At 71.3% G+C, this 54,300-nt stretch carries 55 protein-coding genes and 1 pseudogene; 34 read left to right on the forward strand and 22 right to left on the reverse strand.

Going from position 1 to position 54,300, the window contains the following annotated elements:
- Nucleotides 1–134: 134 nt before the first annotated feature.
- The gene (locus EUA94_RS20120; RefSeq protein WP_129428638.1) at nt 135–605 is read right to left on the reverse strand and encodes a nucleoside deaminase; all 471 of its coding nucleotides are present in this window, start codon (nt 603–605) and stop codon (nt 135–137) included.
- 9 nt (nt 606–614) lie between these two features.
- A complete protein-coding gene (locus tag EUA94_RS20125) occupies nt 615–1,232 on the reverse strand; it encodes a pyridoxamine 5'-phosphate oxidase family protein (protein ID WP_129428639.1) in 618 nt (205 codons plus the stop codon).
- Between the two features lie 69 nt (nt 1,233–1,301).
- Here EUA94_RS20125 and EUA94_RS20130 point away from each other — a divergent pair, with 69 nt between their 5' ends.
- The 14 genes from EUA94_RS20130 (at nt 1,302) to EUA94_RS20195 (ending at nt 15,599) form a co-directional block, all read left to right on the forward strand.
- Complete coding sequence (locus EUA94_RS20130; protein ID WP_129428640.1) at nt 1,302–1,685, forward strand: VOC family protein; 384 nt, start codon at nt 1,302–1,304, stop codon at nt 1,683–1,685.
- 40 nt (nt 1,686–1,725) lie between these two features.
- Nucleotides 1,726–2,568 carry a VOC family protein gene (locus EUA94_RS20135; protein WP_129428641.1) on the forward strand — a complete coding sequence of 281 codons (843 nt, stop codon included), beginning with the start codon at nt 1,726–1,728 and terminating at the stop codon, nt 2,566–2,568.
- 78 nt (nt 2,569–2,646) lie between these two features.
- Nucleotides 2,647–4,362: a sodium:solute symporter family protein gene (locus tag EUA94_RS20140; RefSeq protein WP_129428642.1), complete on the forward strand. Its 1,716-nt coding sequence runs from the start codon at nt 2,647–2,649 to the stop codon at nt 4,360–4,362.
- Nucleotides 4,363–4,375: 13 nt separating this feature from the next.
- Nucleotides 4,376–4,705, forward strand: coding sequence for a hypothetical protein (locus EUA94_RS20145; protein ID WP_129428643.1), 330 nt, complete (start codon nt 4,376–4,378; stop codon nt 4,703–4,705).
- 21 nt (nt 4,706–4,726) lie between these two features.
- The gene (locus tag EUA94_RS20150) at nt 4,727–5,971 is read left to right on the forward strand and encodes a DUF6986 family protein (protein ID WP_129428644.1); all 1,245 of its coding nucleotides are present in this window, start codon (nt 4,727–4,729) and stop codon (nt 5,969–5,971) included.
- A gap of 4 nt (nt 5,972–5,975) precedes the next feature.
- Nucleotides 5,976–6,839, forward strand: coding sequence for a factor-independent urate hydroxylase (pucL, locus tag EUA94_RS20155; RefSeq protein ID WP_129428645.1), 864 nt, complete (start codon nt 5,976–5,978; stop codon nt 6,837–6,839).
- Entirely contained in the window at nt 6,836–7,330 is a 495-nt protein-coding gene (gene uraD / locus EUA94_RS20160; protein WP_129428646.1) for a 2-oxo-4-hydroxy-4-carboxy-5-ureidoimidazoline decarboxylase, read from the forward strand. The genes pucL and uraD overlap by 4 nt, the downstream gene beginning before the upstream one ends.
- Nucleotides 7,330–7,650: a hydroxyisourate hydrolase gene (uraH, locus tag EUA94_RS20165; protein ID WP_165357070.1), complete on the forward strand. Its 321-nt coding sequence runs from the start codon at nt 7,330–7,332 to the stop codon at nt 7,648–7,650. Before uraD ends, uraH begins: the two co-directional genes overlap by 1 nt.
- On the forward strand, nt 7,640–8,968 hold the full coding sequence (gene allB / locus EUA94_RS20170; RefSeq protein ID WP_129428648.1) for an allantoinase AllB: 1,329 nt from the start codon (nt 7,640–7,642) through the stop codon (nt 8,966–8,968). The genes uraH and allB overlap by 11 nt, the downstream gene beginning before the upstream one ends.
- A 3-nt stretch (nt 8,969–8,971) precedes the next feature.
- The gene (locus tag EUA94_RS20175; protein WP_129428649.1) at nt 8,972–9,787 is read left to right on the forward strand and encodes a bifunctional allantoicase/(S)-ureidoglycine aminohydrolase; all 816 of its coding nucleotides are present in this window, start codon (nt 8,972–8,974) and stop codon (nt 9,785–9,787) included.
- Nucleotides 9,787–11,184: a xanthine dehydrogenase small subunit gene (locus EUA94_RS20180; protein ID WP_129428650.1), complete on the forward strand. Its 1,398-nt coding sequence runs from the start codon at nt 9,787–9,789 to the stop codon at nt 11,182–11,184. Before EUA94_RS20175 ends, EUA94_RS20180 begins: the two co-directional genes overlap by 1 nt.
- Nucleotides 11,181–13,424: a xanthine dehydrogenase molybdopterin binding subunit gene (locus EUA94_RS20185; RefSeq protein WP_242495060.1), complete on the forward strand. Its 2,244-nt coding sequence runs from the start codon at nt 11,181–11,183 to the stop codon at nt 13,422–13,424. Before EUA94_RS20180 ends, EUA94_RS20185 begins: the two co-directional genes overlap by 4 nt.
- Nucleotides 13,412–14,227, forward strand: a complete 816-nt coding sequence (gene xdhC, locus EUA94_RS20190) for a xanthine dehydrogenase accessory protein XdhC (protein WP_129428651.1) — start codon at nt 13,412–13,414, stop codon at nt 14,225–14,227. The genes EUA94_RS20185 and xdhC overlap by 13 nt, the downstream gene beginning before the upstream one ends.
- A 7-nt stretch (nt 14,228–14,234) precedes the next feature.
- Nucleotides 14,235–15,599: a guanine deaminase gene (locus tag EUA94_RS20195; protein WP_129428652.1), complete on the forward strand. Its 1,365-nt coding sequence runs from the start codon at nt 14,235–14,237 to the stop codon at nt 15,597–15,599.
- Here the strand turns inward: EUA94_RS20195 and aceB are convergent.
- Complete coding sequence (gene aceB, locus EUA94_RS20200; protein WP_129428653.1) at nt 15,556–17,136, reverse strand: malate synthase A; 1,581 nt, start codon at nt 17,134–17,136, stop codon at nt 15,556–15,558. The two genes, EUA94_RS20195 and aceB, sit on opposite strands and share 44 nt — an antisense overlap.
- A gap of 23 nt (nt 17,137–17,159) precedes the next feature.
- Here aceB and EUA94_RS20205 point away from each other — a divergent pair, with 23 nt between their 5' ends.
- On the forward strand, nt 17,160–17,852 hold the full coding sequence (locus tag EUA94_RS20205; RefSeq protein ID WP_129428654.1) for a hypothetical protein: 693 nt from the start codon (nt 17,160–17,162) through the stop codon (nt 17,850–17,852).
- A gap of 10 nt (nt 17,853–17,862) precedes the next feature.
- On the forward strand, nt 17,863–18,633 hold the full coding sequence (map, locus tag EUA94_RS20210) for a type I methionyl aminopeptidase (RefSeq protein WP_129428655.1): 771 nt from the start codon (nt 17,863–17,865) through the stop codon (nt 18,631–18,633).
- Here map and EUA94_RS20215 read toward each other — a convergent pair.
- The 5 genes from EUA94_RS20215 to EUA94_RS20235 all read right to left on the reverse strand — a co-directional run bounded on the left by EUA94_RS20215 (nt 18,630) and on the right by EUA94_RS20235 (nt 25,069).
- Nucleotides 18,630–20,780, reverse strand: coding sequence for an MMPL family transporter (locus EUA94_RS20215; RefSeq protein ID WP_129428656.1), 2,151 nt, complete (start codon nt 20,778–20,780; stop codon nt 18,630–18,632). The two genes, map and EUA94_RS20215, sit on opposite strands and share 4 nt — an antisense overlap.
- A 69-nt stretch (nt 20,781–20,849) precedes the next feature.
- Nucleotides 20,850–21,905: a hypothetical protein gene (locus EUA94_RS20220; protein ID WP_129428657.1), complete on the reverse strand. Its 1,056-nt coding sequence runs from the start codon at nt 21,903–21,905 to the stop codon at nt 20,850–20,852.
- A gap of 2 nt (nt 21,906–21,907) precedes the next feature.
- A complete protein-coding gene (locus EUA94_RS20225) occupies nt 21,908–22,774 on the reverse strand; it encodes a glycerophosphodiester phosphodiesterase family protein (protein WP_165357072.1) in 867 nt (288 codons plus the stop codon).
- Nucleotides 22,771–24,624 carry an AMP-dependent synthetase/ligase gene (locus EUA94_RS20230; protein ID WP_129428659.1) on the reverse strand — a complete coding sequence of 618 codons (1,854 nt, stop codon included), beginning with the start codon at nt 24,622–24,624 and terminating at the stop codon, nt 22,771–22,773. The genes EUA94_RS20225 and EUA94_RS20230 overlap by 4 nt, the downstream gene beginning before the upstream one ends.
- A gap of 40 nt (nt 24,625–24,664) precedes the next feature.
- Complete coding sequence (locus tag EUA94_RS20235) at nt 24,665–25,069, reverse strand: HNH endonuclease (protein ID WP_242495063.1); 405 nt, start codon at nt 25,067–25,069, stop codon at nt 24,665–24,667.
- Nucleotides 25,070–25,156: 87 nt separating this feature from the next.
- On the opposite strand from EUA94_RS20235, the gene EUA94_RS20240 reads away from it, so the two are divergent.
- Entirely contained in the window at nt 25,157–25,567 is a 411-nt protein-coding gene (locus tag EUA94_RS20240) for a hypothetical protein (RefSeq protein WP_129428660.1), read from the forward strand.
- 14 nt (nt 25,568–25,581) lie between these two features.
- Nucleotides 25,582–25,881, forward strand: a complete 300-nt coding sequence (locus EUA94_RS20245) for a hypothetical protein (RefSeq protein ID WP_129428661.1) — start codon at nt 25,582–25,584, stop codon at nt 25,879–25,881.
- Between the two features lie 2 nt (nt 25,882–25,883).
- On the opposite strand, the gene EUA94_RS22475 is transcribed toward EUA94_RS20245, so the two are convergent.
- Together EUA94_RS22475 and EUA94_RS22480 are read right to left on the reverse strand one after the other, a co-directional pair.
- Nucleotides 25,884–26,441, reverse strand: a complete 558-nt coding sequence (locus EUA94_RS22475) for a hypothetical protein (RefSeq protein WP_207210668.1) — start codon at nt 26,439–26,441, stop codon at nt 25,884–25,886.
- Nucleotides 26,442–26,449: 8 nt separating this feature from the next.
- Nucleotides 26,450–27,148 carry an NYN domain-containing protein gene (locus EUA94_RS22480; RefSeq protein WP_207210670.1) on the reverse strand — a complete coding sequence of 233 codons (699 nt, stop codon included), beginning with the start codon at nt 27,146–27,148 and terminating at the stop codon, nt 26,450–26,452.
- 109 nt (nt 27,149–27,257) lie between these two features.
- Here EUA94_RS22480 and EUA94_RS20255 point away from each other — a divergent pair, with 109 nt between their 5' ends.
- On the forward strand, nt 27,258–28,625 hold the full coding sequence (locus EUA94_RS20255) for a DUF222 domain-containing protein (protein ID WP_129428662.1): 1,368 nt from the start codon (nt 27,258–27,260) through the stop codon (nt 28,623–28,625).
- 32 nt (nt 28,626–28,657) lie between these two features.
- Nucleotides 28,658–29,305 (forward strand): potassium channel family protein, encoded by a 648-nt coding sequence (locus EUA94_RS20260; RefSeq protein WP_129428663.1) that lies wholly within the window; start codon nt 28,658–28,660, stop codon nt 29,303–29,305.
- Here EUA94_RS20260 and EUA94_RS20265 read toward each other — a convergent pair.
- A complete protein-coding gene (locus EUA94_RS20265) occupies nt 29,286–29,468 on the reverse strand; it encodes a PspC domain-containing protein (RefSeq protein ID WP_129428664.1) in 183 nt (60 codons plus the stop codon). The two genes, EUA94_RS20260 and EUA94_RS20265, sit on opposite strands and share 20 nt — an antisense overlap.
- A gap of 56 nt (nt 29,469–29,524) precedes the next feature.
- Here EUA94_RS20265 and EUA94_RS20270 point away from each other — a divergent pair, with 56 nt between their 5' ends.
- From EUA94_RS20270 to EUA94_RS20280, 3 genes are read left to right on the forward strand one after another with little or no spacing between them, the layout of a single operon-like run.
- Nucleotides 29,525–30,214 (forward strand): GAF and ANTAR domain-containing protein, encoded by a 690-nt coding sequence (locus EUA94_RS20270; protein WP_165357074.1) that lies wholly within the window; start codon nt 29,525–29,527, stop codon nt 30,212–30,214.
- 23 nt (nt 30,215–30,237) lie between these two features.
- Nucleotides 30,238–31,461 carry an FAD-dependent oxidoreductase gene (locus tag EUA94_RS20275; RefSeq protein ID WP_129428666.1) on the forward strand — a complete coding sequence of 408 codons (1,224 nt, stop codon included), beginning with the start codon at nt 30,238–30,240 and terminating at the stop codon, nt 31,459–31,461.
- Nucleotides 31,458–32,432, forward strand: a complete 975-nt coding sequence (locus EUA94_RS20280; protein WP_129428667.1) for an NAD(P)/FAD-dependent oxidoreductase — start codon at nt 31,458–31,460, stop codon at nt 32,430–32,432. Before EUA94_RS20275 ends, EUA94_RS20280 begins: the two co-directional genes overlap by 4 nt.
- On the opposite strand, the gene EUA94_RS20285 is transcribed toward EUA94_RS20280, so the two are convergent.
- Nucleotides 32,396–33,190: a DinB family protein gene (locus tag EUA94_RS20285; protein WP_129428668.1), complete on the reverse strand. Its 795-nt coding sequence runs from the start codon at nt 33,188–33,190 to the stop codon at nt 32,396–32,398. The genes EUA94_RS20280 and EUA94_RS20285 overlap by 37 nt on opposite strands.
- 79 nt (nt 33,191–33,269) lie before the next feature.
- Here EUA94_RS20285 and EUA94_RS23195 point away from each other — a divergent pair.
- Both EUA94_RS23195 and EUA94_RS22795 read left to right on the forward strand, forming a co-directional pair.
- Nucleotides 33,270–33,434, forward strand: a pseudogene (locus tag EUA94_RS23195) (hypothetical protein); the annotation flags it as partial.
- A gap of 74 nt (nt 33,435–33,508) precedes the next feature.
- Nucleotides 33,509–33,922, forward strand: a complete 414-nt coding sequence (locus EUA94_RS22795; protein ID WP_242495065.1) for a nitroreductase family protein — start codon at nt 33,509–33,511, stop codon at nt 33,920–33,922.
- A gap of 7 nt (nt 33,923–33,929) precedes the next feature.
- Here the strand turns inward: EUA94_RS22795 and EUA94_RS20295 are convergent, their stop codons facing one another.
- The 8 genes from EUA94_RS20295 to EUA94_RS20330 all read right to left on the reverse strand — a co-directional run bounded on the left by EUA94_RS20295 (nt 33,930) and on the right by EUA94_RS20330 (nt 41,825).
- Nucleotides 33,930–34,145 (reverse strand): amphi-Trp domain-containing protein, encoded by a 216-nt coding sequence (locus EUA94_RS20295; RefSeq protein ID WP_129428669.1) that lies wholly within the window; start codon nt 34,143–34,145, stop codon nt 33,930–33,932.
- Between the two features lie 21 nt (nt 34,146–34,166).
- Complete coding sequence (locus EUA94_RS20300; RefSeq protein ID WP_129428670.1) at nt 34,167–35,315, reverse strand: acyl-CoA dehydrogenase family protein; 1,149 nt, start codon at nt 35,313–35,315, stop codon at nt 34,167–34,169.
- Complete coding sequence (locus tag EUA94_RS20305) at nt 35,308–36,183, reverse strand: oxygenase MpaB family protein (RefSeq protein ID WP_129428671.1); 876 nt, start codon at nt 36,181–36,183, stop codon at nt 35,308–35,310. Before EUA94_RS20305 ends, EUA94_RS20300 begins: the two co-directional genes overlap by 8 nt.
- Before the next feature lie 4 nt (nt 36,184–36,187).
- Entirely contained in the window at nt 36,188–37,228 is a 1,041-nt protein-coding gene (locus EUA94_RS20310) for an LLM class F420-dependent oxidoreductase (protein ID WP_129428672.1), read from the reverse strand.
- A gap of 24 nt (nt 37,229–37,252) precedes the next feature.
- Nucleotides 37,253–37,639, reverse strand: a complete 387-nt coding sequence (locus tag EUA94_RS20315; RefSeq protein ID WP_165357075.1) for an EVE domain-containing protein — start codon at nt 37,637–37,639, stop codon at nt 37,253–37,255.
- Nucleotides 37,640–37,783: 144 nt separating this feature from the next.
- Nucleotides 37,784–39,532: an ABC transporter ATP-binding protein gene (locus EUA94_RS20320; RefSeq protein WP_129428674.1), complete on the reverse strand. Its 1,749-nt coding sequence runs from the start codon at nt 39,530–39,532 to the stop codon at nt 37,784–37,786.
- The gene (locus tag EUA94_RS20325; protein ID WP_207210674.1) at nt 39,529–41,241 is read right to left on the reverse strand and encodes an ABC transporter ATP-binding protein; all 1,713 of its coding nucleotides are present in this window, start codon (nt 41,239–41,241) and stop codon (nt 39,529–39,531) included. Before EUA94_RS20325 ends, EUA94_RS20320 begins: the two co-directional genes overlap by 4 nt.
- A 41-nt stretch (nt 41,242–41,282) precedes the next feature.
- A complete protein-coding gene (locus EUA94_RS20330) occupies nt 41,283–41,825 on the reverse strand; it encodes a YbaK/EbsC family protein (protein WP_242495068.1) in 543 nt (180 codons plus the stop codon).
- A gap of 66 nt (nt 41,826–41,891) precedes the next feature.
- On the opposite strand from EUA94_RS20330, the gene EUA94_RS20335 reads away from it, so the two are divergent.
- From EUA94_RS20335 to EUA94_RS20345, 3 genes are all read left to right on the forward strand, one after another.
- Nucleotides 41,892–42,884, forward strand: coding sequence for a glycerophosphodiester phosphodiesterase family protein (locus EUA94_RS20335; protein WP_242495070.1), 993 nt, complete (start codon nt 41,892–41,894; stop codon nt 42,882–42,884).
- A 62-nt stretch (nt 42,885–42,946) separates the two neighbouring features.
- On the forward strand, nt 42,947–44,026 hold the full coding sequence (locus EUA94_RS20340) for a glycerophosphodiester phosphodiesterase (protein ID WP_129428676.1): 1,080 nt from the start codon (nt 42,947–42,949) through the stop codon (nt 44,024–44,026).
- Nucleotides 44,027–44,072: 46 nt separating this feature from the next.
- Nucleotides 44,073–45,737: an aminotransferase class V-fold PLP-dependent enzyme gene (locus EUA94_RS20345; protein ID WP_242495072.1), complete on the forward strand. Its 1,665-nt coding sequence runs from the start codon at nt 44,073–44,075 to the stop codon at nt 45,735–45,737.
- Nucleotides 45,738–45,743: 6 nt separating this feature from the next.
- Here the strand turns inward: EUA94_RS20345 and EUA94_RS20350 are convergent, their stop codons facing one another.
- Together EUA94_RS20350 and EUA94_RS20355 are read right to left on the reverse strand one after the other, a co-directional pair.
- Nucleotides 45,744–46,034: a hypothetical protein gene (locus EUA94_RS20350; protein ID WP_129428677.1), complete on the reverse strand. Its 291-nt coding sequence runs from the start codon at nt 46,032–46,034 to the stop codon at nt 45,744–45,746.
- Nucleotides 46,035–46,044: 10 nt separating this feature from the next.
- A complete protein-coding gene (locus EUA94_RS20355) occupies nt 46,045–47,241 on the reverse strand; it encodes a PspC domain-containing protein (protein WP_165357077.1) in 1,197 nt (398 codons plus the stop codon).
- Nucleotides 47,242–47,396: 155 nt separating this feature from the next.
- On the opposite strand from EUA94_RS20355, the gene EUA94_RS20360 reads away from it, so the two are divergent.
- From EUA94_RS20360 to pcrA, 6 genes are all read left to right on the forward strand, one after another.
- Nucleotides 47,397–48,689, forward strand: coding sequence for an ATP-binding protein (locus EUA94_RS20360; RefSeq protein WP_129428679.1), 1,293 nt, complete (start codon nt 47,397–47,399; stop codon nt 48,687–48,689).
- Entirely contained in the window at nt 48,686–49,351 is a 666-nt protein-coding gene (locus EUA94_RS20365) for a LuxR C-terminal-related transcriptional regulator (RefSeq protein ID WP_129428680.1), read from the forward strand. The genes EUA94_RS20360 and EUA94_RS20365 overlap by 4 nt, the downstream gene beginning before the upstream one ends.
- Before the next feature lie 67 nt (nt 49,352–49,418).
- The gene (locus EUA94_RS20370; protein ID WP_129428681.1) at nt 49,419–50,858 is read left to right on the forward strand and encodes an APC family permease; all 1,440 of its coding nucleotides are present in this window, start codon (nt 49,419–49,421) and stop codon (nt 50,856–50,858) included.
- A 1-nt stretch (nt 50,859) separates the two neighbouring features.
- Nucleotides 50,860–51,303, forward strand: a complete 444-nt coding sequence (locus EUA94_RS20375) for a universal stress protein (protein ID WP_129428682.1) — start codon at nt 50,860–50,862, stop codon at nt 51,301–51,303.
- 24 nt (nt 51,304–51,327) lie between these two features.
- The gene (locus EUA94_RS20380) at nt 51,328–51,681 is read left to right on the forward strand and encodes a hypothetical protein (protein WP_129428683.1); all 354 of its coding nucleotides are present in this window, start codon (nt 51,328–51,330) and stop codon (nt 51,679–51,681) included.
- A gap of 46 nt (nt 51,682–51,727) precedes the next feature.
- Nucleotides 51,728–54,136 (forward strand): DNA helicase PcrA, encoded by a 2,409-nt coding sequence (pcrA, locus tag EUA94_RS20385; RefSeq protein WP_129428684.1) that lies wholly within the window; start codon nt 51,728–51,730, stop codon nt 54,134–54,136.
- The last annotated feature ends 164 nt before the right edge of the window (nt 54,137–54,300 follow it).

The raw sequence follows: 54,300 nt of genomic DNA on the forward strand, positions 1-54,300 counted from the left end.
CGGTGGCCGAGAGGTCGTCCTCGACCCTCCCCCTCACCCGCTCCAGCGCTTCGACCATGTGTTTGATTATAGGCGATGCCACCGACAGTCGTCATCGATCCACAGCTGATCTTTCGTCCAGCCTCGGGTGCGATTCAGACCCAGAAGTCCTCGTGCGCAGCGGCCGCCTCGCCCTCGAGGAGCGGACCCGTCACCTGGGTCACCCGGCTGCCGGCGGCGAAGACCTCGCGGCAGGGGAGCATCAGGGTCGGGTTGTCGGGGTGGTTGCCGGTGAGGCCCAGCAGGCCCGCCTCCGAGAGGCCGTAGACCACCCGGCCGATGCCGGCCCAGTAGATGGCGCCCGAGCACATCGCGCACGGTTCGCACGAGGTGTAGAGGGTGTGGCCCGGCAGGTCGGCGTACGCGATCGACGCGCACGCGAGGCGTACGAGGTTGAGCTCGGCGTGGTGGGTGACGTCGTGGGCGGTGGTGACGGTGTTCTCGGCCTCCAGCACGACCCAGCCCGACCCGTCGACGAGCACGGCGCCGAACGGGTGGTTGCCGTGCTCGCGCGCGTCGAGCGAGACGGTGATCGCGCGGCGGAGGTGCTCGAGGTCGGGCGTCATGGTCAGAACCTAGAACCTGGGGATCGACGGGGCACTGGGGTGGGACGCGTCGAGCGCCGGGTCGCCGGCCGGGAGGGTGCCGTCGAACCACTCGTCCAGCTTCCAGTCCGGCACGGGCGGGCTCTCGCCGGCGACGGGGACGAAGACCGATCTCTGGGTCGGGCCGTGGGTGTGGACGTAGCGGCGGCAGTTGGGGAACACGGCGCGCGCACGCACCCGTACGACGAGCTTGGCGCCGGGGAACTCGTGGACGAGCGGGTCCTCGGGGTCGACGGACGCCTCGCCGTTGACCCGCAGCCGCGAGCCGTCCGAGAAGTCGATGAAGAGCATCCCGACCTGCGCGTTCTCGGTGATGTTGCCGACGCTGAGGAACATCCCGTTGCCGTCGTACACCGGGAACGCGAGCGTGGTCGGGTCCACCACGCGGACGAAGCCGGGATCGCCGCCCTTGTGCGAGCACTGCGGCTGGCCCGAGGCGTCCGTGGTGGCGAGGAAGAACATGTCGCGCGCCTCGATGAAGTCCCGGAACCCCGACACATCATCACCGGCGACGCTGGCCAGCCGGTCGGCGAGCCGTCGCGTGTCGAAGGCGTCCTGCAGTGCGCGGTGCGAGTCCCGGTAGTCCATCTCGTGCCTCTCCTCCTCGAGGATCCCACCGCGCGGGTGTCCGAGAAAGGCTGGTCTAGGTTGGCGCGCATGCCCCGCGCCCTCCACCACCTCGACCTGTGGGTCGACGACGTCGCGACCGCCGAGGGGGAGTGGGGGTGGCTGCTCGCCTGGTGCGGGTGGCAGCGCGAGGACGGGATGCTGTCGTGGGTGCACGCCGACGGCACCTACCTCTTCATGGAGCACTCGTCGGACCAGCACGGCGAGCACGACCGGTTGCGGCCCGGCATCAACCACCTCGCGATGACCGTCGAGACCCGCGACGAGCTGGACCGGATGCGGGCCGAGTCGACCGAGCGCGGCTGGCACGAGATGTACGCCGACCGGTATCCGCACGCCGGGGGCGAGGAGCACGTCGCGCTCTACGTCGAGAACTCCGAGGGCTTCGAGGTCGAGGTCGTGGTCGGCGACTGACCCGCCGGCGGTGTCACCGGTCCGGCGTATCGTGCGAGTCATGGCCTCGGGAACCCCTGACAACCCGCACACCTACCCGCAGGGCGTCACCTGCTGGATCGACCTGCAGGTGCCGGATGCGGCTGCTGCGGCCGCCTTCTACGGCGCGCTGATGGGGTGGGAGACCCACGACGCGCTCCCTCCCGACGTGCCGGCGACGTACCTGATCGCGACGCTGGACGGGCAGGACGTGGCCGCGATCGAGCCGCGGGCGGACGGGTCGGCGTCCTGGATGACGTACGTCGCCGTGGACGACGTCGACGCGACGGTCCCGCGAGCGGTCGATGCGGGCGGTGAGCTGGTCGACGGACCCCACGATGCCGGTCCGGGTGGCCGGTGGGCCGAGCTGCGTGACCCGCGCGGGGCAGTGTTCCGGCTCTGGCAGGCACGCGCCCGGCTCGGCTCGCAGGTCAACAATGTGCCCGGCTCCTGGAACTTCAGCGATCTCCACACCTCCGACGTCGGGCACGACCTCGACTTCTACCGCACGGTGTTCGGGTGGGAGGTCGAGGACATGGGTCCCGACGCCGGCGCGATGATCAAGGTGCCGGGCTACGGCGACCACCTCGAGTCCACAGTCGACCCGGACATCCGCACCCGTCAGGCAGGCGCCCCGGAGGGTTTCGCCGACGCGATCGGCGGCGCCACCGGGCTCGAGGGCGACGAACAGCCGCACTGGCACCTGACCTTCAGCGTGGCCGACCGGGACGCGGCGGCGCAGCTCGCCGAGAGCCTGGGCGCGACCGTGGTGGCCACGCACGACGGAACGTGGGCGGCGACCGTGCGGATCCGCGATCCGTGGGGCGCCGAGCTCACGTTGAGCCAGTTCACCATGCCCGACTGAACCCACCCAGGGGTGGTCGCACGGGCGAATGAGCGGGTCTAGGTTGGCCGGTGGCCCAACTGCACCTCGGAGGCACTCGTGAGCTCAGACACCCTGATCGACGCCAACTGGCTGGACTACCTGCTGGTCGCGATCTACTTCGGATTCGTCCTCGGCATCGGCGTGATGGCGCGTCGCTCGGTGTCCGACTCGATCGACTTCTTCCTGTCCGGCCGCTCGCTTCCGGCGTGGGTGACGGGCCTGGCGTTCATCTCCGCCAACCTCGGCGCCGTCGAGATCATGGGCATGTCGGCGAATGGCGCGGAGATCGGCCTGTCGACGTTCCACTACTTCTGGGTCGGTGCGGTGCCGGCGATGCTGTTCCTCGGCGTCGTGATGATGCCGTTCTACTACGGATCGAAGGTCCGCTCGGTCCCCGAGTTCATGTTCAAGCGGTTCGGCACCGGCGCCCACCTGGTCAACGCGATCAGCTTTGCCGTCGCCCAGCTGCTCATCGCGGGCGTCAACCTCGCCCTGCTCGCCGGCATCGTGCACGCCCTGCTCGGCTGGCCGATCTGGGTCGCGCTGATCGTGGCCGGCGCGGTCGTGCTGTCGTACATCACGCTCGGTGGCCTGAGTGCTGCGATCTACAACGAGGTGCTGCAGTTCTTCGTCATCGTGGCCTCGCTGCTGCCGCTGACGCTGATCGGCCTGCACCGCGTCGGCGGTTGGAACGGCCTCACCGACAAGATCTCCGCCGCCTCGGAGAGTGCGTCCTCCGCGTCCGAGGCGCCCGCGGCAGCGCAGCAGCTCAACGCCTGGCCGGGCCAGGCGCTGTCCGGCTTCGACTCCCCGATCCTGTCGGTCGTCGGGATCGTCTTCGGGCTCGGCTTCGTGCTGTCCTTCGGCTACTGGACGACCAACTTCGTCGAGGTCCAGCGGGCGATGGCGTCCGACTCGATCTCGGCCGCGCGCAAGACCCCGATCATCGGCGCCTTCCCCAAGATGTTCATCCCGTTCATCGTCATCATCCCCGGCATGGTCTCGGCCGTGCTGGTGACGGAGATGATCGACCTCAAGAACGGCGGCACGCCGTCCGGTGGCGCCTCGGGGGACGGGGTCGCCTACAACGACGCCCTCCTGCTCCTCATGCGCGACGTGCTGCCCAACGGACTGCTCGGGCTGGCGATCGCCGGTCTGCTCGCGGCGTTCATGGCCGGCATGGCGGCCAACATCTCGGCGTTCAACACGGTCTTCTCCTACGACCTGTGGCAGCGCTACATCCGCAAGGACCACAGCGACGACTACTACCTCCGCATCGGCCGCCTCGCCACCGTCGGGGCCACCGTCATCGCGATCTTCACCGCCCAGATCGCGATGGGCTACGACAACGTCATGAACTACCTGCAGACGCTCTTCGGGTTCTTCAACGCACCGTTGTTCGCCACCTTCATCCTCGGCATGTTCTGGAAGAGGATGACCCCCACCGCAGGCTGGGTGGGCCTGGTCGCCGGCACGCTGTCGGCACTCGCCGTGGACCGATCCGCGGCGGCCGGGCTCTTCGAGCTGTCGGGTCAGGGCACGGCGTTCCTCGCGGCGTCGGTCGCGTTCGTGGTGGACATCGTGCTCAGCATCGTGGTCTCGCTCGTGACCAAGCCCAAGCCGGCCTCCGAGCTGCGCGGACTGGTCTACTCGGAGACGCCTCGCGAGGACCGCACCGACCCGAACGAGGCAGCCATGCCGTGGTACCAGCGCACGCTCCCGCTCGCCGGCATCGCGCTCGCGATGGTCATCGTCCTCAACTTCGTCTTCTGAGAGAGGGGTCACCATGCCTGACACGACCGACACGACCACGGCGGGCGACACCGCCGGCCAGCCCCACAAGGCGGGGCTCTTCGACATCCGCAACATCATCGGCGCCCTGATGGGCATCTACGGCGTGATCCTCACCCTCGCCGGACTGCTCGGCGAGCACGAGCCCGAGAAGACCGGCGGCATCAACGCCAACCTCTGGACCGGCCTCGCCCTGCTCGTCGTCGGCGCGTTCTTCATCACCTGGGCGCGGCTCAAGCCGATCGTGGTCCCGGACCACGTCGACCCGCCCGACGACGACCCGACGCGCCCCGCACCCCAGCGCAAGCGCCCGCCCGTCCACTGACTCAGGTCTAGGGTCTCCCGCATGGAGAGCCTGGTCACAGAGCTCGGGGCCGAGCTCGACGCGCGCCTCGCGGACGTCGACGCCGCGCTGGCCGCGCACTACCCGGGTGCCCGCCCGGGTCGCCAGCCGGTCCACACGGTGTACGTCCCCGCGGACCGGTTCTACGCCGGCCTGGTCGCCGCGCACGGGGCGGCCGCGCTAGCGACGGTCGACGAGCACGAGGCCCTGCTGCTCGAGATCATCGACGGCGACCGCGACCTGCTGGCCCGGGTGCGAGACAAGCTCGGTCGCGAGCCGGTCGAGGACGTACGCATCGACCTCGAGGACGGCTACGGCACGCGGTCCGACGACGTGGAGGACGCCGACGCGCTCCGTGCCGCCGACGAGCTGAGGTCGGCGGTCGATGCGGGAGCATCGGCGCCCGGATGCGGCATCCGGTTCAAGGGCTTCGAGGCACCGACCCGCAGCCGCGGGCTGCGGACGCTCGCGCTGTTCCTGGGTCGGCTCACCGAGGGCGGTCCGCTGCCGGACGGCTTCGTCGTCACCCTGCCGAAGGTCACGGCGGTCGAGCAGGTCGAGGCGCTGGTGCACGCGGCGCAGCGGCTCGAGTCCCACCTCGGCATCGCGTCCGGGGCGTTGCGGTTCGAGCTGCAGATCGAGACGCCGCAGTCGATCCTCGGTCCCGATGGCACCGCGCTGGTGGCGCGGATGATCCATGCCTCGGCGGGCCGCTGCACCGGCCTGCACTACGGCACGTACGACTACTCCGCCTTCTGCGGCATCGCCGCCGCCCAGCAGAGCCTCGAGCACCCGGTCGCCGACCACGCCAAGGCGATCATGCAGGCCGCGGCGGCCGGCACCGGCGTACGCCTCTCGGACGGGTCCACCAACGTGCTGCCCGTCGGCGACGCCGACCAGGTCGCGACCGCGTGGCGCAACCACCTCCGGCTGGTCCGGCGCTCGCTCGAGCGCGGCTACTACCAGGGCTGGGACCTCCACCCCGCGCAGCTCCCGACGCGGTACGCCGCCACGTTCGCGTTCTACCGCGACGGCTTCCCGGCCGCGGCGGCCAGGTTGCGGACGTACGTCGCCCGACAGGACTCGGCGATCATGGACGAGCCGGCGACGGCGCGCGCGCTGGCTGACTTCCTGCTGCGCGGCCTCGACTGCGGTGCCCTCTCGGCCGACGAGGCGCGCGAGGCGACCGGGCTCGGCGCCGACGACCTGGCCGGGCTCGCGCACCGCACCACCGAGACGGAAGGCTGAGCCGATGGGCATCGTGCTGGGACCGAACAGGTACGGCAAGGCGGAGAACCGGGTCGTCCGGATCGTCCGTGACACCCCGCGCCACGAGATCCGCGACCTCAACGTCTCCACGTCGCTGCGCGGCGACTTCGCTGCTGCGCACACCCACGGCGACCAGGCGCAGGTGCTGCCGACGGACACGCAGAAGAACACGGCGTTCGCCTTCGCGAAGCAGCACGGAGTGACCTCGCCGGAGGACTACGCCCTCGCGCTCGGCAGCCGGCTGCTCGAGGCCACGCCGGTCGCGACCGGGGCGACGATCGCCGTCGACGAGTACGCCTGGGACCGGATCGAGGTCGACGGCGCGGGCCACGACCACGCGTTCGTACGCCGCGGCGGCGAGGCGCGGACGACCCGGGTGGACCTCGGCGAGGACGGGACCGTCGTCGTCTCGGGTCTGAAGGACCTCGTCGTGCTGAAGTCCACCGGGTCGGAGTTCAAGGGCTTCCTCCGCGACGAGTACACGACCCTGCCCGACGCCGACGACCGGATCCTGGCGACCGCGCTGCGCGCCGAGTGGACGTACCGGCCCGGGCAGCAGCCCGACTGGAACGCGACGTACGACGCCGTCCGGGCGCTGCTGCTGGCGACCTTCGCGACGACGTACAGCCGGGCACTGCAGGAATCCCTCTACGCGATGGGCACCGCCGTCCTCGAGGCGCACGACGAGATCGCCGAGATCTCCTTCGCCGCGCCCAACAAGCACCACTTCCTGGTCGACCTCGCGCCGTTCGGGCTCGACAACCCGGGCGAGGTCTTCATCGCCGCAGATCGGCCGTACGGACTGATCGAGGCCACCGTGACCCGGGAACCGGAGGACGGTCGATGAGCCTCGCCGCATTCAACGAGCAGCCGGCCGACGACGCGCGCACCTCTGCACTGGTCTGGCTCGACGTCCCACGCTGGGCCGACGACGTCCTTGCCGGCCGTCCCTACGACGACGTCGGCGAGGTGGAAGCGGCGATGATTGCCGCTGCGTCGACCATCTCCGACGCCGAGCTCGAGCAGGCGCTGGCCCGGCACCCACGCATCGGCGAGCGAGCCGACGTCGCGAAGCACGACGCCGAACAGTCCACCCGCGAGCAGTCCGGAGTGGACCGGGCTGACGACGACGTCGTACGCCGGCTCGCCGAGGGAAACCGGGCCTACGAGGAGCGCTTCGGACGGGTCTTCATCGTCCGCGCGGCCGGTCGCAGCGGGCCGGACATCCTGGAGCACCTGCGGCACCGGCTCCACAACAGCGACGAGATCGAACGCGCCGAGACCATCGACCAGCTGACCCAGATCGCGGTCCTGCGGATGAAGGAGGCGTTGTCCTGATGGCCACGCTCAGCACCCACGTCCTCGACGTGTCCACCGGCCGCCCGGCGGCCGGCCTGCGCGTCACGCTGGAGTCCTCGGACGGCAACCTCCTGGCCGAGGCGCTCACCGACGCCGACGGTCGCGTCGGCGCGCTCGCCGGCGACCTGACCGCCGAGGATCACGTCCTACGCTTCGACACCGGCACCTGGTTCGCCGGTCACGGCACGACCGCGTTCTACCCCGAGGTCGCGGTCACCTTCACCGTCGGGGAGGACGAGCACTACCACGTCCCGCTGCTGCTGAGCCCCTACGGCTACTCGACCTACCGTGGCAGCTGAGCACCTCGTTCGCGCCCATCGCGCGGTCATCGGCGAGCGGGAGATCCCCGCTGCGGTGCGGATCCGCGACGGGCGGATCGTCGCCGTCGAGGCGTACGACGCGTCAGCCGGAGAAGCGGATGTGGTCGAGCTCGCCATCGACGAGGTGCTGCTCCCCGGCCTGGTCGACACCCACGTCCACGTCAACGAGCCCGGCCGCACCGAGTGGGAGGGCTTCGCCAGCGCGACCCGCGCGGCCGCTGCCGGTGGCGTGACGACAATCGTCGACATGCCGCTCAACAGCATCCCGCCGACCACGACCGTCGCGGCGCTGGAGGTGAAGCGGCAGGTGGCGCGCGACCAGGTGTGGGTCGACGTCGGGTTCTGGGGCGGCGCCGTACCGGCCAACCGTGCCGACCTCGCCGGGCTCCACGAGGCAGGCGTGTTCGGGTTCAAGTGCTTCCTCCTCGACTCCGGCGTCGAGGAGTTCCCGCACCTGGAGCCGGCCGACTTCGCCGCGGCGATGGCCGAGACCGCCCGGCTCGGGGCGCTGATGATCGTGCACGCCGAGGACGGCGACGTGATTGCCGCGTGCGCCCACGGACCGGCGTACGACGGGTTCCTGGCGAGCCGCCCCGAGGTCGCCGAGGAGCGGGCGATCGCCCTCGTGATCGACACCGCCCGCGACTCCGGCGGCCGTGCGCACGTCGTACACCTCAGTGCGGCGGGGGCGATCCCGGCGCTGCGCGCGGCCCGGGCGGCGGGTGTCGACGTCTCGGTGGAGACCTGTCCGCACTACCTGCACTTCGAGTCCGGGTCGATCTCCGACGGCGCCACCGAGCTCAAGTGCTGCCCGCCCATCCGCGACTCCGCCAACCGCGACGCCCTCTGGGCCGGCCTGCGCGACGGGGACATCGACCTGGTCGTCAGCGACCACTCACCGTGCACGGCCGACCTCAAGCGCCAGGACACCGGCGACTTCGCCGAGGCCTGGGGTGGGATCGCGTCGCTGCAGCTCGGCCTGCCCGCCGTCTGGACCTCAGCGCGCGATCGGGGCGTGCCGCTGGCCGACGTGGTCCGCTGGATGGCGACGGCGCCGGCCCGTCGGGTGGGGCTGACCGGCAAGGGCGAGATCGCGGTCGGGGCCGACGCCGACCTCTGCGTCTTCGCGCCCGACGAGACCTGGGTCGTCGACCCGACGCGGCTCCACCACAAGAACGCCGTCTCGGCCTACGCCGGGCGTACGCTCACCGGCACCGTCCGCGGGACCTGGTTGCGCGGCGCACCGATCGACCTCGCCGACGCCCCGCGCGGGCGGCTGCTCAGATGGGGAGAGTGAGTGATGTCCTACTACGTGGCCAAGGGCGGGCTGCCGGCGCAGACCGAGCTCACGACCGACCGCGCCGTCTTCACCGACGCGTACGCCGTCCTGCCTCGCGGCACCATGCGCGACATCGTGACCAGCCGGCTGCCCCACTGGGACGACACGCGGCTGTGGGTGATCGCCCGTCCGCTGTCGGGCTTCGCGGAGACCTTCTCGTGGTACATCGCCGAGGTCGCCGCTGGCGGTGGGTCGGAGCGGCCGGACGACGACCCCGACGCCGAGTCGGTGCTCTTCGTCGTCGGCGGGACGGTCGAGCTGTCGATCGCCGGCGTCGCCCACCGGGTCGGCACGGGCGGCTACGCGTTCCTCCCGCCGGGCACCTCCTGGACGCTGCGCAACGACACGACAGAGGCCGCCACCTTCCACTGGATCCGCAAGGCGTACGAGCGCGTCGATGGCGTCGAGGTGCCGGAGGCGTTCGTGGTGCAGGAGCACGATGTCGCCGTCGAGCCGATGCCGGACACCCACGGGGCGTGGGGCACCCAGCGCTTCGTCGACCCGCTCGACGTACGCCACGACATGCACGTCAACATCGTCAGCTTCGAACCCGGCGGAGCGATCCCGTTCCCCGAGACCCACGTGATGGAGCACGGCCTCTACGTCCTCGAGGGAAAGGCCGTCTACCTCCTCAACAAGGACTGGGTCGAGGTGCAGGAGGGCGACTTCATGTGGCTGCGCGCCTTCTGCCCGCAGGCCTGCTACGCCGGTGGCCCGGGCAAGTTCCGCTACCTGCTCTACAAGGACGTGAACCGACACCCGAGGTTCCGACTCTGATGACCGAGCCGCAGATCACCGTCAACGGACGGTCGCGCCCGCTCGTCGGCACGCCGGACCACACCAACGCGCTCGACTTCCTGCGCGGCCTCGGCCTGACCGGGGCCAAGGAGGGCTGTGCCGAGGGCGAGTGCGGGGCGTGCGCCGTCCTGGTGGCGCGGCCCGACGGCGACGGCAGCCGGTGGACCCCGGTCAACGCCTGCCTGGTGCCGGCACTCGCGCTCGACGGCCAGGAGGTCGTCACCGCCGAGGGGCTCGGCGACCCCGGCGACCTGCACCCGGTCCAGGCCGAACTCGCGGTCCGAGGCGGCTCGCAGTGCGGCTACTGCACGCCCGGCTTCGTCTGCTCGATGGCCGCGGAGTACTACCGTCCCGACCGCTCGGCGAACGACGAGCCGGACCCCGAGCACGGTCCCAACGGCTTCGACCTGCACGCCATCGGCGGCAACCTCTGCCGCTGCACCGGCTACCGCCCGATCCGGGACGCGGCCTGGGCGCTCGGCGCGCCCGACCCGACCGACCCGCTGGCCGAACGGCAGGCAGGCGCCGCACCGGCGGTCGCCGCGACCCGGGTGGCGGGGTTCGCCCGGCCCGCCGACCTCGCCGAGGCGCTCGCCCTCCTGGCCGAGCACCCCGACGCGACGGTGGTCGCCGGCTCCACCGACTGGGGCGTCGAGGCCAACCTGCGCGGACGCCGGGCGTCGTACGTCGTCGCCGTTGACCGGCTGCCGGAGCTGCGCGGCCTCTCGACCGACGGCGTGGTCGAGATCGGTGCCGGACTCACGCTCAGCGAGGTCGAGGCGATGCTCGGCGACACCGTCCCGCTGCTCGCCCAGGTCTGGCCACAGTTCGCCTCGCGGCTGATCCGCAACGGGGCCACCATCGGCGGCAACCTTGTCACCGCTTCGCCCATCGGCGACCTGGCTCCGGCGCTGCTCGCCCTCGACGCAACCCTGGTCCTCGCCTCGGCCGACGGCGACCGCGAGGTGACCCTGGCTGAGTTCTTCACGGGCTACCGGGAGACCCTGCTCCGTCCCGGCGAGCTGCTCCGGGCCGTCCGGGTGCCGACGCCGCTGGCCGAGCACACGACCTTCCGCAAGATCGCGAAGCGGCGCTACGACGACATCTCGAGCGTCGCCGTCGCGATCGCCCTCGACGTCGTCGACGACACCGTGGTCCGGGCCCGTATCGGTCTCGGCGGGGTCGCGGCCACGCCGATCCGGGCGCGCGCCACCGAGGCCGTGCTCGAGGGCCGACCGTGGACGGCCGAGACGGTCGAGGCCGCGTCCGACGCGCTGGCGAACGAAGGCACGCCGATCGACGACCAGCGCGCCAGCGCGGCGTACCGCTCCGCGATGCTCGGCAACGCCCTCCGTGCCTGGTGGGCCGCGTCGTGAGCGTCGGACAGGCCCTGCCCCACGAGAGCGCGGCGGAGCACGTCACCGGGCACGCGCTCTTCACCGACGACCTGGTGCACCGCACGCCTCACGTGCTGCACGCGCACCCGGTCTGCTCGCCGCACGCGCACGCCCGGGTGACACGCCTCGACCCCTCGCCTGCCCTGGCGGTCGACGGCGTCGTCCGCGTGCTCACGGTCGACGACGTGCCGGGCGTCAACGACGCCGGGGTCAAGCACGACGAGCCGCTCTTCCCCGACGAGGTGATGTTCGTCGGCCACGCCGTCTGCTGGGTGCTGGCGGAGACGCTCGAGGCCGCCCGGCTCGGTGCGCTCGCCGTCGAGGTCGACTACGAGCCCCTGCCCGCGATCGTCGCGCTCACCGAGGCGATCGAGGCCGAGAGCTTCCAGGGCGGTCGGCCCGTCGTCGCACGAGGTGACGTCGAGCAGGGCCTGGCGGCCGCCGCGCACGTGTTCAGCGGCGTCACCGAGATGGCCGGCCAGGAGCACTTCTACCTCGAGACCCATGCCTCGCTCGCCCTCGTCGACGAGAGCGGCCAGGTCTTCGTGCAGAGCAGCACGCAGCACCCCACCGAGACCCAGGAGATCGTGGCGCACGTGCTGGGCCGCGAGTCCCACGCGGTGACCGTCCAGTGCCTGCGGATGGGTGGCGGGTTCGGCGGCAAGGAGATGCAGCCCCACGGCTTCGCCGCGATCGCCGCACTGGGCGCCACCCTGACCGGTCGTCCGGTGCGGCTGCGGCTCAACCGCACCCACGACATGACGATGACCGGCAAGCGGCACGGGTTCCACGCCCAGTGGCGCGTCGGCTTCGACGACGACGGCCGGCTCGTCGCCCTCGAGGCGACGCTGACCTCCGACGGCGGCTGGAGCCTCGACCTCAGCGAGCCGGTGCTGGCCCGCGCGCTGTGCCACGTCGACAACGCGTACTGGATCCCGCACGTCCTGCTCCACGGTCGCGTGGCTCGTACGCACAAGACCTCGCAGACTGCCTTCCGCGGGTTCGGCGGCCCGCAGGGGATGCTGGTGATCGAGGACGTCCTCGGCCGCTGCGCGCCGCTCCTCGGGATCGACCCGGTGGACCTGCGCCGGCGCAACTTCTACGTCGACGGCCAGGCCACGCCGTACGGGCAGGTCGTCCGCCATCCCGAGCGCGTCGCCGTGGCATGGGACCAGGTCGTGTCGACCGGCGAGGTCGTACGCCGGCGCGAGGAGATCGCCGCGTTCAACGCCGCCCACGAGCACACGAAGCGCGCGCTCGCGGTGACCCCGCTGAAGTTCGGCATCTCCTTCAACTTCACCGCGTTCAACCAGGCCGGGGCGCTCGTGCACGTCTACAAGGACGGCTCGGTGCTGATCAACCACGGCGGCACCGAGATGGGCCAGGGCCTGCACACCAAGATGCTGCAGGTGGCCGCGACCAGCCTCGGCATCCCGCTGGAGCGCGTCCGCCTCGCACCGACCCGGACCGACAAGGTGCCCAACACGTCCGCGACGGCCGCCAGCTCGAGCGCTGACCTCAACGGCGGTGCCGTCAAGGACGCCTGCGACCAGATCACCGCCCGGCTGCGCGAGTTCGACGAGGGGCGCGACCTGCCGTGGGACGACCTGGTGCGCGAGGCCTACTTCGGCCGGGTGCAGCTGTGGGCGGCCGGCTTCTACCGGACCGAGGGCATCCACTGGGACTCCACGAGGATGACGGGCCACCCGTTCAAGTACTTCGCCTACGGTGTCGCCGCCGCCGAGGTGGAGGTCGACGGGTTCACCGGCGCCCACCGCACCCGCCGCGTCGACATCGTCCATGACGTCGGCGACAGCCTGTCGCCACTGGTCGACATCGGCCAGATCGAGGGCGGCTTCGCCCAGGGGGTCGGCTGGCTCACGCTCGAGGACCTGCGGTGGGACGAGTCGGACGGCCCCGGCCGAGGCCGGCTGACCACCCAGTCGGCGAGCACCTACAAGCTGCCGAGCATCGGCGAGCTTCCCGACGAGCTCCACGTCGCGCTGCTCGAGCACGCCCACGAGGACGGCGTGGTCTACGGCTCCAAGGCGGTCGGCGAACCACCGCTGATGCTGGCCTTCGCGGTGCGCGAGGCGCTCCGCGAGGCGGCCGCCTCCTTCGGTCCGGAGGGCACCAGCGTGGAGCTCGCGTCCCCGGCGACGCCCGAGGCCGTGTTCTGGGCCGTGCAACGGGCGCGAGGCGTGACATGCACTGGCTGACGGCCGTGGAACGGCTGCGCGAGGAGCGCGAGGCCGGCGTGCTCGTGACCGTGATCGACGTACGCGGTCACGCGCCGCGCGATGCCGGCGCCAAGCTGGTCGTGGCTGCCGGGTCGGCGTGGGGGAGCGTCGGCGGCGGCAACCTCGAGGAGACGGCCGTGGCCAGGGCGCGCGCGATGTTGGAGACCGGCATCGTCGACCCCGAGCAGCTGACCATCGGCCTCAGCGACAAGGCCCGCACCGAGCACGGTCGGCAGTGCTGCGGCGGCGAGGTCACCCTCCTGCTCGAACCCCTGCCGGTCCGGCCGGCCGTCGCGGTGTTCGGTGTCGGCCACGTCGGGCTCGAGCTGGCGCGGGTGCTCGTACGCCACGACCTCGACCTGCACCTGGTGGACTCGCGAGCCGCCCAGCTGACCGACGAGCGACTGGCCGTCCTGGCCGACGGCGACGCGCGGGTCCGCGTGCACCGGTCGCCGGTCCCCGAGCTCGCCCTCGGGTCGGTGCCGCGCGGCACCCACGTGCTCGTGATGACCCACGACCACGCCGAGGACTTCGCCCTGTGCGACGCCGCGCTGCGGTGCACCCACCTCGGCACGATCGGGCTCATCGGGTCGGCCGCGAAGTGGACCCGGTTCAGGGCGGGCCTCCGGGTCGAGGGGCACGACGAGGCGACCGTCGACCGGATCCGTTGCCCGATCGGCCTGCCCGGCCTCCCGGGCAAGGAGCCGCAGGCCGTCGCCGTCTCGGTGGCCGCCGAGCTGCTGCAGCTGTTCGTCTCCGACCGCGCCCGCGCGGGCGCCTGAGGCCGGCATGATCGCCGCAGAGGTCGTCTACCGCGCCCGCGCCTATGACACCCCGGACGACCCGTTCACCACCGGAGCCGGGTTCCGCTACGGCGACGACCTGGGCCTCGTCGTCTCCGACGACGGCGTGATCGTCGACCGCGGACCGTACGCCGACGTGGCGGCCATCCGCCCGGGTGCGCCGGTCCTCGACCTCCGCGACGGGATCCTGCTGCCGGGGCTGGTCGACACGCACGTCCACTTCCCGCAGGTGCGAGTGATCGGCGCGCTGGGCATGCCGCTGCTCGAGTGGCTCGACCGGTGCGCGCTCCCGGAGGAGCAGCACCTGGCCTCGCCCGACTACGCCGCCACCATCGCGTACGAGTTCGTCGCGAGCCTGATCGCCGCGGGGACCACCACGTCGCTGGTGTTCGGGTCGCACTTCGCCCCGGCGGTCGACCTGCTCTTCGCCGAGGCGGAGCGCTACGGGCTGCGGGTCACGAGCGGGCTCGTCGTCAGCGACCGGATGCTGCCCGAGCCACTGCTCACCACGCCGGAGCGGGCGTACGCCGAGGCGCTCGACCTCGCGCAGCACTGGCACGGTCGCGGGCGGCTGCGCTATGCCGTCACGCCGCGCTTCTCGCTCTCTGCGTCCGACCCGGTGCTCGCCGCCTGCGCCTCGGTGCTGGCCGAGGTCGACGGCGCGTGCTTCACCTCGCACGTCAACGAGAACCAGGCCGAGGTGGCCACGGTCGCCGGCCAGTTCCCCGACCGGGCGCACTACGTCGACACGTACGACCACCACGGCCTGCTCGGTCCGGTCTCGGTGCTGGCCCACGACGTGCACCCCACCGACGCCGAGCTGGCGGTGCTGGCGGCGCGAGCGACTGCAGTGGCCTACTGCCCGACCAGCAACTCCGCGCTGGGGTCGGGCCTCTTCCCGCTGCGTCGGCACCTCGAGGCAGGTGTCCGGGTCGCGCTCGGCAGCGACGTCGGCGCCGGCACCGGCTTCTCGATCTTCAAGGAAGGCCTGCAGGCCTACTTCCTCCAGCACCTCCTCGGCGCCGAGGGCATGCCGCTCACCGCGGCCCACCTGCTCCACCTCAGCACCTCCGCCGGCGCGGCCGCCCTCGGCCTGGCGGACACGGTCGGGGACCTGTCGGTGGGCAAGCAGTTCGACGCCGTCCTGGTCCGGCCACCGGCCGGCACGGCGCTCGACATCGGCCTGCGGCACGCGGACTCACCGGAGGGTGCGCTCGGCAAGGTGTTTGCGCTCGCCGGCGACGCCGACGTCGCCGAGGTGTGGGTCGGTGGCGACCAGATCGCGTCGGGCGGGTTCGTGCGGCCGGTCAGTCGCCGCGCGCCAGCAGGACGTCGTACGCCCGCAGGGTGAGGAAGTCGGGGTAGTCCTCGTCGAGGGCACACTCCACGAAGAGCCGGCGGGCGTCGTCGTCGACGGACCCGCCCAGTGCAGCATGCTCCTCGGTGACGAGGCGTTCGACGAGCTCGTGCGTCACGGTCTCGCCGGTGTCGAGACAGACCTCGTTGTGGACCCACTGCCAGACCTGCGAGCGCGAGATCTCGGCGGTGGCAGCGTCCTCCATCAGGTTGTCGATGCCGGCGGCGCCGTTGCCTGAGAGCCACGCGTGGAGGTACTGCATACCGATCCGGATGTTGCCGCGCAGGCCCTGCTCGGTGCGCTCGCCCGGCGTGCGGTCCACCGCCAGCAGGTCGGCGGCCGCGACCGACACGTCCTCGCGTAGCACGTCGAGCTGGTTGTCGCGCCCGGCCAGGACGCCGTCGAAGACCTCCGCGCAGACCGGCACGAGGTCGGGGTGCGCCACCCACGAGCCGTCGAAGCCGGCCTCGGCCTCGCGGGTCTTGTCCTCGCGCACCTTGGCGAACGCGCGCTCGTTGACCTCGGGGTCGCGCCGGCTCGGGATGAACGCCGCCATGCCGCCGATCGCGAACGCGCCGCGGCGGTGGCAGGTGCGGACCAGCAGGTCGGCGTACGCCTTCATCATCGGCGCCGCCATCGTCACCGCGTTGCGGTCGGGGAGGGTGAAGTCCGGCCCCGCGTCGCGGAAGTTCTTGATGATGCTGAACAGGTAGTCCCAGCGTCCGGCGTTGAGCCCGGCGGCGTGGTCGCGCAGCTCGTAGAGGATCTCGTCCATCTCGAAGGCCGCGGTGATCGTCTCGATCAGCACCGTCGCCCGCACCGAGCCGTGCGGCACCGCGAGGGCCGCCTCGGCGTGGGTGAAGACGTCTTCCCAGAGCCGCGCCTCGAGGTGGGACTCCATCTTGGGCAGGTAGTAGTACGGCCCGCTGCCGCCGGCCAACAGCTCGCGGGCGTTGTGGAAGAAGTGCAGGCCGAAGTCGACGAGGGCCGCGACCACCGGCCGGCCGTCCGCCGTCACGTGCGCCTCGTCGAAGTGCCAGCCTCGTGGCCGCGGCAGCACCACCGGCGTCCGCGACGGGTCGGCGACGGTGTACGCCTTGCCCTCGGGCGAGGTGAAGGACAGCTGGCCACGGGTGGCGTCGCGCAGGGTCAGCTGACCACCCACGACGTTGCGCCAGTGGGGTGTGTTGGCGTCCTCGAGGTCGGCGAGCCACACGCGGGCACCGGAGTTGAGCGCGTTGATGGCCATCTTGGGATCGGTCGGCCCAGTGATCTCGACGCGCCGGTCGCGCAGGTCCGCCGGCACCGGCGCGACCGTCCAGTCGCCGGCGCGTACGTCGGCCGTGGCGGGGAGGAAGTCGAGGGTGCCGGTGCGCACGATCTCCGCACGCCGCTCGCGCCGGGCGGCGAGCAGGTCGTCGCGGCGGTCGTGGAAACGGGCGTCGAGGTCTGCCACGAAGGCGAGAGCCTCAGGGGTGAGGACCTCCGCCGACCGCGGCACGGAGGGGGCGGTGACGACGAGGTCGGGCATCCGGCCACGATAACCTCCCGGTGATGCTGCGCGCCCGACTCCTGACCTGTGCCCTCCTGACCCTCGCCCCCCTGCTGGCCGGGTGCGACGGCGACGAGCCGACCATCGCGCTCCTGGTCGCCGACGCGTCCGACTCCTCGTCCCGCTCGGTCGACGTCGAGCGGTTCACCGACCGGGTCGAGGCGACCTGCGACGAGTGCGTGGTCACCGTGTACGACGCCGAGGGCGCGGCCGAGACGCAGCGGAGCCAGGCCCGGCAGGCCGAGGCCAGGAACTCCGACGTCGTCGTCGTGGTGCCCGTCGACCCCGACGACCTGGCGTCCCTGACCGGCTACGAGCTCCCGGTCGTCTCCCTCGGCGAGCTGGTGCCGGGGTCGGACCGTTACGTCGGCCTCGAGGGCGGCGGGCTCGCCAGCCAGGCAGGCACCGACCTCGAGGCCGCCCGCGAGGTCCTCCTCGGCGACGAGGAGTCGATGACCTACGTCCCGACCCGCGCGATGAGTGAGCAGGCCGCCGACGTCGCAGTGGCGCTGCTCGCCGGAACCCCGGTGACTGACGCCCAGGACGTGGACGGCGTCGACTCGTGGCTCTACGAGCAGCAGGACGTCACGATCGACGGCCTCACTTCGGTGCTGGTGGGCCAGGGCGTCGTGACCCTCGACGAGCTGTGCAGCGGGAGTGCCGAGAAGCGCTGCGCGAGGCTCGGCCTGCGATGATGCTCCCGCGATGATCGAGATCCTCACTACCGCCCAGGTCGACCGGGCCCGCAGGACCGGCGCCCTGGTCGCCGACATCCTCCGGTCGCTGCGCGAGCGCAGCCTGGTCGGCACCAACCTGCTCGACCTCGACCGCTGGACCGCCGAGATGATCCGCGAGGCGGGTGCGGAGTCCTGCTACGTCGACTACGCGCCGTCCTTCGGGCGCGGCCCCTTCGGTCACTACGTCTGCACCGCGGTCAACGACGCCGTGCTGCACGGCCGCCCACGTGACCAGCGGCTGGCCGACGGCGACCTGCTGACGCTCGACCTCGCCGTACGCCTCGACGGCGTGGCCGCCGACTCCGCGATCAGCTTCGTGGTCGGTGAGAGCCGCCCGCCCGGCACCATCGACATGATCGAGACCACCGAGCGGGCCCTCGCGGCCGGCATCGCCGCTGCCGGTCCTGGCGCGCGGATCGGCGACCTGTCCCACGCGATCGGCAGCGTGCTCCGCGCCGCCGGCTACCCGATCAACATGCAGTTCGGTGGCCACGGGATCGGCACGACGATGCACCAGGACCCGCACGTCGCCAACGACGGCCGCGCCGGCCGCGGCTACCAGCTCCGGCCGGGCCTGCTGCTCGCCCTCGAGCCGTGGATTATGGCCGACACCGACGAGCTGGTCACCGACGACGACGGCTGGACGCTTCGCAGCGCCACCGGGTGCCTCACCGCGCACAGCGAGCACACCATCGCCATCACCGACGACGGCGCGGAGATCCTGACCCTGCCGTCCTAGTGCACCGTCTCGAGCGGCGCCTGCGCCTCGGCCTCGGTGAGCGGGGCGTCGACGCTGTCGAGCTTGCTCGGCCACCAGATCTTGCCGCCCAGGTCGAGGTTGAGCGCCGTCACCAGCACCGAGCGGACGATCATCGTGTCGAGCATGACGCCCAGGGCCACGGCGACCCCGAGCTCGGCCAGGAACACCAGCGGCAGCGAGCCCAGGACGAGGAACGTCGCGGCCAGGACGATCCCGGCGGAGGTGATCACGCCGCCGGTCGACGCCAGCCCGATGAGCGAGCCCTTGCGGGTGCCGTGGGTGACCGTCTCCTCCCGCACACGGGTCATCAGGAAGATGTTGTAGTCGATGCCGAGCGCCACCAGGAACACGAACGTGAACAAGGGGAATCCCGGGTCGGACCCCGCGAAGCCGAAGACGTACTCGAAGAGCAGCGCCGAGATGCCCAGTGCCGCCCCGAACGACAGGACGACCGTGGCCATCAGGATGAGCGGTGCGACGAGCGCCCGGAGCAGCCCGATGAGGATGAGCAGCACCACAGCCAGCACCAGCGGCATGATCACCTTGCTGTCCCGCTCGCTGGCGATCTTGGTGTCGAGGTAGAACGCCGACCCGCCTCCGACCAGGGCGTCGGCACCGTCGACGGCGTGCGCCGCGTCGCGGGAGGACTCGACGATGTCGGCTGCCGTCGACGAGGAGATGTCGGCGTTGATCGTCGCCTCGAACCAGGAGCGCCCGGTGGACAGCTCGCGCACCTCGCCCGGCTCGCCGAGCCCGTCGATGCCGGACACCGCAGCCTGCACGTCGGCAGCGGCGGCGGTCGCGGTGGTCACCTGGATGGTGTTGGAGCTGTCGGAGAGGTCGTGCTCGGTGAGCAGCCGCTGGCCCTTGATGGAGTCGAACTCCTTCGTGTACGTCTCCTCGGTCGACAACCCGGAGGTGTCGAGGCGGAAGAGGCCGAGGCAGGCGAGCAGGAGCAGTCCGGTCGTCACGACCCACACCCGGCGCGGCCGCGGGCTGATCGCCCGGCCGACGCGCGCCCAGAGGCCGTTGGACGTGGGCTCGGCGCTGCGGAACGTCGGGCGCTTGGGCCAGAAGACCCACCGACCGCAGATCACCAGGAGTGCGGGCAGCAGGGTGACCATCACGAGCACGGTGACGGCGACGCCGATGGCGAGGACGGGGCCCAACCCCGCCGTTGAGTTGAGGTCGGCGAAGGACAGGCACAGCATGCCGATCGCCACGGTCGCGGCGCTGGCGAGGATGGCGGGAGACGCGCGGTGGAGGGCGAACGCCATGGCCTCGTGTCGGTCCTCGTGGCGACGGAGCTCTTCCCGGTAGCGCGCGACCAGCAGCAGCGCGTAGTCGGTGCCGGCACCGATGACCAGGATGCTCAGGATCGCCTGGCTCTGCCCGTTGACGGTGAGCCCCGCGTACTTGGCGAGCAGGTAGACCAGCCCGGTCGCGATGAAGTTCGCCGAGACCGCGCAGAGGATCGGGAGAAGCCACAGCACCGGGCTGCGGTAGGTGAAGAGCAGGATCACGATGACCACGGCGAGCGTGGCGAAGATGAGGTTGGTGTCGATGCCCTCGAAGGCCTCGGCGGAGTCGGCCGCCTGGCCGCCGTAGCCCGCGAGGTGGACCTCGCCGCCGTCGATCTTCGAGATGTCGCGGATCTCGTCGGCCGCTGCGGGGATGGCGTTCCAGCCGTCGGTGCCGAAGTTGAGCACGAAGTAGAGGTAGGCGACCTCGCCGTCCTCCGACACCAGTGTCGGGACGGGAGCGCCCTGTGCTGCGGCCGCCTCGGCGCCCGCGGGCGTCAGCACTCCCTGGTCGGTGACGCCCTCGAGCTCGGCGATCTCGGTGCCGTCCTCCTCCATCGCGGCCAGGTCGTCGTCGGTCAGCCCGCCGTCGCGGTGGTAGACGACCAGCGTCGGGATGTCGTTGGGGTCGACCGTCTCGGAGAGCTCGTCGAGGACCTTGGTCGACTCGGCGGACCCGGGCAGCCAGGACGACGCCTCGTTGTTCTGGACGTCGGCCAGCTTGGCCGAGAAGGTGGCCATGAAGCCGGTGATCACGATCACCGCGGTGAAGACGATCCACTTGGTGACCCGGCCGGTGAGCGCTCCCGCGATCTGTCGATGCATGCGCCCAGTCGAGCAGCCCGCACCGACATCGTGCATCGGTGATTCCCCCGAGGACTAGACCGGGGTCTGCTACCTCGCCTGCAGCTGGAACGGCGACCAGGTGTCCATCGAACCGGCGCGCGGGGCGACGGCGTACTCCATCGAGCCGTCCACGCCGAGCCGTACGACCGCCCACTCGCCGTCCTGGTAGGTCACGACGAGCACGTGCCCGGCGTCCTCCCAGACCTCGTCGAAGTACGTCGCCGAGCTGCCGTCGCGGGCCGCCGCGTACGTGTGGACCACCGAGCCGTCCGCGGTGGCGAGCAGGTCGAGGGTCTGCGGGCCGAAGCCGTCGGCGTACGCCGGGGTGCCGAGGACGTGGCGGTTGTCAGGGGAGATGTCGGCGAGCTGGTTGTCGCAGGTGCGCCACTTCACGCGCCAGCTGCGGAGCATCGCGCTGCACGAGCCGAAGTCGCTGATCGAGGTGGTGCCGCCGAGCCACGGGCCGCGCCCGGTGTCCGTCTGGCGCAGGTGGGGGACGGTGTCGACGATGCCGTGCGAGGACGTGTCGAACGCCCGGTGCGGTCCGTTGACGGCGATCGAGCAGCCGAAGCCGGGGTCGCCCTCGCCCTCCTTGCAGTTCTCGCCGGTGACCGCGACGGCGTGGGCGGTGCCGGTGACGGGCACGGGGTTGAAGCGGAAGACGCGGTCACCCTCCTGGTCGATCGTCCAGACGCGGCCCGCGCGGCCGGCGAAGGCGACCACGTTGCCCAGCGGCGACACGGCAAGGCCGTAGCCCGCCCGCCACTCGCGGCGGCCGGGGCTGCCGTCGGCGCCGATCCAGCGGGTGGTGGGACGGCCGCCGATCGTCTGGACGACGTAGCCCGAGCCCATCGGCGCGAACTGGTCGAGCCTGTTGGCCACGGGCGTCCTCGTGCCGCCGGTGCCGTGGATGACGGTCCTGCCAGAGCGTCGCTCGGACCACGCGAGGGCCGGCGGGGCGCCCTGCTCGAGGTCGGAGACGTCGAGGACGGTGCGCGCGACCTTGGTCGAGGCGGGTGCCGGACTCGCCTGGGTCGCAGGCGAGAGGGAGGCGAAGAGTGCGAGCGTGGTCGCGGCGATGGCGGCGGTCCGGACGGTGGTCATGCTCAGGAGACGCCTGCGGGGGTGTCGAGGTTGCCTCGGTCGCGGGGGAAAGCCGTTGGGAGCGGGAGTCCCTCGCTCGCGAGCACCTCGCGCAGCCGCTCGGGGTGGTTGGTGATCAGCCCGTCCGCGCCGAGCCGGACGAGGTGGCGCATGGTCGGCTCGTCGTCGACGACGTACGGGATCACGGCGAGCCCGGCGCCGTGCGCCTCGTCGATCATCACCTCGGTGGCGAACGGCGTGTACGCCGGATCGGCCACGCCCGAGCGGAACGGCGACCCGTGGATCGGGGAGATCGCGGTGAACCCCTCGGCGGCAGCGGTGCGGACGAAGTCGGCGTCGACGGCGAGACCGTCGAACCAGGGGGAGGGGGCGTCGGCAGTGGACTTCAAGTACTTCGGTGACACCAGCAGGATGCGCTCCAGCGTCGGCTCGGCCTCGTGGACGCGGGTCAGCACGCCCCAGTCGAAGCACTGGATGCTGGTGCGTCCGACCAGCCCGTCGATGCGCAGCGCCTCGACGACCTTGGCGACGAAGGCTTCTCGCGTGGTGAGCTGCGAGGCGTCCATGGCGTCGTACTTGATCTCGAGGTTGATCCGCACCGGGTCGGCCCCGCGCTCGCGCAGGAGGGCGGCGACCTGGCGCAGCAGCGGCATCGTCGGCGGCAGGTCGGCGCGGGTCAGCTGCCGGATCCGGCGGGCGTCGGTCAGGGCGGCGTCGTGCGCCACGACGACGTCGTCCTCGGCGGTCAGGTGGACGTCGAGCTCGAGGGTGGAGACGCCGAGCGCGAGCGCGCGACCGAACGCCTCGAGGGTGTTCTCGGGCCAGAGGCCGGCGCCGCCGCGGTGGGCCTGCAGGTCGAACTGCGTCACGTGTAGAGGGTGTCCACCACGTCGGCGTACTTCGTCTTCACCACGCGCCGCTTGAGCTTCAGCGTCGGGGTCAGCTCCTCCGACTCCGCCGTCCACTCGTCGGGCAGCAGCTCCCACGCCTTGACCTGCTCGGGTCGCGAGAGCCGCTCGTTGGCCTTGTCGACCGCGGCCTGCACCATCGCGCGGATCTGCGGCTTCGTCGAGAGGTCGGCGAGGTCGGTGAACTCGACGCCCATCTTCGCCGCGACCAGCGGCGCGATCTCGCCGTCGAGGGTGAGGATCGCGACGACGTACGACTGGTTGTCCCCGAGCGCCATCGCGTGGCCGACGAGGGGCGACTCCTTGAGCAGGTTCTCGATGTTGGAGGGCGCGATGTTCTTGCCAGCGGAAGTGATGATCAGCTCCTTCTTGCGGTCGACGACCGAGTAGAAGCCGTCCTCGTCGACCGTGCCGATGTCACCGGTGTGGATCCAGCCGTCGTCGTCGATGAGCGCGCGGGTGGCCTGGTCCTGGAGGTGGTAGCCGGGGGTGTTGACCGGCCCGCGCACCAGGATCTCGCCGTCCTCGGCGAGGCGGACCTCGATGCCGGGGTTCGGCACCCCGACGGTGCCGAGCTTGAAGTGGTCGGGACCGTTGGAGGTGAAGGCACCGGTCGTCTCGGTCATGCCGTAGACGTCGTACACCCGCAGGCCGAGGCCGCCCATGAACTTGGCGACCTCCAGCGGCATCGGCGCGGCCGCACTGGCGGCCCACTCGACCTGGTCGAGCCCCAGCAGCAGCCGGAGGAACGCCAGGATCGCGCCGTCCGCGGTGGCGTACGCCTCCGCGACCTCGGGCGTCATCTCGTTGCCGTACTCCTGGGCCTGCGTCCAGGCGAGGCCCGCCGCCATGGCGTTCTTCACGAGCTCCTGGTTGGCCGGGTCGGGGTCCTCGGCGAGCTTGGCCGAGATGCCGGTCTGGATCTTCTCCCAGACGCGCGGGACGCCGAAGAAAGCCGTCGGGTGCACCTCGCCCAGCGCGCCGAGGAGGCCGGCGGGGTCGGGGATCGCGTGCACGTGGCTGCCGAGGAAGGGCGGGGAGTACGTCGCCAGGATCCGCTCGGCGATGTGGGCGAGCGGCAGGTAGGAGATCGAGCGCTGCGGGCCGTGCAGTCCGGCGTTGTCGAGCGTCGAGACCGCCTCGAACATGACGTTGTGGTGGGTCAGGACGACGCCCTTGGGGTTGCCCGTCGTGCCCGAGGTGTAGAGGTAGGTGGCCGGCAGGTCGGGGGTGATCCGGTCCATCCGCGCCTCGACGCCGCTGGTGTCGTCGCCGCGCGCGAGGAGGTTCTCCCAGGTCATCACGCGCGGGTCGTCGACGCGGTCGGCGTCGGCCAGCATCACCACGTGGCGGACCGAGTCGACGTCGGCGAGGGCCTTCTCCCAGCGCTGGTAGCGGTCGTGGTCCTCGAGGATCACCACGACCGGGCGCGACTCGCCCGCGATGAAGGCGACCTGGTCCTGGGCGAGGGTGTTGTAGATCGACATCGGGATCGCCGCCGCCGCCATCGCGCCGTAGTCGGCCAGGGTGTGGGCGGTCCGGTTGGCGGCCATGATCGCCACCGGGTCGCCCTTCTCGACGCCGAGGTCGATCAGCGCCGCCGCGACCCGCTGCGTCAGCTCCCAGGTCTCCGTCCAGCTGATCGTCGACCACGTCTCGCCCTCGGGCACGTCGAACCTGTCGGAGAAGGCCGGCAGGTCGCCGAACCTCTCGGCCGCCTGGCGCACGGTTGCCGGCATGTGCAGGCCGAGGATGCGGGCCTCGTAGTCCTCGCGGACTGCCGCGATCTCGGCAGGGATCTCGTGAGCCATGACGTCTCCTGAGCGAACGGGGGGTGTGGCGGGGGTCACATCATCGTGGCCGGGGGGCCGGGCTGGCTAGGTGGGAGGCGGCGATCTGGACCTCGGCCTGCACCTCGGCCTGCACCTCGGCCTGCACCTCGGTGAGGCGCACCAGGAAGGCGCGCTCGTCGAGCCGCTTGCGCCGCAGCCATGCGGTGACCTCGTCGTTGCACTTGCTCGCGTTGCAGGAGGCGCACGCGGGGACGACGTTGAGGAGCGTGTAGCGCCCACCCCGGGACAGCGCGAGGACGCAGTCCTTCTGCAGCGGCCGGCCCGTCGCACCGCAGTAGGCGCACCCGCCCCAGGCTGCCTGGAGCGCCGCCCACTCGGCCGGGCTCAGGTCGTGGTCGACGGCATCCATGCGGCGCTTGCGCTTCCTCGACGCCCGCGCTCGTCTGCTCCGGTCGACCGCCACGGGGTCAGGGTAGGCGCCCCTTCCGGCCGACGGCGGGAGGCTGGAAGATGGGGGCGCGCCAGCCCAGACCGACCAGCGGGGGAGTCCATGTCCACCGAGCAGCCGCACCAGCTCGAGCAGTCCGCGCCGTCGCAGGTCACTCGCTCGAGGACGCCCGAACAAGCCACCGCGTGGGCGAAGGTGGATCGCGAGCGCGCCGAGGCTGCCGGTCGAGGGGGTGCGACCACCGTGCACCCGATGGAGGTGGTCCGGCTCGCCATCGGCGTGCTGCTTGCTGCCGCCGCTCTCACGACGTTCTTCGTCATGGCGCCCGACGAGCCCTCGGAGGAGACCCGCGCCTCGAGAGACACCCCCGTCGAGTACCTCGCCCTCATCTCCGTCCAGCAGCAGCAGGCCGACGACCGTCGCGATGCCCTCCTCTTGATCGGGCTCGTCGGCCTCGGCGCCGCGATCGCGACGAGCGGCGCCGAGCGGCGTACGGTCGGGCGTCCCCGCTGACCCAAGGAGGCCTCATGGTGGCGAGCCGCTCCGCCCGGGAGAGGAAGGCTGCCGCGCAGGCAGGCCCGCTCGCCCGCGTGAAGATCGACCTCGACAGGGAACAGCAGTTCCTCTATCGCATCAGCTGCACGTCGTGCGTGACCCGCGGTGACAGCGCGTGGTCGACGCACCGCGCCGGCGCCGACAACGGCTTCATGGCCGCGATGGACCGCTGGATCTTCCACCTCGTCGAGAAGCACCCCGACGAGGATGCACCGTGCCTGGCGTTCCGCGCCGAGGCGGAGCAGCGGCTGCACGAGAGGCGCGAGGGCTGAGGTCAGATGCCGAACCACGACCGGACAGCCGTTACCTCATCGGGTGTGAGCTCGATGTCGGCCGCGGATGCGCGGTTCAACAGGTTGGCGACGAAGGCTTCGCCCAGCTCCGCGGCCGTCGGAGCTGGCTTCTGGTAGAGCGGGCTCCCGCCATACGCTGCTCCTTGCGCAACGACCGTGACGGCTCGGCGGTTGACCTCCACCCCGCGCTGAACCAGTTGGTCACGGGACCAGCGTGTCGCCTCGGTCAGGTTGAACTCGTAGGCCGCGATGAACGCCGCGAGCGTCGTGTAGATCTCGTGCCACGCGGCGCTCGCCAGGCCCGGCAATCGAAGTTCCGTGGTGATCCGTGCAACTGCGTCGGGTGCGCCGGGCACATTGGACCTCGGTTCCTCGTCATCGGGAGCCTCATGCCTGCTTGCGTCCCACACGTGGTGATGCGACATCCGTACGTCAGGAAGAGACTGCGCCTGGAGTGCGCGGGTGAACGATCCGTAGCCGAACCATCCGGTTGTTGACACCAGTGGCGCGAGGTCGTCGCGCATCTGGTGCGCAAGCATGGCCAGATTCAGCGGTGCGGACGCGTCGTCATACCGCTGACGGATTTCGTGCGCGAAACGAGCCCTGGCTTCGTGAGAGTCGACGATCGGAGGGTCCGGAGTGTCGACGGCTCCGGAGTCTTCGGTCGCGACTGCCGGAAGGTCCCGAAGAGTGAGGTCATCGATGCGCTCGTCGAGTAGCTCGGTGAGTTCTGCTCGCCCACAAGGCGATCTGAGATCGCGCCCAGAACCTCTGCGGCATCGGAGGGTGAAAGCACGGTGACGCGTCGGTCGGCAGCTCTCAGACGCACCAACAGGGGCGTCATGTCCGAGTCACCTGACGCGATGACGAACTCGTCGTACCGCACGGAGGCCCCCAGCGCCTCTGCGGCATCAAGCACGAGGCGAATGTCTGCGCCGTTCTTGGTGTGGGTCAAGCGTGGGCAGTCGATGACCTCGAATCCCGCGTCGGTGAACTGGGGTCGAAACTTTGAGAAGTACAACCGGGAGCCATCTCCCGCCGGAGCAGGGACCCAGCCCGCCGGGTTCATGTAGCACCGGAGCACGAGCCAGCGGCGTTCGTTCTCGGTCAACAGCTCGGTAGCGAGGCGACCGACCCATTCGGATGGCGCCTCTGCGAAACGAAGCGCCACGCGAGGGTCGAGCTTGAGCAAGCCCCCGAAGACATTGTCGAAGTCGAGATACAGGGCCGCGGGCGCAGACGACATGGAGCGAACCTAGCCCGACCGACCTTCCAGAGCAGAGGTTTCCAGGGACCCTCCACAGCCCGTCATCCGACCCCAACCGACTGTCGGACCCTCCTGCTTGAGTGGACGTATGCACCTGACCACCACTCTCGAGGAGCTGACCGAGGCCGAGCTCCTCGATCACGCCGACGAGGTGTCGCGCACCCAGCGCGAGTGCGAGGCGCAGGTCCTCCGGATCGCGGTGCAGGTGGCGATCGTCAACAACCCCGAGACGCTCGATCCCGCGATCAGCCGGTTTCCCGGTCGGGAGCGGGCGAGGCGGTTCGGCGGTGTCGGCACGCCCGACGTCACGGAGTTCGCGGCGGCCGCGCTCGGCGGGCGGCTCGGGATCTCGACGGGTTCGGCGCACTCGCTGATGGCCGACGCCCTCGACCTGATGATCCGGCTGCCGCAGCTGTGGCGACGCGTGGAGGTGCTCGAGGTGAAGGCGTCGTACGCCCGGTTCGTCGCGCGCCGCACGCGCGACCTGAGCGTCGACCAGGCGTCGTACGTCGACGAGCGGGTCGCCGAGTCCGCCGACGGGCGCATCCCGTGGTCACGTTTCGAGGACATGGTCACCGGCCTGGTCGTCGCCAGCGACCCCGAGGCGGCGGCGCGCAAGGAGCGGGACAACGCGAGGCGACAGGTGGCCAGCCCGACTCGATCCACGCAGGACGGCATGCGCAGCTTCTTCATCCGCGGCCCGTTCCCCGTCATCGCCCTCTTCGACGCGCGCGTCCAGTGGTTCGCCGACGTGCTCGCGAGCCTCGGTGACACCGATGACCTGGACACCCGGCGGGTGAAGGCGGTCGCGATCCTGGCCGATCCTCTCGAGGCGGTGGCGCTGATGGAGGCTTTCATGGCGTGGCGCGACCGACCGGACGAGGCCGATCGACCGGATGTGGACTGGTCGACGATCCTGCCCGCTGTCACCGTCAACGTGCACACCTACGCCGGCGCCGAACCGACCGGCGTCACCCGCGTGGAAGGGCACGGGCCAGTGACGGAAGCCTGGGTCCGCGACCACCTCGGCCCCCATGCCCGGTTCACGATCCGGCCCGTCCTCGATCTCGAGGGTCAGGCGCCGGTCGATGCCTACGAGATCCCTGATCGCCACCGCGAGGCCGTGCGCCTGATGACTCCGGCTGACAGCTTCCCGTGGGGAGCGAGCACGACCCGGTCCCACCAGATCGACCACACCCGCGCCTACCGCCACCGCGGACCGCCGGGCCAGTCGCGGATCGGCAACTACGGTCCGATGACCTCCTTCCACCATCGCATCAAGACCCACGCCGGCTGGCAGGTGCGACAACCCTTTCCGGGGATCTACGTCTGGCGTGACCCGCACGGCGCGACGTACCTCGTCGACCACTCGGGGACCCGACGCCTGCGGACCTGCCCGGAGATGAGCCCGGCCGAGGCCGAGCTGAGCCAGGCCCTGTTCGAGCTCGCCGCCTGAGGGCTGAGGGCTCGCGGTTCTAGGGTGCCGTCATGACACGAGTCCAGCGCTGGGAACGGCGCGCCGAGGTCCCGCTCCTGCTGCTCGCCGTTGCCTTCCTCGTGGCCTATGCCTGGCCAGTCGTCGACCCTCGAATGGATCCTGATGTCCGCTCCGTCCTCGAGGTCGCGAGCTGGACCGTGTGGGTCGCATTCACGCTCGACTTTGTCGCACGCCTCTACCTGGCCGACGAGCGCCGGCGCTACGCCCTCGCGCACTGGTACGACGTGGCGCTCATCGTGCTCCAGATGCTTCGTCCTCTCCGGCTTCTCCGGCTACTGGCGTTCGCGCGCGTGCTGAACCGCTCTGCCGTGGGATCGATGGTCGGCCGCGTGACGACGTACGTCGCAGGGACAGCCGTCATGGCACTCGGTCTGGGCGCCGTCGCAGTGCTCGATGCGGAGCAGGACGCCGCGGGCGCCAACATCACGACCTTCGGTGACGCGCTCTGGTGGTCGGCCACCACGGTCACCACGGTGGGCTATGGCGACCACTTCCCTGTCACGACGACCGGGCGCTTCGTCGCAGTCGCCCTGATGGTCGTGGGCATCGCGTGCATCGGTGCCATCACGGCCGGGGTAGCCGCCTGGCTGGTGCGTCAGGTCGAGGCGGACGAGGGCGTCAGTCGCCCTTGGGCATGATGATCCACGCGATGATGTAGGCGATCTCGCCCGCGCCCACCAGGCCGAAGACGACGAAGCCGAGCCGCACCAGGCCGCGGGAGATGCCGAACCGGTCCGCGAGGCCGGCGCAGACGCCGGCGATGATCTTGCCGCGACGGGGACGCACGAGGAGGGACGACATGGTCCATGTCTACCCCGGTGATGGGCGGCGTCTGCATTGTGAGTCATGATCCACAGGTGTCCCCCGACGACGACCTCCGCGACGAGCTCGCCGCCGCCGCGCGCGAGATGCAGGACGACAGTCCGCAGGAGGCCATGCAGCGAGCGGTCATGCTCGCGACCGAGATCATCCCGGGGTGCGCCGCGGCGGGCGTGTGCGTGGTCCATCGTGGTGATCGCATCGACACCCATGCGACGAGCAACGACGCGCTGAAGGAGATCGACGTCCTGCAGCACGAGCTCGACGAGGGCCCGTGCCTCGACGCGCTGCGCGAGGACCACACGGTCCGCAGCGACGACCTGTCCACCGACGACCGCTGGCCCAGCTGGGGTCCTCGGGTCGTGGAGCGACTCGGAATCCGCAGCAGCGTGAGCTACCGGTTGTACCTGACCGACCAGGACCTCGGCGCGCTCAACCTCTACGGCAAGGACGCCTCGGCCTTCACCGACGAGGACGTCCACGACGGCCTCGCGCTCGCCGCCCACGTGAGTGTGGCGCTCGCGGCCGCCCAGAAGGTGCAGCAGCTGGAGACGGCCCTCGGAGGCCGTACGGTCATCGCCCAGGCCACGGGCATCCTCATGGAGCGCTTCGACCTCGACCCGGACCGCGCGTTCTCGGTGCTGAGCCGGATGTCGCAGCAGAACAACGTCAAGCTCCGGGTCCTGGCCCAGCAGATCGTCACGACCCGCCAGCTCCCGACGACCTAGGAGTCGCTCTCTAGGGTCGTCATGTGCACGCAGACGTGGTCGTCGTGGGAGCAGGGCTGGCCGGGCTGCGCTGTGCGCAGGCGCTGACCGAGGCGGGCCGTGACGTCGTGGTGCTGGAGGCCGCCGACGTCGTCGGCGGCCGGATCCGCACCGAGCGGATCGACGGCTTCCTCGTCGACCGCGGCTTCCAGCTGCTCAACCCCGCGTACCCCGCCGTACGTCGCTGGGTGGACGTCGACGCCCTGGGCCTCCAGCCCTTCGGCGCGGGCGTCGCCGCCCGCACCGAGACCGGGCTCGCCGTGCTCGGGCACCCCCTGCGCGAGCCTGCCCTCCTCCCGCAGACCCTGCGCGCGGTCGTACGTCGCCCGCGGGAGGTCGCGGCACTCGCACGGTGGGCGGCACCGCTGATGCGGCCGCGCCGTGGGACCTCGCTCGAGGAGGTGATCGGTGCGCGCGCCGACGTGGACCGGCGTACGGCCCTGGACGCCGCGGGCGTCGACGGTCTGCTGCGCCGGGTGGTCGACCGCTTCTTCGCCGGCGTCCTGCTCGAGGACGACGGCAGCACCGCCGACCGCTTCGCGCTGCTGCTGACCTGGATGTTCGCCACGGGTGTGCCCGCCCTGCCCCGCGCGGGCATGACCGCCCTGCCCGTCCAGATCGCCGCGACGCTCGGCGACCGGGTGCACCTCGGCGAGCGGGTCCACGTCGTCACGGGTACGTCGGTCGGCACCGACGCCGGCACCTGGACCGCCGACCATGTCGTCGTCGCCACTGGTGCGGCCGCGGCGGCCGCACTGACCACCGTGCCGGCGACGACCACCAAGGGCGTCGTCACCATGTGGTGGGCGGCGCCGGATGCTCCCGACACCGACCTGCTCCACGTCGACGCGCGACGCACACCGACCGGCCCCCTCGTCAACGCCGCCGTCGTGTCCCGGGCGGCTCCGTCCTACGCACCGGCGGGACGCCACCTCCTGGAGGGCTCCGCGCTGATGGGACCCGGCCGCGACACCGACGAGGCGTCGATGCGCCGCCACGCCGGCGACCTGCTCGGCGCCGACACCCGCGGCTGGGAGGTGGTGGTCCGCCACGAGGTCCCCGACGCCCTCCCGGCGCAGCCCGCGCCGTACGTCTCGCGCCAGCCGTTGCGGGTGGGCGACGTGATCGTCTGCGGCGACCACCGCGACACCGGCTCCATCCAGGGCGCGCTGGTCAGTGGCCAGCGGGCCGCCGAGGTGATCCTGTGACGACGCCGGAGGTCGTGGTCGTCGGCGCCGGGCTGGCCGGGGTGGCCTGCGCGCGCGAGCTGCGGGTCGCGGGCCTGAGCGTCCGCGTCGTCGATCGCGGTCACGTGCCCGGCGGCCGGATGGCGTCGCGCCGGCTGTGGGAGCGACCGGTGGACCTCGGTGCGTCCTACCTCACCGCCGCCGACCCGGAGTTCCTCGCCGTGGTGGAGGACTGGGCCGGGCGCGGGCTCGCGGCACGCTGGACCGACACCTTCACGGTGCTGGGCGACGCCGAGGCGGCTGACAAGGTCGGTCCGGTGCGCTGGGGTGCGCCTCGTGGTCTTCGCTCGCTGGTCGAGGACCTGGCGCTCGACCTGGACGTGGAGCGCGTCGAGGTCGCGAGCGTCGACGAGGTACGCGGCGGAGCGCAGGCCGTCGTCCTCGCGATGCCCGATCCGCAGGCGCGTCGGCTCGTCGACGGCCATCCCGTGGCCGACGTCCTCGACCGCGCGTGGGAGCCCGTGCTCGCCCTCGCCGCCCGGTGGCCCGCCCGCACCTGGGACGGCGTGAGCCCGTCCGGACGGTTCGAGGGCGCCTTCGTCAACGACGACCCGGTGATCGGCTGGATCGCCGACGACGGCCGCCGGCGCGGCGACGACGCCCCGGTCCTGGTCGCCCACTCGACGCCCGACCTGGCCGCGCGCCACCTCGCCGACCCGTCGGCAGCGGCGCCGGAGATGGTCGCCGGCCTCCGTCGACTGCTCCACCTCGACGAGCCTGAGGACGTCCACCTCCACCGGTGGACGTTCGCCCGGCCGGTCGGCCGGCGCGAGGCGTCGTACGCCCTCGTCGACGGTCCGGGCGGCCCGGTCGCCGTGTGCGGCGACGGCTGGGGCCCGTCGCCCAAGGTCGAGACGGCCTGGCTCTCCGGCACCCGCCTCGGGCGCGAGCTGGGTCAGCGGCTGAGTGCGGACAGGTCGCGCTCGGCGTAGAGCCGGTGCTCCCACTCCTCGCTGAGGACGACCCGGAGGCAGTCGGCGGCCGTGAGCCCGGTGGCGTCGGTGAGGAACGGCGTGGCCGAGGTGACGGGGCGGGCCAGGGCGGCCTCGGACAGCCCGTCGAGCACCTCCGCCACCGTCCTGCGCCTCTGCTGCCGCTGCGCCATGACCTCGTGGAGCTCCGGGCGGATCCGCCGTGCCCACGGCACTCCGTCGAGGACGGGCGCCTCGTCCCACGGGAGGTCGAGCGGGTGCCACGGTGAGGGCTGTGCGAGGACCACGCCGCCGACCCAGCAGGCGTGCGCGAAGCCCAGGTGGCGCAGGGTCTCGATGAACGACCACTCGCCGTCGACCTGCTCGTGGAGCTTCTCGGTCGGGAGCGTCCGGGCGAGCGCCATCGTCTCGCCCCAGAGCCGGTCCATCGTCGCGAACGCGTCCCGGAAGCCGGCCACGTCGGTCGGCGACATCAGCGCGCGCTCGGGCATCCGTCGGTTGAGCTCGGCCTCCACGAGCGGCACCACGTCGACGCCGTTGACGAGGAGCCGTACGACCTCGCCGTAGATCTCCAGGTCGGGGATCTCGACACCGGTCATCCGGACCCCGTCGAAGTAGGCCGCCCGCACCCGGGTGTTGCTGAGGTTGACCTCACGGAGGTCCAGACCGCTCATGTCGACCTGGCGGAACGTGCTTCCCGAGAGGTCGACCTGCTGGAAGCTCGACCCCGAGAGGTCCTGTTCGCTGAAGTCGCTCATGGGCACAGGCTAGAAGGTGTTGCGGACGATCGGCGACCGGTTCGATCAAGACAAGTAAGTCAGTAGATATTGTTGCTTTATGACGACCACGGGGCACGCAGTGGAGACCGGCTGGAACCAGCGCTACGGCGACCCGTACGACGACCTCCCGCCGGTGCCCGACTCGGTCCGGGTCCAGCTCGCGCACCGCTCCGTACGCCGCTTCCTGCCCGGCGAGGTCTCCGAGGGAGACCTGCGCACCCTGGTCGCCGCGGCACAGTCGGCGCCGACGTCGTCGAACCTCCAGCCCTGGAGACGGCCCTCATCGGCTTCATCGACGTGGCGCTCGCCGCACAGAACGCCGTCGTCGCGGCCGAGGCCCTCGGTCTGGGGTCGTGCTACGTCGGAGCGATCCGCAACCGCCCCGAGGAGGTGGCCGCCGAGCTCGGGCTGCCCCCGCACGCCATCGCCGCCTTCGGTCTCGCGGTGGGTCGCCCCGACCCGACGGAGGATGCCGGGGTCAAGCCGCGGCTGCCGCAGCAGGCGGTGCTGCACCACGAGCAGTACGACGCCGGGCTGGCCGACGCCCACCTGGCGACGTACGACGAGAGGCTGGCGACCTACAACGCCCGCCACGGCCTCGCCGGTGCGTGGACCGACCGGGTGCTGACGCGGCTCGCCGGTCCGGAGTCGATGGCCGGGCGACACCGGCTGCGCGAGGCGCTCGAGCGGCTGGGCCTGCCGGTGCGCTGAGCGCGACCTACCAGGTGAGCTCGATCTCCACCTCGTTGGACTCGCCGAGCTCCACCTCGACCTTGAGGTTCACCTCGTCGGGCACCGCGACGGTGATGCGGCCGCCGTCGCGGGCGAACTCCACCGAGTTGTGCTTCGCGAGCGAGTCGGCGAGTGCGCGCAGCTTGGCGGCGGCGTCCTCGCGGGTCATGGTCCGGGTCTCGTCCATCTCGAAGAGGTCCATGCTCCCGAACCTAGCCAGTGGCTACAACCCGAGCATCCGCCCGATGATCTCCTTCTGGATCTCGGTGGTCCCGCCGTAGATCGTCTGGATCCGCGAGTCGGTGTACGCCTTGGAGATCGGGTACTCGTTCATGTACCCGTAGCCGCCGTGCAGCTGGACGCCCGCGTCCACGACCCGCTTCTGGAGCTCGGTGGTCCACCACTTCGCCATCGACGCCAGCGCGGTGTCGACCTCGCCGGCGTTGAGCCGCAGCACGCAGTCGTTGATGAAGACCCTCGCGATGTGGGCCTCGGTCGCCATCTCGGCCAGCACGAAGCGGTTGTGCTGGAACTTCCCGATCGGCTTGCCGAACGCCTCGCGCTCCTTGGCGTACGTCAGGCACAGGTCGAGGACGTGCTCGATCGCGGCGACCGCGATGCAGCCGATGGAGATCCGCTCCTGCGGCAGGTTCTGCATGAGCGAGACGAATCCCGACCCCGCCTCGCCGAGCAGGTTCTCCTTCGGCACATGGACGTCGGTGAACGACAGCTCGGCCGTGTCCTGGGCGTGCAGCCCCATCTTCTCGAGGTTGCGGCCGCGCTCGAAGCCCTCCATGCCGCGCTCGACGACAAGCAGCGAGATGCCCTGGTGGCCGGCGTCGGGGTCGGTGCGGCAGACGACGATGACCAGGTCGGCCAGGATGCCGTTGGAGATGAAGGTCTTCGACCCGTTGAGGACGTAGTGGTCGCCCGCGTCGACGGCCGACGTACGGATCCCCTGGAGGTCCGAGCCCGCGCCCGGCTCGGTCATCGCGATCGCGGTCACCAGGTCGCCGGACACGCAGCCCGGCAGCCAGCGCTGCTTCTGCTCGTCGGTCCCGAGGGAGGAGATGTAGGGGACGATGATGTCGCTGTGCACGGCGAAGCCCGGGCCGGAGGCGCCGGCGCGCGCCGACTCCTCGGCGAGCACCATGTTGTAGCGGAAGTCCGCGATGCCGGGCCCGCCGAAGGCCTCGTCGACGTCGAAGCACAGCAGCCCGCGCTCGCCCGCCTTGCGCCACACCTCGCGGTCGACGATGCCGTCGCGCTCCCACTGCTCGTGGAAGGGCACGACCTCCTTGTCGAAGAACGCGCGCGCGACGGCGCGGAAGTCCTCGTGCTCCTGCTCGAGGATGCTGGGGCGGTCAGGCATGTGACTCCTTGGTGTTCAGGGCGTCGAGCATCGCGAGGGGACCGAGGTCTTCCAGGCGGTGCCCGTCGGGATAGGTCGTGGGACGGTGGGCGTACGCCGTCCGTCGCGGCGGCGCGAGCCGGAGCAGACGTCCGCGCAGCCGCAGGCCGCGTCGGACAGAGCGGACGAACCAGCGTGGCTGGCGCGGCAGGCCGAGCGCCTCGCGCAGCGGCTCGTCCATCACCGCGATCGTGACGCGGCGCAGCAGTGGTCGCAGGGGCGGCGGCGCCACCTCGCGCGCGATCCGGATCGACGCCTCGGCGAGCCTGGTGCTGGCCGGGGTGTGGGCGAAGTGCTGGCGCTCGTAGTCGACGAGCAGCGTGAGGTAGCCGTCGTACGTCGTGGGCAGGCCCTTGATGCCCATCAGCTCGCCGAAGCGGGTCGTCACCCTCGTGATCGCGACCAGCTCGTGCGGGTCGAGGGAGCGCCAGCCGTAGGCCTCGATCCACCGGACCGGCCCGACGATGGTGGTGGCCAGGACGTACGCGAGCTCGTCCTGCGGGATGTCGTAGTGGCCGTGGATCCGGTTGAGCCGGCGCAGCGCGGCGTGGGAGCGGGTCGAGTCGATGCCGTCGAGGGTCGCCTCGTCACCGATCAGGATGGTGTCGTCGTAGCGCTTGACGCCGTGGTCCTCGAACTCGCGCGTCCGGTCGAGCAGCGCCGCGATCGACGGGATGCCGTAGTCGCGCATGAAGGCGATGCCGGTGCCCTGGACGTAGTCCCAGGGGAACTCGAAGCGCGCCGTCAGCCGCAGGATCTCGTCGAAGTCGACCTCCGGGTCCAGCTGCTGGATCCGGTGGAGGTGGGCGAAGCGACCGGGCGAGTGCACGGGCTCAGGACACCCATTCCTTGACCTGCGCGACGGTGGCCGCGGGGTCGTCGGAGACGGGCGTGATGTTGAGGTCGGTGACGCCGGCCTCCCGGAAGGCGGCGATCCGCTCCTTGACGTACGACTCGGGGCCGACGAGGTTGGCGGCCTCCAGCCACTCGGTGGGGATGAGCGCCTCGGCCTCCTTCTTCTTGCCGGAGAGGTAGAGGTCCTGGATCTCCTCGGCCTCCTTCTCGTACCCATAAGACCGTGCGACGTCGTTGTAGAAGTTCTTTCCCTTGGCGCCCATGCCGCCGACGTAGAGGGCGAAGATCGGCCGCGCGAAGTCGAGCAGCGCCTTGGTCTCCGGGCCCTCGCCGATCGCGACCATGCCGCCCGCCATCACCTGCAGGGGAGCGAGTCCCTCCTGCCGCTTGGCGTTGCCGGTCGCGAGCGCGTCGCCCCAGACCAGGTGCGCCTTCTCGGGGTGGAAGAGGTGGGGGATCCAGCCGTCGGCGATCTCGGCGGTCTGCTCGACGTTCTTGGGGCCGAGGGCCGCGATCCAGATCGGGATCGTGTCGCGCTCGGGCTTGGTCAGCAGCTTGAGCGGCTTGCCGAGCCCAGTGACGGCGCCGTCGTCCTTGGTCAGCGGGAGGTGGAACTCGCCATTCGCGGTCAGCGGCTCACGCTTGAGGCCGCTCCGGATGATCTCGACGACCTCCTGGGTCCGCGCCATCGGCTTCTTGTACGGAACGCCGTGGAAGCCCTCGATCACCTGCGGGCCGCTCACCCCGATGCCGAGGATCGCGCGGCCCCCGCTGACGTTGTCGAGGCCGGCGGCGGTCTGCAGCAGCGCGCCCGGCGTACGCGAGTAGATGTTGAGGATGCCCGACCCGATCTGGATCGTGTCGGTCTTCGCTGCGAGGTAGCCCATCAGCGTGGGGGAGTCGAAGCCGTACGCCTCCGCGACCCACACGCTGTCGAGCCCGGCCTTCTCCAGGGTGACGACCTGGTCGGCCGCGCTGCGGGGGTTTCCGTCGTACATGAGGAGGGTGGCGAGACGCATGCCGCAACTGTGACAGTTTCACTGTCACGATGGCAAGAGGGACCAGATCGCCGCAGCGTCCTCGGCGGGGAGCTCGAAGAAGCCGAAGCGGATCTTGCTGGTGGGTAAGTGGTCACGCACATCGGCGAGCGGGATCGGCTCGATCTCCCGGAGGGTCGCGGCTCGCCGGAAGCCACCCTCGATCACCGGACTGGGCTCGGGCTCATCACCCGTGACTTCGCCGACCATGGTGATCGCCTTGAGCGGCTCGCCCTTCGGGAACGTGGTGGTCGGGGAGTAGATCAGGATCCGGTCGGCCACGCTCATCCGCGCCACCGGTGCCCGCTTGCCGTGGTTGGCCATCACGAACCCGCCCTCCAGCCCGCGGCGGGCGTGGTCGCGGGAAGCCACGAGGACCCAGGTGCGTGTCATGCCCCCGACGCTAGGGCGGGGGTCCGACAACACGTGTCCGCGATGTTGCCCTCGCGCGGCTGGATCAGGGGCAACAGCTCGGACACGTGTACGCATTCAGTGGCGGAGGTTGCGGTGGGTGGACCACCGCTCGCCGGGGATCGATCAGCCCTTGCCGTGCCACGACTCCCAGAGGGCGGCGTATGACCCGCCGGCGGCGACGAGGTCGTCGTGCGAGCCGAACTCCGCGATCAGGCCGTCCTCGACGACCGCGACGCGGTCGGCGTCGTGGGCGGAGAAGAGCCGGTGCGCGATCGCGATGACCGTACGGCCCTCGAGCACGGCGGCGAGCGAGCGCTCGAGGTGGCGGGCGGCGCGCGGGTCGATGAGCGAGGTCGCCTCGTCTAGCACGAGGGTGTGCGGGTCGGCGAGGACGAGCCGGGCCAGGGCGATCTGCTGGGCCTGGGCAGCCGTCACCGCGCGGCCGCCGGATCCGACGACGGTGTCGAGGCCGGCCGGCAGCAGGTCCACCCACTCGAGGGCGTCGACGGCGCCGAGCGCGTCGCGGACGGCGTCGTCGGACGAGCCGGGTCGGGCGAGCACGACGTTCTCCCGCAGGGTGCCGACGAAGACGTGGTGCTCCTGGGTGACGAGCGCGACGTGGCCGCGAAGGTCGCCGAGCGGCAGCTCGACGAGACCGACGTCGCCGACCGTCACCGCGCCGGTGCGTGGCGGGTGGATGCCGGCGAGCAGCCGTCCGAGGGTGGACTTGCCCGCGCCGGACGGTCCGACCATCGCGATCCGCTCGCCCACCCCGACATCGAGGTCGATGCCGTGCAGCACGTCGCGGCCCTCGACGTACGAGAACCGGACGTCGTCGGCGTCGAGCTTCTCCGACGACGGCGTACGCCCCGAGACCTCGCGGTCGTCCGGCACCTGCGCCACCCCGAGCAGCCGCGCGAGGGACGCGGCACCGAGCTGGAGCTCGTCGAGGATGGAGACGATCCGGTCGACCGGGTCGATGAGCATCTGGACGTAGAGCGTCGCGGTCGTGACCTCGGCCAGCGAGACCTCGCCACGCGTGTAGAGCCAGCCGCCGAACAGCAGGGTGCCGACCACCGGCAGGAGGTAGCTCAGCTCCATGCTCGGGAAGAAGACGGTGCGCAGATGAAGCGTGTACTTCTCCGCCTCGAACGACTTCGCGCAGTCGTCGTCGCACAGCTCGACGCGCTTCGCGCCGAGCCCGAGCGCCTCCACCGTGCGCGAGCCCTCGACGGTCTCGGAGAGCGTCGTGGTGATCTGGGAGTACGACGCGGTCTCGGCGAGGTAGCCGTCCTTGGCGCGGGCGAGGTACCACCGCAGCCCGACCACCAGGGGCGGCATCGCCAGCAGGCAGGGGAGGAACACCCACCAGCCGACGCTGAGCGCGGCGGCGAAGGTGAGGATCGCCGAGACGACGGCGATGGTCCACTCGGGCAGGGCCCACCGCACCGACCAGCCGAGCTGGTCGATGTCTGAACCGGTGCGGGTCAGCAGGTCGCCGGACCCGGCGGCCTCGACGATGCCGACCGGGAGCGCCAGCGTGTTGGCGACGAAGTCCTCGCGGAGCTCGGCGAGCACCAGCTCGCCCATCACCTGCGAGCGGTAGCGGGCGTACCGGGTCAGCACCGACTGCAGCACCAGGAAGAGCGCCAGCCACATCACGATCTCGTCGACGTGGGAGCGGGTCGTGCCGTTCTCGACCGACTCGACGAGGCCGCCGAGCAGGCGCGGTGCGGCAAGTGCGGTCAGCGCAGCCAGCACGTGGAGGCCGAGCGCGGTCCACAGCAGGCGAGGGTGCCGGTGCGCGACCTGGCCGACGTAGCGGCGTACGGCCTTGCCGTCGGTGATGGGGAGGCGGGTCGTGACGCTCACAGGACTGCCTCCACGTCGCGTACGACGACACGGCGGTAGGCCGTGACGTCCGCCAGGAGCTCGGCATGGGTGCCGACCGCGACGACCCGGCCGTCGACCATGAAGGCCACCTCGTCGACGGCGTCCAGCAGCAGCGGGCTCACCGTGGTGACCACGGTCGTACGGCCGTCACGGTGTGCGCGGAGGCGGGCGGCGACGCGCGCCTCGGTGTGGGCGTCGACGGCGCTCGTCGGCTCGACCAGCACGAGGATCTCCGGGTCGGCGGCGAGTGCACGGGCCAGGACCAGCCTCTGGCGCTGGCCACCGGAGAAGGAGCGGCCCTTCTCGGTGACGACGGAGTCGAGCCCGTCCGGCAGGCCCTCCAGGATGTCCTCGGCCGACGCGGTGAAGAGCGCCTTCTCGACGTCACCGTTGCCGCGCTCGTCTATCCGGTCGGCCAGCCGGCCGGCAAAGAGGGCAGCGCCCGTGTCGGACACCATGATCCGCTCGCGTATGTCGGCGTGGCGCAGCGATGTCAGGGGGATGCCGCCCAGGGACACCTCGTCGTCCTGCTCGGCGGCGCAGAGCCCGAGGCGGTCGGCCAGAAGGGCCGAGTCGTCGGGTTGGTCGGAGACGACCGCGGTGAGCAGTCCCGGTCGGACCCGGAGCCCCGAGCGGGCGTCGTACAGCTCGGAGGCGGGCGCGGGAGGAGACGCAGGCGAGGTGGGCTCGACGACGTCGGGCTCGAGCGCCAGCACCCGGCACACGCGGGACGCGGCCACGCGGCCGCGGATCAGCTTGTTGGCGAACTCGGTGGCGGTGCGCAGCGGCAGCATCAGGAACGCGGAGTAGCCGTAGAACGCCACCAGCTCGCCGGCGGAGATGTCGCCGGTGACGGCCGAACGCGCGCCGAGCCACACCACGAGCACGACGAAGACCCCGGGCAGGAAGACCTGCAGGGCGTCGAGCACCGACTGGAGCTTGGCGACGTTGACCGCGGCGGTGCGGGTGGCCTGCGACTCGCGGCGGTAGCGGTCGAGGAACACGCCCTCGCCGCCGATCCCGCGCAGGACCCGCAGTCCGCTGACGATGTCGGTGCCGGTGTTGGAGAGGTCCGAGCGCATCTGGCGCTCGGTCGCGCTGCGGGACTGGAGCGGCTTGAGGAGCGGCCCCATGAGCAACAGCAGGAGCGGCACGCCGATCAGCACGACCAGGCCGAGCTGCACCGACGTGCTCAGCAGGATCGCCGACACGAGCAGGAACGACACGATCGCGCCGGCGAACCGGGCGGTCACGTCCATCACGTTGCCGATGTGGGAGAGGTCGGTGGTGCCGATCGCGATGACCTCGCCCGTGCTGACCTTGCGGGGCAATGAGCCGCCGAGGCGCACCGACTGCCGCGTCGTGAGCTGCACGATCCGGTAGGACGCGGTCAGCCAGTTGGTGACCGCGAAGCGGTGCCGCATGATCCCGGTGACTGCCTGGAGCAGCCCGATGAGGAGCATCACGCCGGCCCAGAACAGCAGCTGCTGCTGGTCCTTGTCGGCGACGCCGCGGTCGATCGCACGACCCAGGACCGCGGGCATCACGGCCTGGCACGACATCCACACGATCCCGAACGCCATGCCGCCGGCCAGGGTGGGCAACTGCTGCCGGGCCAGCCACCACAGGAACCGGCCGGGGGAGCGATGGTCCGGGGTTCCCGGATCGGCGACCGGCAGTGTTCTCACTGACCCGATCCTAGGTTCGGGACAGGGTCAGCGACGAATGGTTATCGCCCGAGCCCCTGCACCACCTCGGCGCCCGGCAGCTCGCCCAGCAGCCGACCGGGCACCAGCAGCTTCGAGCGGCGTACGCCACTGCCGATGACCACGACGGGCTCGTCGAGGAGCGCGTCGTGCACCAGGATCCGCCAGCCCTCGGGCAGGCCCAGCGGCGTGATCCCGCCGTACTCCATCCCGGTCTCGGCGACCGCGCGGTCCATCGGGAGGAAGGAGCACTTGCGCACGTCGAGCAGCTTGCGGACCAGCGTGTTCACGTCGGCCCGGGTGTCGGCCCGGACCACGCAGGCGGCGATCCGCTCGTCGCCCGCGCGGGCGCCGGACACGACGACGCAGTTGCCGCCGGCGGTCATCGGGATGTCGTACGCCTCGCTCATCGCGGCCGTGTCGGCGAGGTCGGGGTCGATGTCGACCACCGCCACCTGGGCCGCGCCCGGCCAGGCGGCCAGCGCGGCCGCCACGGGAGCGGCGACCAGGTCCGGGTGGTCGGTCGCCGGCAGCGAGGTGAGGGTGGGGTAGCTCGGGAGCGTCACGCGCTCATCATGCGCCATTCATCCTGAGGTCACCGGCAGGTCCCGGAGGCCGTGCAGCCTGTGGTCGTGACGGTGACCCGGGAGGCGCTCGGCCGGACCTCGTCGTTGGTCCTCACGCCTGCCGTGGTTGCGCACCGCGGTGCCAGCGGTCATCGTCCCGAGCACACCCTCGACGCCTACCGGACGGCCATCCGGATGGGCGTCGACGACCTCGAGCTCGACCTCGTCGCCACGCGCGACGGGGTGCTGGTCGCGCGCCACGACCTCGAGCTCAGCATCACGACCGACATCGCCGAGCGGCCCGACCTCGCCCACCTGCGCCGCACCCTGGTCGTCGACGGGGTGGAACAGTACGGCTGGTTCGTCCAGGACCTCACGGTCGCCGAGCTCGAGACCCTTGCCACCCGCGAGCGGATGCCGGGCACCCGTCCCGGCAACACGGCGTACGACGGAGCCGAGGGCGTGCCGACCCTGACCGAGGTGCTCGCCATGGTGGGCGCGGAGTCGGCCCGGCGCGGTCGCCCGGTCGGGCTGCTCCTCGAGCTCAAGCACGCCACCCACCACGACGCGATCGGGCTGCCGCTCGACGTCCCGCTCATGCGCGAGCTGTCGCGCCAGGGACTCGACCATCCGTGGGCGCGGGTGGTCCTCATGTCGTTCGAGGCCCCCATCCTGCGCCGGCTCGCGGCCCGCACCCGACTGCCGATCATCCAGCTGCTCGAGATCGGGGACGAGCTGGGCCCGGATGCGCTCGACGAGATCGACGAGTACGCCGACGGCATCGGCCCGCACACCTCACAGGTGCTGCCGCGCGACCGCGACGGCGCCATCGACGCACCGTCGACGCTCGTGCGCGACGCCCACCGCCGCGGCCTGACGGTGCACGTCTGGACCGTCCGCGGGGAGAACCGCTTCCTGCCGACCAACCTCCGCCACGGCCAGGCCCCCGACGCCCTCGGTGACATGGCCGGCCTCGTACGCGCGCTGCTCGCCGCCGGCGTCGACGGGGTCATCACCGACCACCCCGAGGCGGCGCTCGCGGCACTCCGCGAGCTGTAACCGTCACGGAGCGTTCACCGGCAGGACCGCGCAGGGCCGCCTCGGACCGCTTGGCTCGAGGCATGACCTCTCGGATCCTCGTCGGCCTCGGGCTGACCCTCGCCGCCACCATCGCCCTGACCACCCCTGCCGTCGCAGCCCCCGCCGACGCCACCGAGGCCTCGCTCGTCGAGCCGGTGCTGATCGGCCACCGCGGCGCCTCCGGCTACCGCCCTGAGCACACGATCGCGGCGTACGAGCTGGCGATCGAGCAGGGTGCCGACTACATCGAGCCCGACCTCGTCTCCACGAAGGACGGCGTCCTCGTCGCCCGCCACGAGAACGAGATCGGCGGCACCACCGACGTCGCCGACCACCCCGAGTTCGCCGCCCGCAGGACCACGAAGACCATCGACGGGCGACCGGTCACCGGCTGGTTCACCGAGGACTTCACCTACAAGGAGCTGCGCACCCTGCGTGCCAAGGAGCGGCTGCCGCTGGTGCGCCCCGACAACACGGCGTACGACGGCCAGGAGCGGATCCCGACCCTCGACGACGTCATCAAGCTGGCGCGCCGCGAGGGCGTGGGCATCTACCCCGAGACCAAGCACCCGACCTACTTCGACTCCATCGGCCTCTCGCTCGAGGAGCCGCTGGTCGCCGCGCTCGCCAAGCGGAAGTGGGACGACGCCGACGACCCGGTGATCATCCAGTCCTTCGAGACCGCCAACCTGCGCGACCTCGACACCATGATCGACGTCCCGCTCGCGCAGCTCGTCGACGCCAGCGGCAAGCCGTACGACTTCACCGCCGCCGGCGACCCGCGCACCTACACCGACCTGCTCACCCCGACCGGCCTCGCGTGGATCGCGACGTACGCCGACGGGGTCGGCGCCAACAAGGACCGTGTCCTGCCGCGCACCGGGGGTGCCACGACGGTGCCGAGCCCCGTGGTCGGCGACGCCCACGACGTCGGTCTCATCGTGCACGTCTGGACGCTGCGCCGGGAGAACCAGTTCATGGCGACGAACTTCCGCATCGGCACCGACCCCAACGCCCCCGGCGACCTGGCCGCGGAGGCGCGCGCGTTCCTCGACGCCGGCGTCGACGGGATCTTCAGCGACAACCCCGACCTGGTGGCGGCGGTGCTCGACGAACGGTGACAGGCGGCGTGAAAGGCGCAGCCTTGCACCGGCGTACCCTCGGCTCGTGTCCCTCATCGAGCGCATCCGCGACGCCGTCATCGGTGACGACCAGGTGATGCAGGGGCCGTACGGGCCGCGCCGGGTGACGTACGCCGACTACACCGCGTCGGGGCGCAGCCTCACCTTCATCGAGGACTTCATCCGCGACGAGGTGCTGCCGGCGTACGCCAACACGCACACCGAGGCGAGCGGCACCGGCCTGCAGACCACCCGGCTGCGCGAGGACGCGCGACGGATCATCCGCGACGCCGTCGGCGGCGACGAGGAGACGGTCGTGGTCTTCTGCGGCTCGGGCAGCACGATGGCGATCGACAAGCTCATCGGCATCCTCGGCCTGCGGATCCCGGCCGGCCTCGACGACCAGTACGACCTCAGCTCGGCGATCCCGGCCGACCAGCGGCCGGTCGTCTTCATCGGCCCGTTCGAGCACCACTCCAACGAGGTGCCGTGGCGCGAGACGATCGCCGACGTCGTCACGATCCACGAGGACGCCGACGGCCGGGTCTCGCTCGACCACCTGCGTGAGGAGCTCGAGCGCCACGCCGACCGGCCGCTCAAGATCGGCTCGTTCTCCGCGGCGTCCAACGTCACCGGCATCGTCACCGACACCGAGGGCGTCGCCGACCTCCTCCACGAGCACGGCGCGCTGAGCTTCTGGGACTTCGCGGCGTGCGCGCCCTACGTCGACATCGAGATGTACGGCCCCGGTCGCTCCTTCAAGGACGCGATCTTCCTCTCGCCGCACAAGTTCATCGGCGGCCCGGGCACCCCGGGCGTGCTCGTGGTGCGGCGCGAGCTGATGACCAACCGGGTGCCGGTCGTGCCGGGCGGCGGCACCGTCATGTACGTCAACCCGACCGAGCACCGCTACCTCGACGACAAGGCCCACCGCGAGGAGGGCGGCACGCCGGCGATCGTCGAGTCGATCCGCGCCGGGCTGGTCTTCCAGCTCAAGAACGCGGTCGGCGTGGAGACCATCCAGGCCCACGAGGAGGAGATGCTGCGGCGGGCCGTCGAGGCGTGGGTGGCCGAGCCGGGCATCCAGATCCTCGGCAACCTCGCCTCGACCCGGCTCTCGATCGTGTCCTTCGTGGTCAAGGCGCCGGACGGCTCCTACCTCCACCACAACTTCGTCGTCGCCCTGCTCAACGACCTCTTCGGCATCCAGACCCGTGGCGGCTGCTCGTGCGCCGGCCCGTACGGCCACCGGCTGCTCGACATCGACCTCGCCACCAGCCACCAGTTCGAGGCCCAGATCGCGACCGGCTGCGAAGGCATCAAGCCCGGCTGGGTGCGGGTCAACTTCAACTACTTCGTGGACGAGGACGTCTTCACCTACATCGTCGACGCCGTCCGGCTCGTGGCCCAGGAGGGCTGGCGGTTGCTCGGCGACTACCGCTTCGACCCGATGACGGGCCTCTGGCACCACCGCACCGGGACCGTGGAGCCGCCGCTGCGGCTGACCGACGTGTCGTACGCCGCCGACGGCGCGATGACGTGGGAGTCGCACACGTCGACGGCCCCCGCCTCGGTGCTCCAGGAGCACCTCGACGAGGGCCGCGCGATCATGGCTGCCGCGTCGCCCCCGGACTGGTCGGACCCCGCGCACCTGGGCGCCGACTTCGACGACCTCAGGTGGTTCGCGCTCCCGGCCTGCTCGCTGGGCTAGGCGACGTCAGGACCGACGCGAGGGCCACACGGTGGCCGCGAGTCCGGCGGCACCGGCGGCGATCCAGGGGATCGGGAGGAGCCAGCGGAGCTCGCTGGTCTCGACCGCGTCGCCCTGGACGAGCGCCCAGACCAGCACCATGCCGGCGAAGGCGACGCCCATCACGAGCTGGCCGATGTTGACCGGGTGGCGGCCCGACGGCTTGTCGGGGGCGTCGAGCGGGCCGACCATCGGCTGGCCGTACATCGAGGTGTCAGTGCCGTAGACGTCGGTGTCATAGCTGCTGTTGTCGGTCATGTCGTGCTCCTCAGGCTGCTTCGCGGACGGTGATCTCGCCGCCGACCAGGTCGATGGTGATGGACATGTCCGGGACGCCGTCGCCGGCGTCGCGGAAGGCGGTGAGCGTGCGGTCGAAGCCGTCTGCCCGCTGGTCGAAGAGGCGGATGTCGCCGCCCACGACCTGGGCCCGGACGTCGACGTCCATCCCGTCGGGGACGATCACCTCGACCTCGCCGCCGACGCCGTCGATCGAGATGTCGCGGCCGTCGAGGGCCTCGATGTCGGACACGTCGGAGAGGTCGAGGGTGAACCGGCCGGCGCCGAACTCGTAGCTCTCCTGCACGTCACCGGCGGTGGTCGGCGAGTAGCCGCGGCGCTCGTCGCCGATGCTGCTCCCGACCACCGAGCCGGCGGTCGCGAGGGCGGCCACGAGGCCGAGGGCGATCAGGCCACCGGCCCGGCCCCAGAACGACCCGACGACGAGCATCACGGCGGTGACGCCGAGGGCCAGGGCGGGGTACGCGCCGTCGGCCACGTCGACACCGGCGAGGTCGACGACGCCGAGGACGCCCTCGGCCAGCGCGATCAGCGCGAGCGTGAAGAAGAACAGGATCGGTCCGCGCTTGCGCGGGTTGCGCGGCCGCGGCTCCCGGGCGTACGTCTCCCAGTGCTGCGGCTCGGCGGGCGACGCGTACGACGTCTCGGTGGTCGTCTCGGTGGTCGGCTCGGTGTAGCCGTAGCCGGTGCGCCGGCCCGAGCGGCGCTCCTTGCGGTGCAGGAACAGCACCACGATCGCGGCGACGATCGCCAGCTGCCACGGGAACCAGAAGGCGCCGGCCCAGTCGCCGATCGCGCAGAGGAGGGCGATCACGCCGACCCCGGCGACGGCGAGGGAACGGCTGCGCCGGTCGAGGCCGAGCGGCTCGTCGTCGGTGCCCTCCTCGGGCACGAGGAGCCAGGCGCCGATGTAGAGCAGGAACCCAGCGCCACCGAAGAACACCGCGACGACCAGCGCGACCCGCACGATGATCGCGTCGATGTCGAGGTGGCGGGCGATGCCGCCGGCCACGCCGGCGATGTGCCGGTCGGTGACGCTGCGGCGCAGGCGGCCGAGATCCTTCATCTCGTCACGGGTGACGCGGGGACCGGTGGTCGGCTGCTCGCCGCTGGGTGGCGGCGGCGGTGTCGGGTTCTGACCCGTGGTGGTGGGGCTGGCGTTGTCCATGGCTCCACTCTGGTCGCCCGACCGCGTCGCCACCATCGGGGACAGCCCTGATTCGCAGGCCGGTTGTGCCTGCGCCGCCCCCGGGTGGACTCAGGGTCGGCTCGGGGTCTGTCCTCATGGTCCGCGCGCGGTGTGCCTGCGACGATGGAGGCACGATGAGCCAGACACACGCGCCCCGAGCCGGTCGGTCCCGACGGGCCTACCGCGACCTCTCGGCGCCCATCGCCGGCGGCGTCGCGTCCGGCCTGGCCACCCACCTCGCGGTGCCGGTGCTCTGGGTGCGCGGGTTCTTCGTCGCGACGGCGTTCCTCGGCGGCTTCGGGCTGTTGCTCTACGCCGGCCTGTGGATGTTCCTGCCCGCCGACCAAGGCTTCGAGGTGAGCGCCCCCGGACTGGAGAGCGCCACGCGGACCGGCAAGCGCCCGGGCCGGCGTTCGCGGCTGCGCGACGCGGGTCCGGCGATCGCCCTCGGCGCCCTCTTCTTCGGCGTCGTCCTCGGCGTCGAGGGCGTCTTCGGACAGGGTGCGCTGTTCTGGCCCGTCGTCCTGGGCGTTGCCGGCATCGCGCTGCTGTGGCGCCAGGCAGACGAGGCCCAGCGCGAGCGGTGGACCGACACGACGGGGCGCATCGACCCCTTCCGCGCCGTGTTCGGCAACGGCGGCTGGGCGGCGTACGCCCGCATCGCCGCGGGGCTGGGCCTCATCGTCACCGCCATGATCGTCTTCGCGGTGGCCGCCGGGCAGGCCACCTTCGCGGTGCCGGTGCTCGTCGCCGGCCTGCTCGGCCTGCTGGGCCTCGCGATCGTCGTCGGCCCGTGGGGCCTGCGGCTGGTGAACGACCTCAGTGCGGAGCGCGCCGAGCGGGTGCGCACCCAGGAGCGCGCCGACATGGCCGCACACCTCCACGACTCCGTGCTCCAGACCCTCGCGCTGATCCAGAAGAACGCTCACGACTCCACCACCGTCGCGCGGCTCGCCCGGTCCCAGGAGCGCGACCTGCGCCAGTGGCTCTTCGAGGCCGAGACCTCCGACACGACCACGCTCGCCGGCGCGCTGAAGGAGATGGCGGCAGACGTCGAGTCGCAGCACAACGTCGTCGTCGACGTCGTCACCGTCGGTGACTGCGCGCTCGACGACGAGCTGCGACCCGTCGTGCACGCCGCCCGCGAGGCCGTCGTCAACGTCGCCAAGCACGCCGGCACCCAGCGCGCCGACGTCTACGCCGAGACCTCGGACGCCGCGGTGGACGTCTTCGTCCGCGACCGCGGTGCCGGCTTCGACGTCGACGGCGTCGCCACGGACCGCCACGGCGTCCGCAGCAGCATCGTGGACCGGATGGCCCGCCACGGCGGCCGGGCGGACGTACGCTCGGCCCCCGACGAGGGCACCGAGGTCCGCCTGCACATGCCCCGCACCACCCGCGGCACCAAGGACGAGGAGAACCGATGACCGAGCGCAGCCCCGACGGAGCAGTCCGCGTGGTGCTGGTCGACGACCACGCGATGTTCCGGGCCGGTGTCCGGTCCGAGCTGGCCGCGGCCGGTGCCGGCCGGGTCGAGGTGGTCGGCGAGGCCGCCGACGCCGACGCCGCGATCGCCGTCGTCCGCGAGCTGCAGCCCCAGGTCGTGCTGCTCGACGTACACCTCCCTGGCGGCGGCGGCATCGAGGTGATGCGGCGCCAGCCCTCACCCGACGCGCTCTACCTCGCGCTCTCGGTCTCCGACGCCGCCGAGGACGTCATCGGCACCATCCGCGGCGGTGCCCGCGGCTACGTCACCAAGACGATCACCGGCCCCGAGCTGGTCGACGCGATCACGCGGGTCGCCGGGGGAGACGCGGTGTTCTCGCCGCGGCTGGCTGGCTTCGTGCTCGACGCCTTCGCCGGCTCGATCGACGTCGCCGCGGTCGACGAGGACCTCGACCGGCTGACCGAGCGCGAGCGCGAGGTGATGCGCCTGATCGCCCGCGGCTACGCCTACAAGGAGGTCGCCAAGGAGCTCTTCATCTCGGTGAAGACCGTCGAGACCCACATGTCGTCGGTGCTGCGCAAGCTGCAGCTCTCGAGCCGCCACGAGCTCACGAAGTGGGCCTCGGACCGGCGCCTGCTCTAGTCGCGCGGCGCCCCGAAGGGGTGGGTCGAGGTTTGACATCCCGGGGTCGAGCCGATGGGGTCGTCAGATGTCGGACACTGCCACAGCCCCCCGCCCGGACGAGAAGGACAGTGAGCTCAAGCGGTCCATCACGGGCCGCCTGCTGTTCTTCTACACGCTCGGCGACGTGCTCGGATCGGGCATCTACGTCCTGATCGGCCTGGTCGCGGCAGCGGTCGGCGGCGCCTTCTGGATCGCCTTCGCCCTCGGCGTCGCGGTCGCGGCGATCACCGGTGCGGCGTACGCCGAGCTGGTGACGAAGTACCCGCAGGCCGCCGGTGCCTCGCTCTACGTCAACAAGGCCTTCGGCAACCGGCCGCTCACCTTCCTGATCACGGTGTCGTTCCTCGCGGCCAGCATGGCCGCCTCGGGCTCGCTCGCGGTCGGGTTCGCCTCGTACTTCTCCGAGCTCTGGGCCGCACCTCCGGCCCTGCTGGTCTCGCTGGTGTTCGTCGCGATCCTCGTGGTCGTGAACTTCATCGGGATCACCGAGTCGGTCGTGATCAACATGCTGATGACCTTCGTCGAGGTCGCCGGCCTGCTGATCGTGCTCATCATCGGCATCGTCTTCGTGGCCCAGGGCAACGCCGACTTCGGCGTGCTCACCCAGATCGAGACCGGCGGTGACTACAGCAGCCCCGCGCTCGCCGTCCTCGCCGGCATCTCGTTCTCCTTCTTCGCGATGACCGGATTCGAGAACACGGTCAACGTGGCCGAGGAGACCATCGAGCCCTACAAGGCGTTCCCGCGCTCGCTGGTCGGCGGCATGCTCGTCGCCGGTCTGGTCTACGTCCTGGTCTCGATCGCCGCAGCGCTGACCGTGCCCGTCGACACGCTGGCCGGCTCCGACGCCGCGCTGCTCGAGGTGGTCAAGCAGGGGATCCTGCCGTTCTCCACCGACTTCATGACCAACCTCTTCGTGGTCATCGCGCTCATCGCGATCACCAACACCACGCTCGTCACGATCGTCACCCAGCCGCGCATCCTCTACGGCATGGCCCGCGAGGACGTGGTGCCGGCCGTGTTCGCCACGATCCACCCGGTCCGCCGCAGCCCCTGGGTCGGCCTGATCTTCAGCGGCGTCGTGGTGAGCCTCCTGCTCGTCATCGGCACGCTGGTCACCGCCTCGGGCGGCGGCATCGACCTGGTCGGCCGCCTCGCGACCGTCACGGTCGTCCTGCTCCTCGCGATCTACGCACTGGTGATCGTCTCCTGCCTCAAGCTCCGCGGGCAGGACGAGCACGACGAGATCTTCCGGGCCAACACCCCGCTGCTGATGGTGGGCCTGGTCGGCAACCTCGCCATCCTCGGCTTCACCGTGTACGACGACCCCCACTCGCTCATTTGGTGCGCCGGGCTGCTGGCCGTCGGCGGCGTGCTCTTCCTCGCCGAGTACTTCTTCGGCGGCAAGGGCACCGGCGCCACCACCCCCGACCTCGACGAGACCACCGCCGGCAAGGAGGCCTGACATGCACGTCATCGTCGCCACGGACGGGTCCATGCAGTCGCTGGCAGCCGCCAAGCACCTCAAGTCGTTCGCCGACCCGACCAAGATCACCGAGGTCTCGGTCGTCGCGGTGCTCCGGCCGCTGGCGTCGGTCGCGTTCGCCGACGACGTCTCCGGTCGCGAGTTCGATGGGTCGTTCCGCGATGCCGCGCAGAGTGCGGTCGACGCGATCGCCGCGGTCTTCGACGGCTGGGGGCCGAAGGTCAACAAGCGGATCCGCAGCGGCTCGGCCGCCAACGAGATCATCAAGGCCGCGAAGCAGTACGACGCCGGACTGGTCGTCGTGGCTGCGGGCGGTGGCGGCCTCAGCGACGCCGTGCTCGTCGGCAGCACCGCGCAGCGCGTCCAGCACTACGCGCCGTGCCCGGTGCTCGTCGTACGACCCGCGCCGCGGAAGAAGAAGTAGCGCGCAGTCTCCTAGGGTGTCGGCATGGAGACCCTGCGGCTGGTGCTGCTCTTCGTCCACATCCTCGGCTACGCCGCGCTGCTCGGCGGCCTCCTCGTGCAGGTGCGCTCGGAGACCAAGGCCGTCAACCCGCTGATGCGTGACGGGATCGGCACGGCGTTCCTCGCCGGCCTGCTCCTCGTCGGGGTGCTCGAGAGCCTGGGGTCGCCCGACCACGCGAAGATCGGCGTGAAGTTCGCCGTGGGGCTCGTGATCCTGGTGCTCGTCATGGTCAACATGCGCAAGCCGAGCATTCCGCAGGGGCTCTACGTCGGCCTGTTGGTGCTGACGATCGCCAACATCGCAGTGGCCGTCTTCTGGTCGCCCGTGCACGCCTGACGCGGCCGACCCGGTTGTCACCGGGCCCGCATAGGGTTGGGACGACATGACTCCTCCCACCCCTCCCGGACAGACACAGGCGGCCCTGCTCGAGCACCCCCTCCTCGAGGGGCTCAACGACCCCCAGCGGGCTGCCGTGATGCATGCCGGTGCGCCGCTGCTCGTGGTGGCCGGCGCCGGCTCCGGCAAGACTCGCGTGCTGACCCGGCGCATCGCCTGGCTGATCTCCGAGCGCAAGGCGCACCCGGGTTCGATCCTGGCGATCACCTTCACCAACAAGGCCGCCGCCGAGATGAAGTCGCGCGTGCAGGACCTCGTCGGCAACCGCGCCAAGATCATGTGGGTCTCGACCTTCCACTCCTCGTGCGTGCGCATCCTGCGCAAGGAGATCGACCGGGTCGGCCTCAAGTCGAACTTCTCGATCTACGACGCCGCCGACTCCAAGCGGCTGATGACCCTCGTGCTGCGCGACCTCGAGCTCGACCCCAAGCGCTACCAGCCCAACGCCGTCCTCCACTGGGTGTCGGACCAGAAGAACGAGCTGCGTGACGCCGAGGACGCCGCCAAGGAGGCGAAGAACAGCTTCGAGGAGGCGTACGCCAAGGCCTACACCGCCTACCAGCGCCGGCTGCGCGAGGCCAACGCGCTCGACTTCGACGACCTGATCATGACGACGGTCCACGTGCTGCAGGCCTTCCCCGACGTACGCGAGAACTACCGCCGCCGGTTCCGCCACGTGCTCGTGGACGAGTACCAGGACACCAACCACGCGCAGTACAGCCTGATCCAGCAGCTGTGCGGGCAGTCCTTCGAGATCGGCACTGGCTTCGAAGAGCTGGAGACCGAGGTCGCCGGCGAGCGGGTCGGGCCGAGCGAGCTGATGGTGGTCGGCGACGCCGACCAGTCGATCTACGCCTTCCGCGGCGCCGACATCCGCAACATCATGGACTTCGAGCAGGACTTTCCCGACGCCACGACGATCCTGCTGGAGCAGAACTACCGCTCCACGCAGACGATCCTCACCGCGGCGAACTCGGTGATCGGCAACAACCGCGGGCGCAAGGACAAGCGGCTGTGGACCGACGCCGGCTCGGGGGAGCGGATCGTCGGCTACGTCTCCGACGACGAGCACGACGAGGCGCGCTTCGTCAGCCAGGAGATCGACAAGCTCGTCGACGACGCCGGCGTACGCCCTGCTGACGTGGCCGTGTTCTACCGCACCAACGCCCAGTCCCGGGTCTTCGAGGAGGTGTTCATCCGCACCGGTCAGCCCTACAAGGTCGTCGGCGGGGTGCGCTTCTACGAGCGCAAGGAGGTCCGCGACGCGTTGGCCTACCTCCGGATGCTGGTCAACACCGCCGACGAGATCTCCCTGCGGCGGGTGCTCAACACCCCCAAGCGGGGCATCGGCGAGCGCGCCGAGGCGTGCATCGCCGCCCTCGCCGAGCGCGACCGGATCACGTTCTGGGAGGCACTGACCCGCGCGGCCGAGGCGCCCGGCCTGGCCACCCGCAGCCTGAAGAACATCGAGGCGTTCGTGGCGATGGTGCAGGAGATCCAGTCGATGGTCGAGGCCGACGAGCGCCCCGACGTGATCCTGGAGTCGGTGCTCGAGCGCTCCGGCTACCTCACCGAGCTCGAGGCCAGCGAGGACCCGCAGGACGGCACCCGGCTGGAGAACCTCGCCGAGCTCGTCGCGGTGGCCCGGGAGTTCGCCGAGGACCCGCAGCCCGGACCCAGCGCGGACCCCGCAGAGGTGGAGGCCGGCACCGTCTCGGTCGGGCTCGGCGACTTCCTCGAGCGCGTGGCGCTGGTGGCTGACGCCGACCAGATCCCCGACGCCCCTGACGGCGACGACTCCGGCGTGGTGACGCTGATGACGCTCCACACCGCCAAGGGCCTCGAGTTCCCGGTGGTCTTCCTCACCGGTCTCGAGGACGGCGTCTTCCCGCACCAGCGGTCGCTGGGCGACCAGCCCGAGCTCGAGGAGGAGCGCCGGCTCGCCTACGTCGGCGTGACCCGCGCCGAGAAGCGCCTCTACGTCTCCCGCGCCCTCGTCCGGTCGGCCTGGGGCGCCCCGAGCCACAACCCCGCCAGCCGGTTCCTCGACGAGCTCCCCGTCGACCTCGTCGACTGGCGACGTACGGCCGCCGAGCAGACGCGCTGGGGACGCCCCGACCACACGGGCGGTGCCGCCCGCCTCGGGACACCCACCGACGCCGGGCGCCGCAACTTCTCCTCGGCCGCGATGCGCGCCGACGTCGCGTCGAAGTCCAAGCCCGCCCGCCCGATCCCGAGCCTCGATCCGGGCGACCGGGTCGTGCACGACTCGTTCGGCATGGGCACGGTCGTCGCCGTCGACGGGGTCGCCGAGAAGTCGGTCGCCTCGATCGACTTCGGCTCCGAGGGCGTCAAGCGCCTGCTGCTCCGCTACGCCCCGGTGGAGAAGCTCTGACCCGAGCGGTGGTCCACCCACACTCGTTGGCTCGGGAATGTGGCTCGGCCACCGCTGGAGCGCGAGTCGTACGCCGACACGCCCGTCAGCGGTGGTCCACCCACACTCGTTGGCTCGGGAATGTGGCTCGGCCACCGCTGGAGCGCGAGTCGTACGCCGACACG

This window comes from Nocardioides zhouii (genome assembly GCF_004137345.1).
GTDB lineage: Bacteria > Actinomycetota > Actinomycetes > Propionibacteriales > Nocardioidaceae > Nocardioides > Nocardioides zhouii.

What these genes read in the sequence shown, in the direction of transcription:
- EUA94_RS20120 (WP_129428638.1), bottom strand. Translation starts at nt 605, where the DNA reads ATGACGCCCGACCTCGAGCACCTCCGCCGCGCGATCACCGTCTCGCTC.
- EUA94_RS20125 (WP_129428639.1), bottom strand. Translation starts at nt 1,232, where the DNA reads ATGGACTACCGGGACTCGCACCGCGCACTGCAGGACGCCTTCGACACG.
- EUA94_RS20130 (WP_129428640.1), top strand. Translation starts at nt 1,302, where the DNA reads ATGCCCCGCGCCCTCCACCACCTCGACCTGTGGGTCGACGACGTCGCG.
- EUA94_RS20135 (WP_129428641.1), top strand. Translation starts at nt 1,726, where the DNA reads ATGGCCTCGGGAACCCCTGACAACCCGCACACCTACCCGCAGGGCGTC.
- EUA94_RS20145 (WP_129428643.1), top strand. Translation starts at nt 4,376, where the DNA reads ATGCCTGACACGACCGACACGACCACGGCGGGCGACACCGCCGGCCAG.
- EUA94_RS20150 (WP_129428644.1), top strand. Translation starts at nt 4,727, where the DNA reads ATGGAGAGCCTGGTCACAGAGCTCGGGGCCGAGCTCGACGCGCGCCTC.
- pucL (WP_129428645.1), top strand. Translation starts at nt 5,976, where the DNA reads ATGGGCATCGTGCTGGGACCGAACAGGTACGGCAAGGCGGAGAACCGG.
- uraD (WP_129428646.1), top strand. Translation starts at nt 6,836, where the DNA reads ATGAGCCTCGCCGCATTCAACGAGCAGCCGGCCGACGACGCGCGCACC.
- uraH (WP_165357070.1), top strand. Translation starts at nt 7,330, where the DNA reads ATGGCCACGCTCAGCACCCACGTCCTCGACGTGTCCACCGGCCGCCCG.
- EUA94_RS20175 (WP_129428649.1), top strand. Translation starts at nt 8,972, where the DNA reads ATGTCCTACTACGTGGCCAAGGGCGGGCTGCCGGCGCAGACCGAGCTC.
- EUA94_RS20180 (WP_129428650.1), top strand. Translation starts at nt 9,787, where the DNA reads ATGACCGAGCCGCAGATCACCGTCAACGGACGGTCGCGCCCGCTCGTC.
- xdhC (WP_129428651.1), top strand. Translation starts at nt 13,412, where the DNA reads ATGCACTGGCTGACGGCCGTGGAACGGCTGCGCGAGGAGCGCGAGGCC.
- EUA94_RS20195 (WP_129428652.1), top strand. Translation starts at nt 14,235, where the DNA reads ATGATCGCCGCAGAGGTCGTCTACCGCGCCCGCGCCTATGACACCCCG.
- aceB (WP_129428653.1), bottom strand. Translation starts at nt 17,136, where the DNA reads ATGCCCGACCTCGTCGTCACCGCCCCCTCCGTGCCGCGGTCGGCGGAG.
- EUA94_RS20205 (WP_129428654.1), top strand. Translation starts at nt 17,160, where the DNA reads ATGCTGCGCGCCCGACTCCTGACCTGTGCCCTCCTGACCCTCGCCCCC.
- map (WP_129428655.1), top strand. Translation starts at nt 17,863, where the DNA reads ATGATCGAGATCCTCACTACCGCCCAGGTCGACCGGGCCCGCAGGACC.
- EUA94_RS20215 (WP_129428656.1), bottom strand. Translation starts at nt 20,780, where the DNA reads ATGCATCGACAGATCGCGGGAGCGCTCACCGGCCGGGTCACCAAGTGG.
- EUA94_RS20220 (WP_129428657.1), bottom strand. Translation starts at nt 21,905, where the DNA reads ATGACCACCGTCCGGACCGCCGCCATCGCCGCGACCACGCTCGCACTC.
- EUA94_RS20230 (WP_129428659.1), bottom strand. Translation starts at nt 24,624, where the DNA reads ATGGCTCACGAGATCCCTGCCGAGATCGCGGCAGTCCGCGAGGACTAC.
- EUA94_RS20240 (WP_129428660.1), top strand. Translation starts at nt 25,157, where the DNA reads ATGTCCACCGAGCAGCCGCACCAGCTCGAGCAGTCCGCGCCGTCGCAG.
- EUA94_RS20245 (WP_129428661.1), top strand. Translation starts at nt 25,582, where the DNA reads ATGGTGGCGAGCCGCTCCGCCCGGGAGAGGAAGGCTGCCGCGCAGGCA.
- EUA94_RS22475 (WP_207210668.1), bottom strand. Translation starts at nt 26,441, where the DNA reads ATGCTTGCGCACCAGATGCGCGACGACCTCGCGCCACTGGTGTCAACA.
- EUA94_RS22480 (WP_207210670.1), bottom strand. Translation starts at nt 27,148, where the DNA reads ATGTCGTCTGCGCCCGCGGCCCTGTATCTCGACTTCGACAATGTCTTC.
- EUA94_RS20255 (WP_129428662.1), top strand. Translation starts at nt 27,258, where the DNA reads ATGCACCTGACCACCACTCTCGAGGAGCTGACCGAGGCCGAGCTCCTC.
- EUA94_RS20260 (WP_129428663.1), top strand. Translation starts at nt 28,658, where the DNA reads ATGACACGAGTCCAGCGCTGGGAACGGCGCGCCGAGGTCCCGCTCCTG.
- EUA94_RS20265 (WP_129428664.1), bottom strand. Translation starts at nt 29,468, where the DNA reads ATGTCGTCCCTCCTCGTGCGTCCCCGTCGCGGCAAGATCATCGCCGGC.
- EUA94_RS20285 (WP_129428668.1), bottom strand. Translation starts at nt 33,190, where the DNA reads ATGAGCGACTTCAGCGAACAGGACCTCTCGGGGTCGAGCTTCCAGCAG.
- EUA94_RS20295 (WP_129428669.1), bottom strand. Translation starts at nt 34,145, where the DNA reads ATGGACCTCTTCGAGATGGACGAGACCCGGACCATGACCCGCGAGGAC.
- EUA94_RS20300 (WP_129428670.1), bottom strand. Translation starts at nt 35,315, where the DNA reads ATGCCTGACCGCCCCAGCATCCTCGAGCAGGAGCACGAGGACTTCCGC.
- EUA94_RS20310 (WP_129428672.1), bottom strand. Translation starts at nt 37,228, where the DNA reads ATGCGTCTCGCCACCCTCCTCATGTACGACGGAAACCCCCGCAGCGCG.
- EUA94_RS20315 (WP_165357075.1), bottom strand. Translation starts at nt 37,639, where the DNA reads ATGACACGCACCTGGGTCCTCGTGGCTTCCCGCGACCACGCCCGCCGC.
- EUA94_RS20340 (WP_129428676.1), top strand. Translation starts at nt 42,947, where the DNA reads ATGACCTCTCGGATCCTCGTCGGCCTCGGGCTGACCCTCGCCGCCACC.
- EUA94_RS20350 (WP_129428677.1), bottom strand. Translation starts at nt 46,034, where the DNA reads ATGACCGACAACAGCAGCTATGACACCGACGTCTACGGCACTGACACC.
- EUA94_RS20355 (WP_165357077.1), bottom strand. Translation starts at nt 47,241, where the DNA reads ATGGACAACGCCAGCCCCACCACCACGGGTCAGAACCCGACACCGCCG.
- EUA94_RS20360 (WP_129428679.1), top strand. Translation starts at nt 47,397, where the DNA reads ATGAGCCAGACACACGCGCCCCGAGCCGGTCGGTCCCGACGGGCCTAC.
- EUA94_RS20365 (WP_129428680.1), top strand. Translation starts at nt 48,686, where the DNA reads ATGACCGAGCGCAGCCCCGACGGAGCAGTCCGCGTGGTGCTGGTCGAC.
- EUA94_RS20370 (WP_129428681.1), top strand. Translation starts at nt 49,419, where the DNA reads ATGTCGGACACTGCCACAGCCCCCCGCCCGGACGAGAAGGACAGTGAG.
- EUA94_RS20375 (WP_129428682.1), top strand. Translation starts at nt 50,860, where the DNA reads ATGCACGTCATCGTCGCCACGGACGGGTCCATGCAGTCGCTGGCAGCC.
- EUA94_RS20380 (WP_129428683.1), top strand. Translation starts at nt 51,328, where the DNA reads ATGGAGACCCTGCGGCTGGTGCTGCTCTTCGTCCACATCCTCGGCTAC.
- pcrA (WP_129428684.1), top strand. Translation starts at nt 51,728, where the DNA reads ATGACTCCTCCCACCCCTCCCGGACAGACACAGGCGGCCCTGCTCGAG.